Origin of the sequence: Micromonospora sp. NPDC126480 (assembly GCF_040302465.1) — a bacterium.
Taxonomy (GTDB): domain Bacteria; phylum Actinomycetota; class Actinomycetes; order Mycobacteriales; family Micromonosporaceae; genus Micromonospora.
Genome location: NZ_JBEORU010000014.1, coordinates 111229 through 156521, shown reverse-complemented (window position 1 = coordinate 156521; position 45293 = coordinate 111229). Strand labels below are relative to the sequence as shown.

37 protein-coding genes (1 of these 37 running past the window's edge) are annotated in these 45293 nt (G+C 72.7%); 22 read left to right on the top strand and 15 right to left on the bottom strand.

What is annotated here, in order from left to right; translation table 11 throughout:
- The first annotated feature begins 393 nt into the window (after nucleotides 1–393).
- Complete coding sequence (locus ABTW87_RS15805) at nucleotides 394–981, top strand: hypothetical protein (protein ID WP_350651526.1); 588 nt, start codon at nucleotides 394–396, stop codon at nucleotides 979–981.
- 73 nt (nucleotides 982–1054) lie between these two features.
- Here the strand turns inward: ABTW87_RS15805 and ABTW87_RS15800 are convergent, their stop codons facing one another.
- Entirely contained in the window at nucleotides 1055–1672 is a 618-nt protein-coding gene (locus ABTW87_RS15800) for a DUF4126 domain-containing protein (RefSeq protein WP_350651525.1), read from the bottom strand.
- Between the two features lie 71 nt (nucleotides 1673–1743).
- On the opposite strand from ABTW87_RS15800, the gene nucS reads away from it, so the two are divergent.
- A complete protein-coding gene (gene nucS, locus ABTW87_RS15795) occupies nucleotides 1744–2403 on the top strand; it encodes an endonuclease NucS (protein ID WP_350651524.1) in 660 nt (219 codons plus the stop codon).
- A 13-nt stretch (nucleotides 2404–2416) separates the two neighbouring features.
- Here the strand turns inward: nucS and ABTW87_RS15790 are convergent, their stop codons facing one another.
- On the bottom strand, nucleotides 2417–3913 hold the full coding sequence (locus tag ABTW87_RS15790; protein ID WP_350651523.1) for an aldehyde dehydrogenase family protein: 1497 nt from the start codon (nucleotides 3911–3913) through the stop codon (nucleotides 2417–2419).
- A 335-nt stretch (nucleotides 3914–4248) separates the two neighbouring features.
- On the opposite strand from ABTW87_RS15790, the gene ABTW87_RS15785 reads away from it, so the two are divergent.
- From ABTW87_RS15785 to ABTW87_RS15765, 5 genes are all read left to right on the top strand, one after another.
- Nucleotides 4249–4755 (top strand): FHA domain-containing protein, encoded by a 507-nt coding sequence (locus ABTW87_RS15785; protein ID WP_350651522.1) that lies wholly within the window; start codon nucleotides 4249–4251, stop codon nucleotides 4753–4755.
- Nucleotides 4756–4864: 109 nt separating this feature from the next.
- Nucleotides 4865–5932 carry an alpha/beta fold hydrolase gene (locus ABTW87_RS15780; protein WP_502891591.1) on the top strand — a complete coding sequence of 356 codons (1068 nt, stop codon included), beginning with the start codon at nucleotides 4865–4867 and terminating at the stop codon, nucleotides 5930–5932.
- 182 nt (nucleotides 5933–6114) lie between these two features.
- On the top strand, nucleotides 6115–7962 hold the full coding sequence (locus tag ABTW87_RS15775; protein ID WP_350651520.1) for a 3-hydroxyacyl-CoA dehydrogenase family protein: 1848 nt from the start codon (nucleotides 6115–6117) through the stop codon (nucleotides 7960–7962).
- Between the two features lie 116 nt (nucleotides 7963–8078).
- The gene (locus ABTW87_RS15770) at nucleotides 8079–8405 is read left to right on the top strand and encodes an Rv1322 family protein (RefSeq protein WP_350651519.1); all 327 of its coding nucleotides are present in this window, start codon (nucleotides 8079–8081) and stop codon (nucleotides 8403–8405) included.
- A 71-nt stretch (nucleotides 8406–8476) separates the two neighbouring features.
- A complete protein-coding gene (locus ABTW87_RS15765) occupies nucleotides 8477–9283 on the top strand; it encodes an alpha/beta hydrolase (protein WP_350651518.1) in 807 nt (268 codons plus the stop codon).
- Nucleotides 9284–9298: 15 nt separating this feature from the next.
- On the opposite strand, the gene ABTW87_RS15760 is transcribed toward ABTW87_RS15765, so the two are convergent.
- The 5 genes from ABTW87_RS15760 to mce all read right to left on the bottom strand — a co-directional run bounded on the left by ABTW87_RS15760 (nucleotide 9299) and on the right by mce (nucleotide 16729).
- A complete protein-coding gene (locus tag ABTW87_RS15760; RefSeq protein ID WP_350651517.1) occupies nucleotides 9299–10549 on the bottom strand; it encodes an AI-2E family transporter in 1251 nt (416 codons plus the stop codon).
- Between the two features lie 172 nt (nucleotides 10550–10721).
- Entirely contained in the window at nucleotides 10722–12890 is a 2169-nt protein-coding gene (locus tag ABTW87_RS15755; RefSeq protein ID WP_350651516.1) for a hypothetical protein, read from the bottom strand.
- Nucleotides 12891–13057: 167 nt separating this feature from the next.
- Entirely contained in the window at nucleotides 13058–14314 is a 1257-nt protein-coding gene (locus ABTW87_RS15750) for a DivIVA domain-containing protein (RefSeq protein ID WP_350651515.1), read from the bottom strand.
- A gap of 279 nt (nucleotides 14315–14593) precedes the next feature.
- Nucleotides 14594–15949: a crotonyl-CoA carboxylase/reductase gene (gene ccrA / locus ABTW87_RS15745; RefSeq protein ID WP_350651514.1), complete on the bottom strand. Its 1356-nt coding sequence runs from the start codon at nucleotides 15947–15949 to the stop codon at nucleotides 14594–14596.
- 315 nt (nucleotides 15950–16264) lie between these two features.
- Complete coding sequence (gene mce / locus ABTW87_RS15740) at nucleotides 16265–16729, bottom strand: methylmalonyl-CoA epimerase (RefSeq protein ID WP_350651513.1); 465 nt, start codon at nucleotides 16727–16729, stop codon at nucleotides 16265–16267.
- A gap of 62 nt (nucleotides 16730–16791) precedes the next feature.
- Here mce and ABTW87_RS15735 point away from each other — a divergent pair, with 62 nt between their 5' ends.
- The 6 genes from ABTW87_RS15735 (at nucleotide 16792) to ABTW87_RS15710 (ending at nucleotide 23348) form a co-directional block, all read left to right on the top strand.
- A complete protein-coding gene (locus tag ABTW87_RS15735) occupies nucleotides 16792–17991 on the top strand; it encodes an acetyl-CoA C-acetyltransferase (RefSeq protein ID WP_350651512.1) in 1200 nt (399 codons plus the stop codon).
- 62 nt (nucleotides 17992–18053) lie between these two features.
- A complete protein-coding gene (gene meaB / locus ABTW87_RS15730) occupies nucleotides 18054–18989 on the top strand; it encodes a methylmalonyl Co-A mutase-associated GTPase MeaB (RefSeq protein WP_502891592.1) in 936 nt (311 codons plus the stop codon).
- 96 nt (nucleotides 18990–19085) lie between these two features.
- On the top strand, nucleotides 19086–20774 hold the full coding sequence (gene icmA, locus ABTW87_RS15725) for a coenzyme B12-dependent isobutyryl-CoA mutase large subunit (RefSeq protein ID WP_350651510.1): 1689 nt from the start codon (nucleotides 19086–19088) through the stop codon (nucleotides 20772–20774).
- Between the two features lie 104 nt (nucleotides 20775–20878).
- Nucleotides 20879–21787 carry a tetratricopeptide repeat protein gene (locus ABTW87_RS15720; protein WP_350651509.1) on the top strand — a complete coding sequence of 303 codons (909 nt, stop codon included), beginning with the start codon at nucleotides 20879–20881 and terminating at the stop codon, nucleotides 21785–21787.
- A 67-nt stretch (nucleotides 21788–21854) separates the two neighbouring features.
- On the top strand, nucleotides 21855–23075 hold the full coding sequence (locus ABTW87_RS15715) for an arginase family protein (protein WP_350651508.1): 1221 nt from the start codon (nucleotides 21855–21857) through the stop codon (nucleotides 23073–23075).
- A 111-nt stretch (nucleotides 23076–23186) separates the two neighbouring features.
- Nucleotides 23187–23348: a hypothetical protein gene (locus ABTW87_RS15710; RefSeq protein WP_350651507.1), complete on the top strand. Its 162-nt coding sequence runs from the start codon at nucleotides 23187–23189 to the stop codon at nucleotides 23346–23348.
- 74 nt (nucleotides 23349–23422) lie between these two features.
- Here ABTW87_RS15710 and ABTW87_RS15705 read toward each other — a convergent pair whose 3' ends face one another.
- A complete protein-coding gene (locus ABTW87_RS15705; RefSeq protein ID WP_350651506.1) occupies nucleotides 23423–25381 on the bottom strand; it encodes a penicillin-binding transpeptidase domain-containing protein in 1959 nt (652 codons plus the stop codon).
- 289 nt (nucleotides 25382–25670) lie between these two features.
- Between ABTW87_RS15705 and ABTW87_RS15700 the strand changes: the two genes are divergently transcribed.
- Nucleotides 25671–30728 (top strand): NAD-glutamate dehydrogenase, encoded by a 5058-nt coding sequence (locus ABTW87_RS15700; RefSeq protein WP_350651505.1) that lies wholly within the window; start codon nucleotides 25671–25673, stop codon nucleotides 30726–30728.
- Between the two features lie 54 nt (nucleotides 30729–30782).
- On the opposite strand, the gene ABTW87_RS15695 is transcribed toward ABTW87_RS15700, so the two are convergent.
- Nucleotides 30783–31496, bottom strand: a complete 714-nt coding sequence (locus ABTW87_RS15695) for a class F sortase (RefSeq protein WP_350651504.1) — start codon at nucleotides 31494–31496, stop codon at nucleotides 30783–30785.
- A complete protein-coding gene (locus ABTW87_RS15690; protein WP_350651503.1) occupies nucleotides 31480–32451 on the bottom strand; it encodes a hypothetical protein in 972 nt (323 codons plus the stop codon). The genes ABTW87_RS15695 and ABTW87_RS15690 overlap by 17 nt, the downstream gene beginning before the upstream one ends.
- Nucleotides 32452–32959: 508 nt before the next feature.
- Between ABTW87_RS15690 and ABTW87_RS15685 the strand changes: the two genes are divergently transcribed.
- Nucleotides 32960–34756: a glycoside hydrolase family 6 protein gene (locus ABTW87_RS15685; RefSeq protein ID WP_350651502.1), complete on the top strand. Its 1797-nt coding sequence runs from the start codon at nucleotides 32960–32962 to the stop codon at nucleotides 34754–34756.
- Between the two features lie 120 nt (nucleotides 34757–34876).
- Here ABTW87_RS15685 and ABTW87_RS15680 read toward each other — a convergent pair whose 3' ends face one another.
- From ABTW87_RS15680 to ABTW87_RS15660, 5 genes are all read right to left on the bottom strand, one after another.
- Nucleotides 34877–35257: a hypothetical protein gene (locus ABTW87_RS15680; RefSeq protein WP_350651501.1), complete on the bottom strand. Its 381-nt coding sequence runs from the start codon at nucleotides 35255–35257 to the stop codon at nucleotides 34877–34879.
- Between the two features lie 131 nt (nucleotides 35258–35388).
- Nucleotides 35389–36504, bottom strand: coding sequence for a hypothetical protein (locus ABTW87_RS30225; RefSeq protein WP_502891590.1), 1116 nt, complete (start codon nucleotides 36502–36504; stop codon nucleotides 35389–35391).
- Between the two features lie 10 nt (nucleotides 36505–36514).
- The gene (locus ABTW87_RS15670; RefSeq protein WP_350651500.1) at nucleotides 36515–37249 is read right to left on the bottom strand and encodes a hypothetical protein; all 735 of its coding nucleotides are present in this window, start codon (nucleotides 37247–37249) and stop codon (nucleotides 36515–36517) included.
- Between the two features lie 272 nt (nucleotides 37250–37521).
- Complete coding sequence (locus ABTW87_RS15665; RefSeq protein ID WP_350651499.1) at nucleotides 37522–37710, bottom strand: DUF397 domain-containing protein; 189 nt, start codon at nucleotides 37708–37710, stop codon at nucleotides 37522–37524.
- The gene (locus ABTW87_RS15660) at nucleotides 37697–38494 is read right to left on the bottom strand and encodes a helix-turn-helix domain-containing protein (RefSeq protein ID WP_350651498.1); all 798 of its coding nucleotides are present in this window, start codon (nucleotides 38492–38494) and stop codon (nucleotides 37697–37699) included. Before ABTW87_RS15660 ends, ABTW87_RS15665 begins: the two co-directional genes overlap by 14 nt.
- Before the next feature lie 403 nt (nucleotides 38495–38897).
- Between ABTW87_RS15660 and ABTW87_RS15655 the strand changes: the two genes are divergently transcribed.
- From ABTW87_RS15655 to ABTW87_RS15625, 7 genes are all read left to right on the top strand, one after another.
- On the top strand, nucleotides 38898–39236 hold the full coding sequence (locus tag ABTW87_RS15655; RefSeq protein ID WP_350651538.1) for a hypothetical protein: 339 nt from the start codon (nucleotides 38898–38900) through the stop codon (nucleotides 39234–39236).
- Nucleotides 39237–39437: 201 nt separating this feature from the next.
- Nucleotides 39438–42113 (top strand): nitrate- and nitrite sensing domain-containing protein, encoded by a 2676-nt coding sequence (locus ABTW87_RS15650; protein WP_350651497.1) that lies wholly within the window; start codon nucleotides 39438–39440, stop codon nucleotides 42111–42113.
- On the top strand, nucleotides 42110–42535 hold the full coding sequence (locus ABTW87_RS15645; RefSeq protein WP_350651496.1) for a roadblock/LC7 domain-containing protein: 426 nt from the start codon (nucleotides 42110–42112) through the stop codon (nucleotides 42533–42535). Before ABTW87_RS15650 ends, ABTW87_RS15645 begins: the two co-directional genes overlap by 4 nt.
- Nucleotides 42525–42911: a DUF742 domain-containing protein gene (locus ABTW87_RS15640; RefSeq protein ID WP_350651495.1), complete on the top strand. Its 387-nt coding sequence runs from the start codon at nucleotides 42525–42527 to the stop codon at nucleotides 42909–42911. Before ABTW87_RS15645 ends, ABTW87_RS15640 begins: the two co-directional genes overlap by 11 nt.
- Entirely contained in the window at nucleotides 42892–43494 is a 603-nt protein-coding gene (locus tag ABTW87_RS15635; RefSeq protein ID WP_350651494.1) for a GTP-binding protein, read from the top strand. Before ABTW87_RS15640 ends, ABTW87_RS15635 begins: the two co-directional genes overlap by 20 nt.
- A gap of 103 nt (nucleotides 43495–43597) precedes the next feature.
- Complete coding sequence (locus ABTW87_RS15630) at nucleotides 43598–44635, top strand: lactonase family protein (protein ID WP_350651493.1); 1038 nt, start codon at nucleotides 43598–43600, stop codon at nucleotides 44633–44635.
- Nucleotides 44636–44767: 132 nt separating this feature from the next.
- Nucleotides 44768–45293 carry the start of a substrate-binding domain-containing protein gene (locus tag ABTW87_RS15625; protein ID WP_350651492.1) on the top strand. Its footprint extends 1232 nt past the window's final position, so only the first 526 of its 1758 coding nucleotides appear in the window; the start codon lies at nucleotides 44768–44770; the stop codon falls past the right edge of the window.

Sequence of the window (45293 nt, the reverse complement as noted above, 5' to 3'; positions counted from 1 at the left end):
TTCGCCACCGCGGCAGTATCCACCGCGGCCATCGATCCATCAGACATCAGATGCTGCTCCTTGATCAGGAGTTACACCGTTCGTCTTACAGTCCCTCGGGTGTCCGGTTCCGGGGTGTGGTCGGGGGTACCCGGTCGGCGGAATGATGCGGGGCTCGGGGTGGTTACATCACGTGGACGATCGAGTAGGACCGCGTGGGCTTCGGCCGCCGTGGTGGTGGGCCGGAATGATGCCGGCCGGTCGGTCGTTACATCTGGACCCGGCGCCGTGAGGCAGTCCCCCCGCCCCGGCCGGGTTGTTTTCCCCCAAGGTTTTGAGCGCCTCGGATGGTGCTTGCACCACTGCCGTCCCCCCTTGTGGCGTGGTGCCAATCCCCCGAATGGAGCTTCCGTCATGAACACGATCTTTCGTAAGAGCGTTCTGGGTGTTGCTGGTCTGGCGTTCGCCGGTGGCATGGTCGCCGGCCCGCTGAACCACGACACCACCGCCGCGATGGCGACCAACCCGGCCGCCGTCAGCGTGCAGGCCGACAAGCCCGACATGGGCAAGCTGATTCCGCACGGTGTGCAGGGTGGCCAGTCGCGGATCGACCTGACCGACGAGCAGGTCGCGAACGTCAAGGCGATCATCGCGGCGACGAAGAAGGCCGGCATGGACGAGCGGGCCGCCGTGGTGGCGATCGGTACCGCGTTGCAGGAGTCGAAGCTGGAGAACCTGGGTCATCTGGGTGAGCGCAACGACCACGACTCGCAGGGCCTGTTCCAGCAGCGCCCCTCCAGCGGGTGGGGCACGGTCGAGCAGATCACCGACCCGCAGTACTCCACCACCGCGTTCCTCAAGGGCCTCAAGCAGGTCGACGGGTGGCAGGACATGCCGCTGACCGTGGCCGCGCAGACCGTGCAGGTCTCGGCCTACCCCGACCACTACGCCCAGTGGGAGCAGCAGGCCGCCGACCTCGTCGCCGAGCACTGGAACAGCTGACCACAGACCTTCCTCACAGGGGGAAATGAAAGCCGCTGGCCGGCACCCGAACCCGGGTGCCGGCCAGCGGCGTTCAAACGCGGAAGCCCGCCGCCCGGGCCGCCTCGCGCTCGCGGCGACGGTCGGCTCGGCGCCGGAGGAACCAGAAGACGAAGAGCACCAGGCCGAGCAGGAACGCCAGTACGAGGACCGGTAGCAGGATCGCGACCACCGACATCACCACGCTGGTGGCGTCCTCGGCCGTACTCGCCACCGGCGCGCCCACCCCGGCGGTGGTCGCGTTGACGACCGGGCGGGCCGCCGACTTGAGCAGGTGTACGCCTAGTGCGATAAGCACACCGGTCACCACCGGCAGCCACTGGTTCGAGGAGAAGAAGCTCGCCGGGTCGCTCACCGTGACCGTCTCGGACGTCGCGCCGGCACCGAAGGCGAGACCGCCCGCAGTCGGCCGGACCACCGTCTGCACCACATCGTTGACGTGGTCGACCACCGGAACCTTGTCGGCGACCATTTCGACGGCGAGCAGCACGGCCAGGATGGCCAGCACCCAGCCGTTGCCGAGCCACTGCCAGCCCGACGGCAGGTCGATCACGTCGGTGTAGCGGGCGAGCAGGCCCATGGTGAGCAGCGGGATGTACGCGTTCAGGCCCGCCGAGGCGGCGAGGCCCGTACCGGTGAGCACTTCGAGCACCGTCTCAGCATCGCACCGGCGCGCCAGTGGCGCTCGGTGGCGCGGGGCCGCTCCTCCGCTACCCTCGTCGGGTGCGGTTGGTGATTGCGAAGTGCTCGGTGGACTACGTCGGACGGCTCTCGGCCCACCTGCCGCCGGCCACCCGGCTGCTGATGGTGAAGGCGGACGGGTCGGTGTCGATCCACGCGGACGACCGGGCGTACAAGCCGCTCAACTGGATGAGCCCACCGTGCCGGCTGGAGGAGGCACCGGGCGTCTGGCGGGTGGTCAACAAGGCCGGCGAGGAGTTGCGCATCACCCTGGAGGAGATCTTCCAGGACACGTCGTACGACCTGGGTGTCGACCCGGGGCTGCGCAAGGACGGGGTGGAGGCGCACCTCCAGGAGCTGCTCGCGGCCAACCCGGAGACGCTGGGGGAGGGCTTCACGCTGGTCCGCCGGGAGTACATGACGGCGATCGGCCCGGTCGACCTGCTCTGCCGGGACGCGGACAACGCGGCCGTCGCCGTCGAGGTGAAGCGGCGCGGTGAGATCGACGGCGTGGAGCAGCTCACCCGGTACCTGGAGCTGATGAACCGCGACCCGCTGCTCGCCCCGGTGCGCGGCGTCTTCGCGGCGCAGGAGATCAAGCCGCAGGCCCGCGTCCTCGCCACCGACCGGGGGATCCGCTGCGTGGTGGTCGACTACGACAAGCTGCGCGGTATCGAGCGTGACGAGCTGACCCTGTTCTGACCGGCCCGGGGCGTCAGCGGCCGTACATCATCTTGACGACCTTGACCAGCCGGGCGACGTCGGCTTCCGTGCGGTCGAAGGTCATCGCGGGCAGCAGCGAACGGGCCCGGCGGCGGGTGACGGCCTTGGCGTGGGCGAACTCGCGCAGCCCGTCCTCGCCGTGGATCCGCCCGAAGCCGGACTCGCCGACGCCCCCGAACGGCAGGGTGGACATCCCGGCGAAGGTCAGGGCCGAGTTCACCGAGGCCATCCCGGAGCGCAGGCGCGCGGCGACCGCCACGGCGCGGCGCCGGCCGAAGACCGAACCGCCCAGGCCGTACGGCAGGGCGTTGGCCCGGGCGACCGCCTCGTCGGCGTCGCGGACCGGGTTGATGGTCAGCGTGGGGCCGAAGGTCTCCTCGCGGACGGCGGCCGAGTCCTCGGGGACGTCCACCAGGACGGTCGGGTGCACGTACGGCGGCTGGACCGCGTCCGGGCCGCCCAGCACCGCACGGCCGCCCCGGGCGACGGCGTCGTCGATGTGCCGGCGGATCACGTCGAGCTGACTCGGCATGGTGATCGGACCGATGTCCGTGCCGTCCGCGCCGACGGTGAGCCGGCCGGCGCGCTGGACGACCTTGTCGACGAAGGCGTCGAAGACCGGTTCGACGACGTACACGCGCTCGATGCCGATGCAGGTCTGGCCCGCGTTGGTGAGCCCGCCCCAGACAGCCGCGTTGGCGGCGGCGTCCAGGTCGGCGTCCGTGTCGACGATCATCGCGTCCTTGCCGCCGGCCTCGATGAGAACCGGGGTCAGCGACTCGGCGCAGGCCGCCATCACCCGCTTCGCGGTGGCCGTGGAGCCGGTGAAGGCCACCTTGTCGACGCCGGACCGGCAGAGCGCCGCCCCGACGTCGCCGAACCCGTGCACCGCGCTGAGCACCGGCTGTTCGCCGACGACCTCGGCGAACGTGTCGACCAGCCACTGGCCGACCGCCGGCGTGTACTCGCTGGGCTTGAACACCACCGTGTTGCCGGCGGCCAGGGCGTACGCGGTGGAGCCGATCGGGGTGAAGACGGGGTAGTTCCACGGGCCGATCACGCCGACCACGCCGAACGGCTGGTACTCCAGGTGGGCGGAGAACTCCGCCAGCACGAGGCGGGAGCGCACCCGGCGGGGGCCGAGCACCCGCCGGGCGTTGCGGGCGGCCCAGTCGACGTGCTCGACGGCGGTGACCACCTCGACGATGGCGTCGGCGACCGGCTTGCCGCCCTCGACGTGCACCAGCTCGGCGAGTTCCTCGATCCGTTTCGCCAGCAGGGCCCGCCAGCGCAGCAGCCGCTCCCGGCGGCCGTTGAAGCCGAGACCGGCCCACCAGGCGGCGGCGGCACGGGCCCGCGCGACGGCCGCCTCGACGTCGGCGGCGGTCGCGACCGGCAGCCGCCCGGCCTCCGCGCCGGTCGCCGGGCTCGTCGACACGAGCCGACCATCCTCGATCACCGGGGTGCCCGGGACACGCACAGCCGTCATGGCGGAAGTCTAGACCCGAGGATTACTCGCCGGTAGGGGTCCGCGAGCCGGGTCGGGGCGCGCGCCGGGTCGAGGCGCGCCGGGTCCCGGCGCGCCGCCGCGCCCCGAAACCCGCGGTGGGCGTTGAACACGACAGGGCCGCAGACCGTGTCATGGAGCGAGGAGTACGTAGGGTGGGGTGCACATCCGTCGATACCGGACGCCGGACACCGAACCACCGAACGGAAGGTGTCCGGCTGGCGACGGGGAGATGGCCGGCCGGGCGGTGAAGACAACTACGTTGTGATGGCAGGCTGACGCACGGGGTGACCGCGGGGTGGAGGGGCGGACTGTCCATGGAGGAGCATCCGGAGTTTCTGCCGTTGTTGACGGTGGCCGGTGGGCCGATGCGGGGGCTGAGCTTCCGACTCGGGCGGACCCGGTTGGTGGTCGGGCGGGCGCCGACGGCGGACGTCGTCGTGGCCGACCCGCACCTGAGCCGCCGGCACGTCGAGCTGTGGTTGGACCCGGAGGGCGCGTCGGTGCTCGACCTCGGCTCGACCAACGGCACCTGGCTCAACGACCGGCGGATCACCGGGGTGGAGCGGCTCGCCGACGGTGACGTGATCCGGATCGGCCGTACCGAACTCCGGGTCTACGACCCGGGCGTGGCCCGTACCGATCCGGTGGGGCTGACCTTCGCGCTGGGGCGGCGCGACCACCGGCCGACCCTGCCGCTGCCGATCGCCACCCCGGAGCGGGCCGTGCCCGCCGCCGTCGAGGCGAGTGCCCCGGACGCCGAGCGGGCCCTACCGGCGGCGGCGGAGCCGGTCGCCGCCGCCGCGGACGCCGTCCCCGCCTGAGCGGTCCGGCCGGGCAGGCGCCACCCACCGGGTGCGGGTGCGACGCACACGCGGGCCGGCCGACCCATGTCGGCCGGCGCCATGGACGAGCCGCGGGTGGCCTGGCAGCATGCCCCGGATGGAGACTCAGCAGCGGGTCGTGTCGGCCAACGGGATCACCCAGTCGGTGCGGGTGGCCGGGCCGCCGGACGGCGTACCGGTGCTGCTTGTCCACGGCAACTGCTCGTCGGCCCTGTTCTGGGAGCCGCTGGTCCGGCGGTTGCCGGACCACCTCCGGGTGGTCGCGCCGGACCTGCGCGGTTACGGGGAAACGGACACCGCGCCGGTCGACGCGACGCGCGGCCTGGCCGACTTCGCCGACGACGTCGCCGCCCTGCTCGGGGTGGAGGGGCTCTTCCCGGCCGGCGCGCGGCCGGTGGTCGTCGGTCACTCCCTGGGTGGCGGCGTGGCGATGCGGCTGCTCGTCGACCACCCGGACCGGGTGGCGGGGCTGCTGCTGGAGGCGCCCGTCTCGCCGTACGGCTTCGGGGGCACGCGGGGACCGGACGGCGCCCCGACCACGCCGGACTTCGCGGGCACCGGCGCCGGCACCGCGAACCGGGACTTCGTCCGGCGGCTGGCCGCGAAGGACCGCGGCGACGAGGGGCCGACGAGCCCGCGCAGCGTGCTGCGCAGCGCGTACGTGGCCGATCCGGCGGCGCTCGGCGACGACGAGGAACTGCTGCTGGACACCGTCCTGTCCACCGCGACCGGCGAGGACAACTACCCGGGAACGGCCGAGCCCTCCGCCAACTGGCCGGGGGCCGCCCCCGGCAGGCGGGGGGTGCTGAACGCCCTCGCACCTACCCACTTCCGGATCGCCGACGACCTGGTCGCCGTGCCGGCCAAGCCGCCGGTCACCTGGGTACGCGGCGACGCCGACGTGATCGTCAGCGACACCTCGCTGTTCGACCTGGCGTACCTCGGATCGCTGGGTGTGGTGCCCGGCTGGCCGGGGGAGGACGTTTGCCCACCGCAGCCGATGGTCGGGCAGACCCGGGCGGTGCTGGAGCGTTACGCGGCGGCCGGCGGGGCGTACCGGGAGGTGGTGTTTCCCGGCTGCGGTCACAGTCCGCACATCGAGCGGCCGGCCGAGTTCGCCGCCGAACTCCTCGCCCTGATCGACCGGCGCGGCTGACGCCGGGAACCCGGCCCGCGAGGCTCTGACCCGGGCCTCGCCACGGCCGCGATCCATCGACGGCGACGAGCCGTGAAATATCCCACGGCGCCTCGACAACCGTGCGTCACGTGGCAGACTCGCGCGCATAACCTTAGCGGCCGTTCATGTCGGCTGCGCGGAGCGAACCAGGGAGGCCGGTCGTGGCGCGCGAGTTCACCAGCGTGGGTGTGGTGGGTCTGGGCACCATGGGTGCCGGCATCGTCGAGGTCTTCGCCCGTAACGGCATCGACGTCGTCGCGGTCGAGGTCTCCGAGGCGGCGCTGGAGCGCGGCCGGGTCACGCTCACCGGCTCGACCGACCGGGCGGTGGCCAAGGGCAAGCTCGCGGCGGCCGACCGGGACGCGCTGCTCGCCCGGGTCGACTGGCAGGTCGGGCTGGACGCGCTGCACTCGGTGGACCTGGTGATCGAGGCCGTGCCCGAGCACCTCGACCTGAAGCAGCGGATCTTCGCCGAGCTGGACCGGGTCTGCAAGCCGGAGGCGATCCTCGCCACCAACACCTCGTCGCTCTCGGTCACCGAGATCTCGGTGGCCACCACCCGCCCGAACCAGGTCATCGGCATCCACTTCTTCAACCCGGCGCCAGTGATGAAGCTCGTGGAGATCGTCCGCACCGTGGTCACCTCGCCGGAGGTCGTCGCCGACGTGGAGGCGCTCTGCGACCGGCTGGGCAAGGTGGACGTGACGATCAGCGACCGGGCCGGCTTCATCGCCAACGCGCTGCTCTTCGGCTACCTCAACCACGCGGTCAGCATGCTCGAGTCGCGGTACGCGACCCGGGAGGACATCGACGCCGCGATGAAGCTGGGCTGCGGCCTCCCGATGGGCCCGCTCGCACTGATGGACCTGATCGGTCTGGACACCGCGTACGAGATCCTCGACACCATGTACCGGCGTGGCGGCCGGGACCGCCGGCACGCCCCGGTGCCGCTGATCAAGCAGATGGTCACCGCCGGGCTGCTCGGCCGGAAGTCCGGCCGCGGCTTCTACACCTACGAGCGGCCCGGCTCGCCGGTGGTCGTACCCGACGAGCAGACGCCGGTGGCCGCGGAGTCGGCGCTCGCCGACGGCGCCCGCGGGGTCTACGCCGAGGGCGGCCTCGGGAGCGCGAGGAGTGAGCTTGCGAGCCCCGCAGTCGCGACCAAGATCGGCATCGTCGGGTCCGGGACGATGGCCACCGGCATCATCGAGGTGTTCGCCAAGGCCGGGTACGAGGTGGTCTCGGTGACCCGGGGCGCGGAGAAGTCCGCGAAGGTCTTCGAGGCGGTCAAGACCTCGCTGAACAAGGGCGTGGTACGCGGCAAGCTCAGCGAGACCGACCGGGACTCGGCCCTGGGTCGGATCACCTGGTCCGCGACGCTGGAGCACCTCGCCGACGTCGACCTGGTGGTCGAGGCGGTCGTGGAGGAGCTGAGCGTCAAGAAGGCGCTGTTCGCGAGCCTCGACGAGATCTGCAAGCCGGGCGTGGTGCTCGCCACCACCACGTCGTCGCTTCCGGTGATCGACGTCGCGATGGCCACCCAGCGCCCCGCCGACGTGGTGGGCCTGCACTTCTTCAACCCCGCCCCGATCATGCCGCTGGTGGAGATCGTGCAGACGATCCGCACCTCGGGCGAGACCACCGCCACCGCGAAGGCGGTCTGCGCGAAGCTGGGCAAGACCGGCGTGGTCTGCGGCGACCGGTCCGGCTTCATCGTGAACGCGCTGCTCTTCCCGTACCTGAACGACGCGGTGCGGATGCTGGAGGCCAGCTACTCGACCGCCGACGACATCGACCACGCGATGAAGCTGGGCTGCGGCTACCCGATGGGCCCGTTCGAGCTGCTCGACGTGGTCGGCCTGGACGTGTCGCTGGCCATCCAGCGCGAGCTGTACCTGGAGCTGCGCGAGCCCGGTTTCGCGCCGGCGCCGCTGCTGGAGCACCTGGTCACCGCCGGGTACCTGGGCCGCAAGACGGGGCGCGGCTTCCGCGACCACACCCGCCGCTGAGGTGTAAGGAAGGGCCCCTTGTTAACGCCTGCGGTAGGTGAAGGGCCCCTTGTTAACGCTGCGGGGCATCGGGCCGGCGAGCGGGCTCCCGCCGGCCCGGCCGTACGCTGGGTGGCGTGAGCCCCCGCCGCAACCGACCCCGCAGGGACGAGACCGCGCACCTGGACTCCGAGCGCGCCCGCCAGGGCGTCGCCTCGGTGCAGCAGTGGCGGGACGGCGACTGGCAGGTCCGGGCCATCAGCGGCGGGGCGTCGGTCAAGACGTACCGCTGCCCCGGCTGCGACCAGGAGATCCGGCCGGGCGTGGCGCACGTGGTGGTCTGGCCGGCGGACGGGCGTGGTGACCTGACCGACCGGCGGCACTGGCACAGCGGCTGCTGGCGGGCCCGGGACCGGCGGGCGCCGATCGTGCAGCGCGGCCGCGGCGCTCCCCGCTACGGCTGAGCGGCGCGATCTGGGTCACCGTGTTCACGCCCGGACGGGCGGCCCGGCCGCCGGCGCGGGAGACTGTGGGGGTGAGCACTCCCATCCGCGCCTCGTCGATCCTGCCCGGCCACCGCGAGGAGATCGAGCTGCACACCGCTGACGGGCTGCGCCTGGTCGGCGAGGTCGCCCGACCGCTCGACCGGGAGCCGGTGGCCACGCTCGTCTGCCTGCACCCGCTGCCCACCCACGGCGGGATGATGGACAGCCACGTGTTCCGCAAGGCCGCGTGGCGCCTGCCGGCCCTGGCCGACCTGGCGGTGCTGCGGTTCAACACCCGGGGCACCACGAGCATGCGCGGCACCAGCGAGGGGTCGTTCGACAACGCGGTGGGCGAGCGGTACGACGTCGCCGCCGCCATCGAGTACGCGGAATTCCACGAGCTGCCGGGCATCTGGCTGCTGGGCTGGTCGTTCGGCACCGACCTGGTCCTGAAGTACGGCTGCGACCCCGCGGTGACCGGGGCGATCCTGCTCTCCCCGCCGTTGCGCTTCTCCACCCCGGACGACCTGGCCACCTGGGCGGCCTCGGGCCGGCCGGTCACCGCCCTGGTGCCGGAGTTCGACGACTACCTGCGGCCGGACGAGGCTCGGGAGCGGTTCGCCGCGATCCCGCAGGCCGAGGTGGTCGGGGTGCCCGGTGCCAAGCACCTGTGGGTCGGCGGCGCCGAGACCGTGCTCGACGAGATCGTCAAGCGGGTCAACCCGACCGCGCCGGTGCCGCTGCCGACGACCTGGGACGGCCCGATGGAGACCGGTGACGTGAGCGCCTACGCCGACCGTACTGTGGCGGCCTTCGCCGACCGCCCGGTGCCCGGTCCGGAGACCGACACCGCCTGACCGGCCCGGATCCGGTCAGCGCCGGTCCTGCCGGGGGAGGACCACCTCGCGCAGGATCAGCTGGATCGCCGCGACCGTGGGGATCGCGATGAGGGCACCGATGACGCCGACCAGCGCGACGCCGAGCAGCGCGGCGACCAGAGCGGCCACCTCGTTCACCTTGACCGACCGGCGCATGATCTTGGGGTAGATCAGGTAGTTCTCCAACTGCTGGTAGATCAGGAAGAACACCACGCACGCGATGCCCACCGGCAGGTCGGTGGCGAAGCCGACCAGACTCACGATCACCGCACCGAGGGTGGCGCCGATCTGCGGGATCAGGTCGGTCACCGCGACCACGACGGCGAGCGCGAAGGGGTACGGGAGCCCGGCGATCAACGCGAACACGAACGTGGTCGTGCCGGCGAGCACCGCGATGGTGAGCGCGCCGACCATGTACGCGCCGACCTTGGTGATGATCTCGTCGCCGATGAGCTGGACCCGCTGCCGCCGGGAGCGGGGGACGAGCGAGTACCCGAGGGACCGCAGCCGGTTGAAGTACGCCAGGAAGTAGATGGTGAGCACCAGCACGGTCAGGGTACGGAAGACGGTGCCGAACACGAGCTGGGCGCCGCCGAGCACCCCGCCGAGGGCCCGGCCGATCGTCTCGGCGTTGGCCGCGCTCCGCACGCGTTCCATCACGTCGTACCGCTCGACCAGGTCGTTCACCGTCTCGTTGCGCCGCAACGACTCCACATAGCTCGGCAACTGCTCGACGAACTGGCCGGACTGCGTGACGATCGGGGGCAGCAGGGCGACCGCGCCGCCACACAGCAGCAGCAGGACGGTCAGCGCCACGACCGTCACCGCCAGGCCGTGCGGCAACCCGAGCAGGCGTAGCCGCGCCACCGCCGGATAGAGCCCGACGGCGAGGAACAGCGCGATCACCACGAGGACGAGGATTCCGGCGGCGTTGCGCAGGCCCAGGAAGACCGCGTACGCCGCCAACGCGCCGAGGCCGCCGGTGAACCCGACCAGGAAGCTGCTGCGTCGCAGCGGTCGTCCCGGCATCCCGAACCGCCCCGACCCGTTGTCCGGCGGGTCGTCCGGACCGTTCGGGTCCTCCGGGACGGCCCGATCCGTGGTGTCGGCGGGTGTCGCGGCACGGCTGTCGGGCCGCCGCGGGTCCGCGGAGGCCCGCTGCTCCGGGTCGGTGGCGGCGTCCGTCGGCGACCGACTGTCGGACCGGGCTGCCGGCTCGTGTGGCTCCGGGTCGCCTCCTGCCACCGGACCTCCTGCGGATCACGCTCCGGCGACCGCCGGAGCCCGACACCGGCCCGCGAACGCGGGTCCACCGGGGAGCGTAGCGACCCCGCTCGGCCGCCGCGACCGCCACCGGCCGCGCGATCCACACGTGGCCGCCTCCCGCCGCGGGGCGGTGCCCGCCCGGCGGTGCCGGTCAGTCCTTCTCGACGACGACCTTGCTCGGCTTGGCGCTGCGCTCGTCGGTGGTGGGCTTCGCCGGCCGGTTGCCGTTCTCGCCGGTGCTGGTGATCTTCGTTGCGGCGGCGTCCCGGCCGCCCTCGCCGGGCACGGCGGCGACCGTCGGCTCGCCGTCGACTCCGGCGCTGGCGGACTCACCGTCCTTCGTGGTCACCGACTTCACCGCGCCCTTGGCCGAATCGTCGGTCGCCGGCTCGATGCGCCCCCGGGCCGGCTGACCGGCCGCGGCCGGCTCGACCTTACCGGAGCCGCGCCGGTCGCCGTCCGATTTCGTGGCCGAACCGGACCGGCCGTCGGTCCTCGCGCCCGTCGCGTCGGCGGTGGCCGGCGCCCCGACCGGCCGCTTGCCGTTGGCGGATCCCGAGCCGGACGGCGCCGTACCGTCGGGGGTCGCGGTGCCCGGCCGGCCGGGCGCGCCCGCCAGCTCCAGCCGCAGCTCCGCCACCTGCCGCTGCAGCTCGTCGGACTCCTGCCGCGACCGCCAGGTCTCCTGCCGCAGGTCGGCGAGCTGCTGCTGCGCCTGGGCGATCTCCAGCATCACCTGGGCGAGCTGCTGGCGACCGGCGGCCGCCTCCTGCTGGGTGGCGGCGAGGTGCTGCTGGGTGGTCGCCAACGCCTGCTGCGTCGTGGCGGCGTACTCCTCGAACTGCCGCCGGGACGTCGCGACGTGCTCGTCGGCCGCGCGGCGCTTCTCGGCGGCCTCCTCCTCGGCGCGGCCGAGCAGCGCCGCCGCCTCCTCCTCCGCGCGCTGGCGCATGGTCAGCGCGTCCTGCTCGGCGGACCGGCGGATCTCGGCCGCCGCACCCTCGATCTCGTTCTTCAGCGTGGCGTACTCGGACTCCAGTTGGGACTTTCGGGTCTCGAAGCCCGACTCCAGCTCGGCGCTGCGCGACTCGAAGCCGGACTCCAGCTCGGTCCGCCGGGCCGTGAACCCGGACTCCAGCTTCTGCTGGCGGGACGTGTGCTGCGTCTCCAGCTCGGCGTGCCGCGTCTTGTACTGCTTCTCCAGTTCGTCGCGGCGGCTGGCGAACTCCTGGTCGGCGGCGGCCCGGCGCTGAGCCAGCTCCCGGTCGGCCGCCTCGCGACGGCTGTTGACCTCCTTCTCGACACCCGCCCGCCAGGCGCCCAGCTCCTGCTGCGTCTGAGCGCGGGCGTGCTGCACGTACGCCTCGGTCTCGGTGCGCATCCGCTGGACGTACGCCTCGGTCTCGGCGCGCTGCCGCTTGGCCGCCTCGGCGGCCTGGGCGGTGAGCCGCTCGGCCTCCTGGCGGGCCTTGTTGCGGGTGGCCCGCCCGGCAGTGCTGGCGTCGTCGATGATCTGCTTGGCCTCCTGTTGCGCCTTGGCGTGGGTGGCGCGGCTCGCCTCCGTCGCCTGCTCAACGAGGCGCTTGGCCTCCTGGCGGGCCTTGGCGTGCACCTCCTTGGCGGCCTCCCGCAGCTCGGCGGCCTCCTGCTGGGCCTTGGCGTGCGCCTCGCGGGCCGACTCGCGCAGCTTCGCGGCCTCCTGCTGGGCCCGGGTGTGGATCTCCTTCGCGGTGTCGCGGAGCTGGGTGGCCTCCTGCTGGGCCTTCGCCAGCGCCTCCTGCGCGGTCCTGCGCAGCCGGGCGGCCTCCTCGGTCGCCGCCTTGACCGCGGCGTCCGCCTCGGCCTTCCGCGCGGCGGTGTGCCGCTCCTCCTCGGCGCGGCGGGCCGCCAGCGCGATCTCGAAGTCCTTGAGCGCCTTCGCGGCCTCCGCCCGGGCCTCGTCGATGATGTGCTCCGCGGCCGCCCGGCGGGCCTCGATCTCCTCGTTCGCCGAGGCGAGGATGTCCTCGGCCTGCTCCTCGGCGATCGTGAGGATCTGCTCCACGCGGGGACCCAGGTGGCGGAAGGACGCGCGGTCGACCACCCCGACCTGCTTGCGCACCTGGGCGAGGTCCCGCTGGAGCACCTCCACCTGGCCGGCCAGCTTGTGGATCTGTGTGTAGGCCTGTTCCCGTTCGGCTGTCAGGGCGGCGATCTCGTGCTCCGCACGAGCGACGTACCGGTCGACCTGTCGTTTCTCGTACCCCCGCAGAGCGGACTCGAAGCTTGGCTCCGTGGTCACGTCCCCGCCGAGAGCGAACAGTTCCTCGCCGTGCGACATGCCCCCATCCTCACACGCAACCGGCCCTCCTGGGGCGATACGGACGCGTCGGATGGAGCCGGTTCACCCGGGCGTCTTCCGCATACCGGGAAATGAGCACGGCGCGGGGTGGCACCGGTTACCCGGTGTCATCCCGCGCCGCGTGGTTCATGCCCCGGTCGGGCCGATCAGCTGGCCGCCTCGGCGGTTTCCCGCTTCTCGGTCTCCTCGGTCTTGACCTCCGCCTTCGCCACGTCCGCCACACCCGGCACGAGGCCGGCGAGGCCCGCGAGGCTGGAGCGGATCTGGACGAGCTGGGCGGTCACCGCGTCCTTCTGCCGGGTGAGGTCCTCGACCTCACGCGCGGCCGCCTGCGTGGTCAGCTCGGCCTCCGTGCGAGCCTCGGTCAGCAGGCGCTGCGCCTCGGCCTTCGCGTCGTTGAGGGTCTTCTCGGACAGTGCCCGGGCCTTGTCGACCGTCTCGTTGGCGGTGCGCTCGGACTCGATCCGGCGGGCCTCGGCGCGCTGCTCGATCTCCTTGGCCCGCTCCTGCGCGGCCCGTGCCCGATGCTCGGCCTCGTTGACCAGCTTCTGGGTCTGCGCGACCTGGGCGGCGTGCCGCTCCGACTCCTCGCGCTCGGCCTTCTCCCGCCGCTCGGCCAGCTGCAGCTCCAGGGCCTGCAGGTCCTTGTCCCGCTTGTCCCGCGCGTCGGTGAGCAGCTTGGTCGCCTCGGCGCGCTTCTCCTCGGCCTCCCGGGCGGCCTTCGCCCGCTGTTGGGTGATCTCCCGCTCAGCGGTGGCGCGGAGGGTGGCGACCTCCCGCTCGACGGTGGACTTCAGCTCCGCCACCTCGTGCGCGGTGACGGTACGCAGCTGCTTGGTCTCCCGGTCCGCGTCGGCGCGCAGCGTGTCGGCCTCCCGGCGGGCCTGGACGCGGACCTCGGCCGCCTCCCGCTCGGCGGCGGTGCGCACGTTGCCCGCCTCCCGTTCGGCGGTTGCCTTCATCGCCGCGGCCTCGGCACGGGCCTTGTCGGTGATCTCCCGCGCCTCGAGGCGGGCGGCGGAGAGGATGCCCTCGGACTCCCGCTTGGCGTCGTTGCGGTGGTCGTTGGCCTGCTCCTCGGCGAGCCGGAGGATCTGCTCGACCCGGGTGCCCAGGCCGGAGAGCGTGGGGCGGTTGTTCTCCTCGAGCTGCTTGTTGGTCTCGGCGAGCTTCTGCTCGAGCGCGGTCATCCGCTGCTCGGCCTGGCGGAGCCGGCGCTGCGCGTCGTTCATCCGCTGCTCAGCCTCGGCGCGGACCTGCTCGGTCTGCGTCAACCGGGCGGTGAGCCGGCCGATGAAGTCGTCGACCTGGCCGGTGTTGTAACCGCGCAGGCCGACGGTGAAATCGGGCTGGGTGTTCGCGTTATCGAAGAACGCAAGAGGGGAGGACTGCTGCTGGGGCATTGGGACATACTGGCAGACCCCCCGGGGGACTTCGCAAGAGCGTCCCGGACCTTTCGTGTCCTCATTACATGGTCAACTCGGCGAGGGCCCGCGGACCGGACCAAACGGCGATCTTGGCAGGTCCCGGACGCTGCGGAGAGCGTGCGGCGTGGCGTGGAAAAAGGGCCGCGGGGAGTGAACCCGCGGCCCTTTCCCGTAACACCGCAAATGGGCGCCCGCCGCCGCCGTGGAAAGGCAATGCGGGTCACCGCAATGGACGCCGGCGCCTCGTCCGTACGGTCAGTGGCCGCGGAACCGGTTGATCGCCGTCTCGTGGCGCGCCCGGAACTCCGCGTCGCGGACGCCGAGGCCGTCGGCGGGGGCGAGGCACCGGACGCCGACCTTGCCCTGGTGCGCGTTGCGGTGCACCTCGTACGCGGCCTGGCCGGTCTGCTCCAGCGCGTAGGTCCTCGACACGGTGGGGTGGATCTTGCCGAGCGCGATCAGGCGGTTCGCCTCCCACGCCTCGCGGTAGTTGGCGAAGTGACTGCCGACGATGCGCTTGAGGTGCATCCAGAGGTAGCGGTTGTCGTACTGGTGCTGGTAGCCGCTGGTCGAGGCGCAGGTGACGATCGTGCCGCCCTTCTTGGTCACGAAGACGCTGGCGCCGAAGGTCTCCCGGCCCGGGTGCTCGAAGACGATGTCCGGATCGTCGCCGCCGGTCAGTTCCCGGATCCGCTCGCCGAAGCGGCGCCACTCGTCCTGGTCCTGGGTCTGCTCGTCCTTCCAGAACCGGAAGCCCTCGGCGGCCCGGTCGATGACCAGCTCGGCGCCCATCTTCCGGCACAGCTCCGCCTTGTCCGGCGAGGAGACCACGCAGACCGGGATCGCGCCGCCGTTGAGCGCCATCTGGGTCGCGTAGCCGCCGAGGCCGCCGGAGGCGCCCCAGATCAGCACCACGTCGCCCTGCTTCATGTTGGCGCCGTGGTGGGAGACGAGCTGCCGGTACGCCGTGGAGTTGACCAGGCCCGGACTCGCCGCCTCCTCCCAGCTGAGGTGGCGGGGCTTCGGCATGAGCTGGTTGGCCTTGACCACGGCCAGCTCGGCGAGGCCGCCGAAGTTGGTCTCGAAGCCCCAGATCCGCTGCTGCGGGTCGAGCATGGTGTCGTCGTGGCCGGCCGCGTCCTCCAGCTCCACCGAGAGGCAGTGCGCGACGACCTCGTCGCCGGCCTTCCACCGGGTCACACCGGGCCCGGTCCGCAGGACGACCCCGGCCGCGTCCGAGCCGACCACGTGGTACGGCAGGTCGTGCCGCTTGGTCAGCTCGGACAGCCGGCCGTAGCGCTGGAGGAACTTGAAGGTCGGCAGCGGCTCGAAGATGCTGGTCCAGACCGTGTTGTAGTTGATGGCGCTCGCCATCACGGCGATCAGCGCCTCACCCGGACCCAGCTCCGGTGTCGGCACCTCCTGCACGTGCAGCGCCTTGCGCGGGTCCTTGTCCCGGGTGGCCATCCCGTCGAACATCCGGGTCTCCTCGGCGCGCACGACGACGCCCCGGTAGGACTCCGGTACGGGAAGCCCGGCGAGGCCGGCGAGTTCGCGCTCCGGATGCGCCGAGCCCTCCGCCGCCATGATCGCTTCGAGGATGTCCTGCACGTCGACCTCCGTTCGTCCGCACCCGCGCGTCGCGGGCACGGGTGCTGCCATCGTCGGCGCCGGTGCGGCCGCCCCACCATGTCGGTATCCGACACATCCGGCACCGGCCGCGCTGCTGTTGGCCGGACGTTACTGAACGGTAGCTAGAGTCGGAAGTCCTGTGTGAAAAAGTGCATCCGCCGATGCGTGAAGCTGGCCGCACCGGTTGCCAATCGCGCAGTGTCGTGCTGCTCGGAGCCACTGGCGGGTCCTACGGCGTGTTAACAGGGGCCCCGTGCCATGCACCGGGCGTTAACAAGGGGCCCCTCCTTTCGCTCAGGCCGGCTCGACCAGTTCGACGAGGACGCCGCCGGCGTCCTTCGGGTGCACGAAGTTGATCCGGGAGTTCGCCGTGCCCCGCTTCGGCTCGTCGTACAGGAGTCGGACGCCCCGCTCGCGGAGCTTCGCGCAGGCGGCGTCGATGTCCGCCACGGTGTACGCGACCTGCTGCACGCCCGGGCCGTTGCGGTCGAGGAACTTCGCGATCGTCGACGTCGGCGACAGCGGTGCGAGCAGTTGCACGCAGCCGCCCTCGGTGGTCGGCCCGACGGCCAGCATCGCCTCGCGGACGCCCTGCTCCTGGTTGGTCTCGGTGTGCACGCAGCGCATCCCGAAGGTCCGCTGGTAGAAGTCGATCGCGGCGTCCAGGTCGGGTACGGCGACACCGACGTGGTCGATGCGGCGCAGCCCGATGTCTGTGATGTAGTCCGCAGCGGACTCGACGGGGGAGTTCTCAGCCATGGCGCTAGTCTGGCCGAACAATCGTTAAGGCGTACAGGTCGGCACCCCCCTCGGAGGCAGGTATGGCTTCGGTGATCGTCAGCGGCGCTCGGACCCCCATGGGGCGCCTGCTGGGCAACCTCAAGGACCTCCCCGCGACCAAGCTCGGCGGCATCGCCATCAAGGCGGCGCTGGAGCGCGCCGGCGTGGCCCCCGACCAGGTTCAGTACGTGATCATGGGCCAGGTGCTCCAGGCCGGCGCTGGGCAGATCCCGGCCCGCCAGGCGGCCGTCGAGGCGGGCATCCCGATGTCCGTTCCGGCCCTGACCATCAACAAGGTGTGCCTCTCCGGGCTGGACGCGATCGCCCTGGCCGACCAGCTCATCCGCGCCGGCGAGTTCGACATCGTGGTGGCCGGTGGCATGGAGTCGATGACAAACGCCCCGCACCTGCTGCTCGGCCAGCGCGGCGGCTACAAGTACGGCGACGTGGTGATCAAGGACCACATGGCGCACGACGGGCTCAGCGACGCCTGGGACTGCTGCTCGATGGGCGAGTCGACCGAGCGGCACGGCACCGCCAAGAACATCTCCCGTGCGGAGCAGGACGCCTTCGCCGCGGCCAGCCACCAGCGCGCCGCCGCCGCCCAGAAGAACGGTCACTTCGCCGACGAGATCACGCCGGTGGTCATCCCGCAGCGCAAGGGCGACCCGCTGGTGATCAGCGAGGACGAGGGCATCCGGCCGGACACCACCGCCGAGTCGCTGGCCAAGCTGCGCCCGGCCTTCACCAAGGACGGCACCATCACCGCCGGCAGCTCGTCGCCGATCTCCGACGGCGCCGCCGCCGTCGTGGTGATGAGCAAGGCCAAGGCCACGGAGTTGGGGCTCACCTGGCTGGCCGAGATCGGCGCGCACGGAAACGTCGCCGGCCCCGACAACTCGCTGCACTCGCAGCCGTCCAACGCGATCCAGCACGCGCTGCGCAAGGCCGGCCTGGGCGTCGACGACCTCGACCTGATCGAGATCAACGAGGCGTTCGCGCAGGTCGGCATCCAGTCCACCCGTGACCTCGGAGTCAGCCCGGACAAGGTCAACGTCAACGGTGGCGCGATCGCCCTCGGCCATCCGATCGGCATGTCCGGCGCCCGGCTGGTGCTGACGCTGGCGCTTGAGCTGAAGCGGCGCGGCGGCGGCACCGGTGCGGCGGCCCTGTGCGGCGGTGGCGGCCAGGGCGACGCGCTTGTCATCCACGTGCCGGCCGGCGCCGAGGGCGGTCAGTGAGCGAGACCGTCGACAACGCCCCGGCCGCGGTGCCGCCCGTGCGCCGCAGCCGGGACGTGCCCATGCTCGTCGAGCGGGCCCGCGCGGGGGACCCCCGCGCGGTCGCCCGGCTCATCACGCTTGTCGAGTCCGGCGACGAGACGCTGCCGCGGATCGCGGCGGCGCTCGCGCCGTACGCCGGCCAGGCCCAGGTGGTCGGCCTGACCGGTTCGCCCGGCGTGGGCAAGTCGACCACCACCAACGAGCTGGTCCGGGCGCTGCGCGCCCGCGGGCACCGGGTGGGCGTGCTGGCGATCGACCCGTCCAGCCCGTTCACCGGCGGCGCGATCCTCGGCGACCGGGTCCGGATGCAGGACCACGCCACCGATCCCGGCGTCTACATCCGGTCGATGTCCAGCCGGGGCCACCTCGGCGGGCTCTCGGCGGCCACGCCGCAGGCGGTGCGCGTGCTGGAGGGCGCCGGCTGTGACGTGGTGCTGGTGGAGACCGTCGGCGTCGGGCAGGCCGAGGTGGAGGTGGCCTCGCTGGCCGACACCACGCTGGTGCTGCTCGCACCCGGGATGGGGGACGCGATCCAGGCGGTGAAGGCGGGCATCCTGGAGATCGCCGACGTCTTCGTGGTCAACAAGGCCGACCGGGACGGCGCCGACGCCACCGTGCGCGACATCCAGGGCATGATCGCCCTGGGCGAGCGGGGGCCGGGGCAGTGGCGGCCGCAGGTGGTGCGCGCCGTCGCCGCGCGCGGCGAGGGGATCGACGACATCGCCGCCGCGATCGACAAGCACCGTGGCTGGCTGGTCGAGCACGGCGAGCTGCGCCGCCGGCAGGAGGCGCGGGCCGCCGCCGAGATCGAGGCGATCGCGCTGGGCGCGCTGCGGGACCGCATCGGCTCGCTGCGCGACGGTACGGAGCTGCCGGCGCTCGCCGCCAAGGTGGCCGAGGGGTCCCTCGACCCGTACGCGGCGGCCGACCAGCTGCTCGAACAGATCGCCGCCTGACGGCGGTTACCGGTCGGTACGAACTTCCTTAGCGATCGTTCAGTTCAGGGCTCTACACTCGGGGTGCAGTCGAGGACTCGAGGAGGAGCCCCGCGGATGAACGCCGACGAGATCGCCGCCGGACGGGCACGCTGGCAGGCCCGCTACGACGCCGCGCGCAAGCGGGACGCTGACTTCACCACCCTGTCGGGGATGACCGTGGACCCGGTGTACGGGCCGCCCGAGGGGGTGGCGTACCCGGACTTCGAGCGGATCGGCTGGCCGGGCGAGTTCCCGTACACCCGGGGGTTGTACCCGACCGGCTACCGGGGGCGGACCTGGACGATCCGGCAGTTCGCCGGGTTCGGCAACGCGCGGCAGACGAACGAGCGGTACAAGATGATCCTGGGCGCGGGCGGCGGTGGGCTCTCCGTCGCCTTCGACATGCCCACGCTGATGGGGCGCGACTCGGACGACCCGCAGTCGCTCGGCGAGGTCGGGCACTGCGGCGTGGCGGTGGACAGCGCCGCCGACATGGAGGTGCTCTTCGACGGCATCGACCTGGCCGGCGTCACGACGAGCATGACGATCTCCGGGCCGGCCGTCCCGGTGTTCTGCATGTACCTGGTCGCCGCCGAGCGGCAGGGCGCCGACCTGTCCCGCCTGGACGGCACCCTCCAGACCGACATCTTCAAGGAGTACATCGCGCAGAAGGAGTGGCTGTTCGACCCGGAGCCGCACCTGCGCCTCATCGGCGACCTGATGGAGTACTGCGCCCGGGAGATCCCCCGGTACAAGCCGCTGTCCGTCTCCGGCTACCACATCCGGGAGGCGGGTTCGACGGCGGCGCAGGAGCTGGCGTACACCCTCGCCGACGGGTTCGGGTACGTCGAGCTGGGGCTGTCCCGGGGGCTGGACGTCAACGTCTTCGCGCCGGGCCTGAGCTTCTTCTTCGACTCCCACGTGGACTTCTTCGAGGAGATCGCGAAGTTCCGCGCCGCCCGCCGGATCTGGGCCCGCTGGCTGCGTGACGTCTACGGCGCGACCAGCGAGAAGGCGCTGTGGCTGCGGTTCCACACGCAGACCGCCGGGGTCTCGCTGACCGCGCAGCAGCCGGTCAACAACGTGGTGCGCACGGCCGTGGAGGCCCTCGCCGCGGTGCTCGGCGGCACGAACTCGCTGCACACCAACGCGCTCGACGAGACCCTCGCGCTGCCCACCGACGAGTCCGCCGAGATCGCCCTGCGTACCCAGCAGGTGCTGATGGAGGAGACCGGGGTGACGAACGTGGCCGACCCGCTGGGTGGTTCCTGGTACGTGGAGGCGCTCACCGACAAGATCGAGGCCGAGGCGGAGGAGATCTTCGCCCGGATCCGGCAGCTCGGCGGCGAGGGCCCGCACCAGATCGGCCCGATGACCTCGGGCATTCTGCGCGGCATCGAGGACGGCTGGTTCACCGCCCAGATCGCCGAGGCGGCGTTCGTCTACCAGCAGGCGCTCGAGAAGGGCGACAAGAAGATCGTCGGGGTCAACTGCCACACCGGCACGGTCGCCAAGGACCTGGAGATCCTGCGCATCTCGCACGAGGTGGAGCTGGAGCAGAAGCGCGTGCTGGCCGACCGGAAGGCCACCCGGGACGAGGCTGCCGTCAAGGTGGCGATCGACCGGATGGTGGCGGCCAGCCGTACCGACGAGAACATGATCCCGGCGATGCTCGACGCGGTCCGCGCCGAGGCCACGTTGGGCGAGATCTGCGACGCCCTCCGCGCCGAATGGGGCGTCTACCGCGAACCCGCCCGCTTCTGATCCCCACGCTCGGGGTGGGAGGGGTGGTGACCTGCGTGAGAACTGTGACCTTCGGCGTCGCCGATGAGCGGAGATCGGCGACGCGCGTGCGAGACTAGATAACCATGAGCGACCCACGGATCACCTCGTCGATCTTCACCCGCGGCGCGGTAGACCTCAGCGCGCTGCGCACCCCCGCACCGACGCCGGCCCCCGCCCAGTCCGGTCCTCCCGCCGGCGCACCCGGCGGCGCCGTCGCGAGCGCCGTCACCGTCGTCGACGTCACCGAGGCGACCTTCCAGGCCGAGGTCCTCGAACGGTCGCTCAGCACACCCGTGGTCGTCGACTTCTGGGCCGAGTGGTGCGAGCCCTGCAAGCAGCTCTCGCCGGTGCTGGAGCGGCTCGCCGTCGAGGGCGGCGGCGCCTGGGTGCTCGCCAGGGTCGACGTGGACGCCAACCCGCGGCTCGCCCAGATGTTCCGGGTGCAGGGCATCCCGATGGTGTACGCGGTGGTCGGCGGCCAGCCCGTCGACGCGTTCTCCGGGGTGGTGCCCGAGGCCCAGCTCCGGCAGTGGATCCAGGCGGTGCTCAAGGCCGGCGGCGTGACCGTGGCCGAGCCGGGCGACCCCCGGCTGGACGAGGCCGACGACGCGCTGATGAGTGGTGACCTGGACGCGGCGGAGCGCGCGTACCGGAAGATTCTCGCCGAGACCCCGTCGGACGCCGCGGCGGAGGCGGGCCTCGCCCAGGTCGGGCTCGCCCGCCGGGTGGCCGGCGCCGACCCGCAGGCGGCGCTCACCGCCGCGGCGGCCAACGCCGACGACGTCGACGCCCAACTGCTGGCGGCCGACATCGAGGTGCTCAGCGGCATGGCCGAGCAGGCCTACCAGCGCCTGGTCGGCCTGGTCCGGCGCACCGCCGGTGACGACCGGGAGAAGGTACGCCAGCACCTGGTCGGCCTGTTCACCATCGCCGGTCCCGACGACCCCGCGGTGGCCGCGGCGCGCCGGGCCCTGGCCAGCGCCCTTTTCTGATCCACCGCACGCCAGCGCGGGCCGGCGTGACCGGCCGGCCCGCCCGACACCTCGAGGACGGGAGCCCATGATGCGCCGGATCGCCGTCCTCGACGCGCCCACCAACCTCGGCCTGCGCCCGCCCACGCCCACCTCGGTGCCGGGCTGCGCCAAGGCGCCCGGTGCGATGCGCGACCACGGCCTGCTCGCCCGGCTCCGTGCGCGCGACGCCGGTTGCGTGACCCCGCCCCGGTACGATCCGGGCGACTGGCGCCCCGGCGACGGTGTCTGCCACGCCCGGGAAATCGCCGACTACTCGGTGGCGCTCGCCGAGCGCATCGGCGCGATCATCGACCGGGGCGAGTTCCCGTTGGTGCTCGGCGGGGACTGCTCGGTCCTGCTCGGCTCGGCGCTGGCCATGCACCGGCTCGGCGAGGCGGTGGGCGGGCGGATCGGGCTCGTCTTCGTCGACGGGCACTCCGACTTCCGGCACCCCGGCAACGCGTCCTACGTGGGCGCGGCCGCCGGTGAGGACCTCGCCTTGGTGACCGGCCGCGGCCAGGCCGACCTGGCCGCCATCGAGGGGCGGCGGCCGTACTTCCGGGACATCGACGTGGTGGTGCTGGGCATCCGCGCGCAGGACGAGTACCGGCTCGACCTCCAGGCCGCCGGGATCACCACCCGGCCGGTGCCGGCGCTGCGCGCCGAGGGCGCGGCCCGCACCGCCCAGTGGGCGCACGAGCAGCTCGCCGACTGCGCCGGCTACTGGGTGCACGTCGACGTGGACGTGCTGGACCCGGCGGTGATGCCCGCCGTCGACGCCCCCGACCCGGGCGGGATCGCCTTCGCCGAGCTGGAGATCCTGCTCGCCGGCCTGGTCGACACCCCGCACTGCCTCGGCGTCGAGCTGACCGTCTTCGACCCCGACTACGACCCGGACGGGTCGTACGCGGCCGAGATCGTCAACACCGTGGTGGCCGGGCTGCGCCCGGTCTCCGCGCCGGAGGCGGTCCCGCCGCGGCTGCTCCCCGGGGCACCCGCGACCCCCGGGACACCCGCGATCCCCGGCACACCCGCGACTCCCGCGCCGCGCCGGGGCCTCGACCGCCCGCGGGTGGCCGCGGACCCGGCACCGCCGAGCGGAGGAGTCGCCCCGGACGCCGCTGATCGGCCGGAACCGGTCGGACCGCCCGCGTCGGCCGGGCCGGGCCTCCTGCGTCGATCCCTGCCATCGAGCCTCGGCGCGGACGGCGACGTCGATCCGGCGGTGGACGGCGACCTGCCGCACTCCACGGCCGATACGGCCTGACCCGCAGGTCCGCTCGTCCACCACCACGCGGCCGCACCAGGCTGCCGGAGCCGGTCGACCCCAAGCCTGCCGGCAGCCGTCATGGGTGTGACGCCCTTTGGAGCTGATGTGGTGGGTGGATCGGCGGGCGGGGTCCGCCGTTCGCTCGCCGGCCGCGGCACCGGCACCGGCACCGGCGCCGGCCGCGGCAGCGGCAGCGGCACCGGCCGCCGCACCGACACCGGCAGCGGCACCGGCACCGGCACCGGCAGCGGCACCCGCAGCGGCCGATGACGAATTCGGTTCAGCTCCAAAGGACCGCGCTGTGCGGTGGACGCCTGGCGAGAGCGCGACCGCGCCCGACGTGGTCAGCGAGGCAGGGCGCGGAGGAACTTCTCGGCGATCGGGACCGCCGTGCCGCTGCCGGAGCCGCCCCGCTCGACGAAGACCGCGAACGCGACGTCCCCCTGCCAGCCGACGAACCAGGCGTGGGTGTTGGCCGGGTTGTCGTCGAACTCGGCGGTGCCGGTCTTGCCGTGCACCGGGGAGCCGGGCACGTCGCCAAGTGCCGTGCCGGTGCCGGCGGTGACCACGTCACGCATCATCGCCCGCACGGCCGCGACCGACTCGGCCTTCAACTCCGGCCCGTCAGCCGCCGGCCCTGCCGGTGCCGGGTCCAGCACCAGCTTCGGCTGCACGAACCGGCCGCGAGCGACCGCCGCCGTGGCCGAGGCCATGGCCAGCGGGCTGACGATCGTGGTGCCCTGACCGATCGCCGCGGCCGCCTGCTCGGTCGCGCCGCCGTTCGCGGAGACCTTGCCGGAGAACGCGTCCAGGCCGAGATCCCAGTCGCTCTCCAACCCCAGGGAGCGGCCGGTGACCGCGAGCCCGTCGGCGCCGAGTTGCGGGGCGAGGGCGACGAAGGCCGTGTTGCAGGACTCCGCGAAGTCGGTGCGGAACGGGACCGACCCGAGCGCGAAGTCGTCCGAGTTCTTGAAGGTGCGGCCGTCGACCTCCCTGATCTTCGGACAGTCGACCGTCCGGTCCGGGGTGACCGCGCCGCGGTCGAGCAGGGCCAGCGCGCTGACCACCTTGAAGGTGGAGCCGGGCGGCACCTGGGCGGTGAAGGCGAGGTTCTCCCCGGCCGGCCCGGGGCCGTTGGCGGCGGCGAGCACCGCGCCGTCGCTGATCCGGACGGCCACCAGGGCGGCCCGCCGCTTCTCGGCGCGCAGGGCCGTGTCGGCGGCGTTCTGGGTCGCCACGTCGAGCGTCGTCTTCAGCGGCTCGCCCGGCCGGAACTCGCGACGGAACAGTTCGGTGCCGGTGGCCACGAGCGTGCCCTCCGGGCCGGGCCGGTTGACGATCACGGTGAGCCCGGGGGCGCCCCGCAGGCGCTCGTCGTACCGGCCCTGGAGGCCGCCGTGGCCGACCAGGTCGCCGCGGACGTACCGGTCGGGGTGCTTGGCGAGGTCGTCGGCCTGCGCCGGGTCGACCGTGCCGAGCACCGCCCGGGCGAACTCACGGGTGGGCGCGAGGTCGAGCTTGTCGGTCGGGAAGCGGGTGCCGGGCAGTCCGTGGATGCGGGGCTTGATCTGCCGGTACGCCTCGTCCCGCAGCGTCACCACCTCGACGAGCGCGTCCGGCTTGGCCTCGGCGAGCCGCCCGGGGAGGTCGGAGAGGTCCACCGGCGGGACGAGCGCCGGGCGGATCGCCTTGAACGCGGAGTCGAGCTGCCGGACGACCTTCGGGACGTCCTTCACCTCGCCGGGCACGAGGCTGACGCGGACCACCGGCCGGGGTGTCACCAGCGGCTGGCCGGCACCGTCCAGGACCGCCGCCCGGGGGCCCGACTCGCGGCGCAGACCCAGCCGGTCACGCCGGGTGAGCTGCTCATGCACGATCTGCGGCTCCCAGATCACCTGCCACTGGTCGTCGCCGCCGCGGGCGAGCCGTACCGGCCGGTCGTACGCCCACCGGGCGTCGCCGGGAAGCGTCCACTCGATCCGTACCGTGGCGGTGGCCGTATCGGCGGTGACCTTCGCCTCCCCGGTGCGGCGCAGCGCCGGCGGCGTGGCGGCCAGCTCGCCGGAGAGCTCCTTGATCGCCTGGGTCACGTCGGCCGCCGGCACCCGGGCCCCCGTGGCGTCGACGAAGCCGACCGCGTTGAGGTCCCCCGAACGCCAGCCCTTCAGGAAGGTGTCGACGCTGCGATCCGGCCCGTCCTCGCCGGAGCAGGCGGTGAGCCCGGCGGCGGCGAGCAGGACGGCGGTGAGCAGAGCGAGTGGTCGTCGTGACGGACGGCGATGACGCCGGTACGACAGGCGCATGTGTTTCCTCCCCCGAGATCTGGCCTTCCTGCACGGTAGTACGACCCGACCGTCCGCCTCGTACCCTGTCGGGCGCTCCCGGGCGGAAAGACGGACCCGTGACGGTGTGATGAACAACCGGAGGCGGGGTATCCCGGGACGGGCCAACCGCGTACCGCAACAGGTGAAAGGACGACAGTCCCGAACCGGACGTCCGCACCACGGTCCGCCGACCAAGGCGCGTATCGGCAGGGCCTATGGTGGGCGGCAGAGTGACCCACAACGCGGTGGGTCGAGGGGAGTGGCACCGATGGACCGGCGTCCGGCTACTAAACCGGGACCCGACCTCCGGCAGGTTGACACCGGCCGGGACGACAACTTCGATTCGGCGACCGATTCCGACGGGTTCGGCGACGTCGACACCGGCGTGACCGGCTTGACCGGTTCGAGCATCGACACCATCTACGACCTGGGCCTGCCCGCCGACGCGCTGGCCGGGGACGCGGAGGACTCCGAGCTCGACGAACCGGTACCCAACGCCGAGCGCCTGGTGGCGCAGGCGGTCGCACTCGCCGGCGACGACCACGACGCGGCGTCGCTGGTCGGCCGCTACTGGCGGTACGCGCCGGACGAGGAGCTGATCGGCTTCACCGCCGAGGAGATGCTCGACGCGGCGCGCGCCCATCGGGAACTCGCCCAGCAGCGGGTACCGGGCGAGTTGAAGCTGCGGATCCACTCACCCGACGCCGAGCAGCACCACACCGTCGTCGAGATCGTCACCGACGACATGCCGTTCCTGGTGGACTCGGTGACCGCCCTGCTCAACTCGCACCACCTCGACGTGCACCTGCTGGTCCACCCGCTGGTGGTGGTCCGGCGCGAGCCACTCGGCCGCCTGATCGAGGTGGCCGCCGATGTGGAGCCCGACGACGCGATCGCCGGCGACCTGGTCGAGAGCTGGATGCGGATCGAGATCGACCCGGTCCGGGACGCCGACGCGCGGGACAAGCTGCGCGGTGAGCTGCAGCGGGTGCTCACCGACGTGCGGGAGGCGGTCGAGGACTGGCCGAAGATGCGCCAGCGGGCGTTGGCGCTGGCCGACGAGCTGGCCGCCGCCCGCACCAGCGACAACCGGCCGCCCGTGCCGGAGAAGGACATCACCGACTCGGTCGAGCTGCTGCGCTGGCTCGCCCACGACCACTTCACCTTCCTCGGCTACCGGGAGTACCGGCTGGTGGACGCGCCCGGCGAGGGGGACGGCAAGGCGCTGCAGGCCGTGCTCGGCACCGGCCTGGGCATCTTGCGGTCGGACTCCACCGAGGCGCGGGTGCTGTCGTCGATGACGCCGGAGGCGCACGACAAGGTCACCGAGAAGCGCCTGCTGATCATCACGAAGGCGAACTCGCGGGCCACCGTGCACCGGTCGGCGTACCTGGACTACATCGGCTTCAAGGTGTTCAACGAGGCCGGTGAGGTGGTCGGGGAGCGGCGTTTCCTCGGCCTGTTCTCCACCGCCGCGTACCGGACCAGCGTGCGCGAACTGCCGGTGGTGCGGCGCAAGGTGGCGGAGGTGCTCGACCGCTCGGGCCTGAGCCAGCGCAGCCACTCCGGCAAGGACCTGCTGCAGATCCTGGAGACCTACCCGCGCGACGAGCTGTTCCAGATCAAGACCGACGACCTCTACCACGCGGTGATCGGCGTGCTGCGCATGGCCGGTCGCCGGCAGTTGCGGGTGTTCCTGCGGCGGGACGCGTACGGGCGGTTCATCTCCTGCCTGATCTACCTGCCCCGGGACCGGTTCACCACCCAGAACCGGCTGCGCATGCAGGACATCCTGCTGCGCGAGCTGAACGGCGTCGGGGTGGACTACACGACCCGGGTCACCGAGTCGATGCTCGCGCGGGTGCACTTCATCGTCCGCACCGACCCGACCAAGCCGCCGGGTGAGATCGACGCCGACCTGCTCGCCGAGGAGCTGGCCGACGCCACCCGCCTGTGGGACGACGACTACCGGCTGGTGCTGGAGCGCAAGCTCGGCGACGAGCAGGCCAAGCACCTGTTCGCCCGGTACGCCGACGCCTTTCCGGAGGGCTACAAGGACGGGCACACGCCGTACGAGGCGATGAAGGACCTGGCGAAGCTGGAGCTGCTTGAGGAGCCCGGCCAACTGGAGATGCACCTGTTCCGCAAGCAGTTGGCGCCCCGCGCCGGCAGCCGCGGGGCGGACGTCGACGAGTCGATGGACGTGCGGTTCAAGGTCTACCGGTACGGCGAGCCGATGATGCTCTCGGCGGTGCTCCCGGTGCTGCACTCGCTCGGCGTGAAGGTGGTCGACGAGCACCCGTACGAGGTGGAGCGCGTCGACGGCCGGATCTGGCTGTACGACTTCGGGCTGCGACTGCCCGAGGGCCACCAGGAGCTGGCCGAGGTGCGCCCGCACGTGGAGAACGCCTTCGCGGCGGCCTGGCGCGGCGAGGCCGAGGTGGACGGCTTCAACGAGCTGGTCCTGCGCGGCGGCCTCACCTGGCGGCAGGTGGTCGTGCTGCGGGCGTACGCGAAGTACCTGCGCCAGGCGGGCACGGTCTTCTCGCAGGACTACATGGAGTCCACCTTCATCGCCTACCCGCGGATCGCGGCCCTGCTGGTGCGGCTCTTCGAGACCCGGTTCGCGCCGGGGTCGACCAGCCCGGAGCAGCGGCAGCAGCAGAGCAAGGAGCTGGTCTCCGAGCTGCACGCCGCGCTCGACGACGTGGCCAGCCTCGACCAGGACCGGATCCTGCGGTCGTATCTGACGCTGATCCAGGCCACGCTACGGACCAGCTTCTACCAGCGGAGCGCCGGCGGGCGGCCCAAGTCGTACGTGGCGCTCAAGCTGGACCCGCAGGCGATCCCGGACCTGCCGGCGCCCCGGCCGAGGTTCGAGATCTTCGTCTACTCGCCCCGGTTCGAGGGCGTCCACCTGCGCTTCGGGCCGGTGGCCCGGGGCGGGCTGCGCTGGTCGGACCGCCGGGAGGACTTCCGGACCGAGGTGCTGGGCCTGGTCAAGGCGCAGATGGTGAAGAACGCGGTGATCGTGCCGGTCGGCGCGAAGGGCGGCTTCGTGCTCAAGCAGAAGCCGGGCGACCGGGACGAGGCGGTGGCCTGCTACAAGGAGTTCGTCTCCGCGTTGCTGGACGTCACCGACAACATCGTCAGCGGCGAGATCGTGCCGCCGCGGGACGTGGTCCGCCACGACGGCGACGACCCGTACATGGTGGTCGCGGCGGACAAGGGCACGGCCACGTTCTCCGACATCGCCAACGAGATCTCCACGGCCCACAACTTCTGGCTGGGCGACGCGTTCGCCTCCGGCGGCTCGGCCGGCTACGACCACAAGAAGATGGGCATCACCGCGCGCGGCGCGTGGGAGTCGGTGAAGCGGCACTTCCGGGAGCTGGGGCACGACACCCAGACGGAGGACTTCACAGTGGTCGGTGTCGGCGACATGTCCGGCGACGTCTTCGGCAACGGGATGCTGCTGTCGAAGCACATCCGGCTGGTGGCCGCGTTCGACCACCGGCACATCTTCCTCGACCCCGATCCGGACGCCGCCACCGGCTGGGACGAACGCAAGCGGCTGTTCAACCTGCCCCGGTCGTCCTGGGAGGACTACAACACCGAGCTGATCTCGGCCGGCGGTGGGATCTACCCGCGTACGGCGAAGTCGGTGCCGATCTCGCCGCAGGTGCGCGCGGTGCTCGGCCTCGATGACGACGTGTCGAAGCTCAGCCCGCAGGAGCTGATGAAGGCGATCCTCACCGCGCCGGTCGACCTGTTCTGGAACGGCGGCATCGGCACCTACGTGAAGGCGTCTAGCCAGACCAACGCGGAGGTGGGCGACAAGTCCAACGACGCGATCCGGGTCAACGGCCGCGACCTGCGCTGCCGGGTCGCCGGCGAGGGCGGCAACCTGGGCTGGACCCAGCTCGGCCGGATCGAGTACGCGCAGGCCGGCGGGCGGATCTACACCGACTTCATCGACAACGCCGCCGGTGTGGACTGCTCGGACCACGAGGTGAACATCAAGATCCTGCTGAACACGGCGGTCGCCGACGGCGAGCTGACCGTCGCCGAGCGGGACGAGTTGCTCGCCGGGATGACCGACGAGGTCGCCGAGCTGGTGCTGCGGGACAACTACGACCAGGCGCGGGCGATCAACAACGCCCAGGCCCAGGCGGCGTCGCTGCTGCCGGTGCACCGACGGATGATCACCGATCTGGAACGCTCCGGTGCGCTGGACCGGGCACTGGAGGCCCTGCCGCCGGACGAGGAGCTGGCGGTCCGGACCGAGTCCGGCCTGACCGCGCCGGAGTTCGCCGTGCTGCTCGCGTACGTCAAGATCGTCCTTGAGAAGGAGATCCTGGCCGAGGGGGTGGCCGACGAGGAGTGGACGACCGAGCTGCTGGTCAACTACTTCCCGACTCCGATGCGGGAACGGTTCGCCGACCGGATGGGCCGGCACCGGCTGCGCCGGGACATCGTCACCACCGTGCTGGTGAACGAGGCGATCAACCGGGGCGGCATCTCGTTCGTCTTCCGGGTGGTCGAGGAGACCGCGGCCAGCGCGGCCGACGTGCTCCGGGCGTACGTGGTGGTGCGCGAGGTGTTCGGGCTGCGTGAGGTCTGGAACGCCGTGGAGGCGCTGGACAACAAGGTCGCCCCCGAGCTGCAGACGGGCGTCTACCTGGACACCCGGCGGCTGCTCGACCGCGCGGTGCGGTGGCTGGTGACGAACCGCCGCTCGCCGATCGACGTGCCGGCGGAGATCGCCCGCCTGCGCGACGGGGTGGCCCGCCTCCTGCCGGGGATGGAGACCCTCTTCTACGGCAGCGAGCGGGAGGCCATCGTGGCGCACATCGAGTCGATGGTCGCCAAGGGCCTGCCGCGGGACCTGGCCGAGCGGACGGTCCGGCTGATGTACAGCTTCGGCCTGCTCGACGTGGTGGAGACGGCGAGGACCAGCAGCCGGGACGTGAGCGAGGTGGCCTCGGTCTACTTCGTGCTCTCGGACCGGTTCCGGGTGGACTCGCTGCTGTCGAAGATCTCCCTGCTGCCGCGGGAGGACCGCTGGCAGACCCTCGCCCGGATGGCGCTGCGCTACGACCTGTACGCCGCGCTGGCCGCGCTCACCACCGAGGTGCTGTCGTCCACTCCGGACACCCTGCCGCCGGTGGAGCGGGTGCAGCAGTGGGAGCAGTCGAACGCCACCTCGATCCACCGCGCCCAGCGGGCGATGGGGGAATTCGACGAGTCGCGTGCCGACCTGGCGGCGCTGTCGGTGCTGCTGCGCCAGATCCGTACGCTCGTGCGGACCTCCGCGGCGGCCTGACGCCGCGCGGCCCGGTGGTCGGGGATCCGACCGCCGGGCCGCTCCGCGTCGTCGTCACGCCTTCCGGCTGGCGAAGACGACGATGTTGTCCGGGTAGCTGCCGGCGGTCTGGTCGAAGACGCCGCCGCAGGTCACCACCCGCAGGCCGACCTGGTCGCTCGGGCCGTAGACCTGCTCGGTGGGGAAGGCGGTCTTCGGGTACGACTTCACCGACTCGACGGTGAAGTCGACCTGGCGACCGTCGGCCCGGACGACGCTCACCGTGTCGCCGGGTTGCAGTGCACCGAGCGAGAAGAAGACGGCCGGGCCCATCGCGGCCGAGTCGACGTGCCCGACGATGACGGAGTTGCCGACCTCGCCCGGGCTGGCTCCCGGCTCGTACCAGCCGGCCAGCTGGGCCTGCTCCAGCGGGGGCACCTCGACCGTTCCGTCCGGGTTGGTCCCGAGCTTCATGATCGACGCGTCGACGCCGATCCGGGGGATGACGATCCGGGTGGCCGCGGAGCGGGGGAGACCGACGGGGGTGGGCCGGACGGTGACGTCCGGGTCGTCCTCGGCGGGCAGGTCCGCCTCCGCGGGTCCGGTGGTCGCCGCCCCGGACTGGGCGAGGGGCTGTGGGGGCCGGGGGGCGGGCGAGGTCTTCAGCGAGGCCCCGACCAGGCCGGATCCCACCATGGCGAGCAGGACGACGACGACCGTGCCGGCGGCACGCCACGGGACTGCGTGACGGCCGCCGGCCCGGATCGTCACGTCAGACCAGCGAACCATCGGTCCGACGGCGGAGCAGCACCAGGCCGCCCAGGGCGGCCGCGCCGAGCAGGCTCGCCCCGCCGGCGGCCAGGCCGCGGTCGGCGCCGGTGCTCATGCCACCGTCACCACCGTCGACGCCGCCCCGCGGCAGCACGACGAGCTTGCCCTCGCCGCAGGAGCCCTTGAGCTCGTACTTGCCCGGCTTGGCGTCCCAGTCGACCTTGGCCTCGCCGTAGTAGACGAACTCCCGCTTGTGCTCCCAGCGGTCCTTGCCGTGGTCGCCGGACTCCTCGTCGGACCAGTCACCCTCCTCGGAGTCGTGCCCGTCGCGGCCCTTGGACTTCTCATCCTCGTGGCCCTTCCAGTCGCCCTCGGAGTCGTACTCCTCGTGGTCCTTCGAGTCACGGCCACCCTCCGCGTCCTGGCCGTGCTCGTAGCCCTTCCAGTCCTTGCGGTCCTTCTCGTCGGCCGCGTCGGCGGCGCCGCCGCCCTGGCCGTACGACCGCTCGCCGTTGGCCGGCGGGGCGGGCTGGGTGGTGACGGTCTCGGTCGGCTCGGGGCGCGGCGGCTTCGGGTCGTCCTTGCCGTGACCCTTGTCGTCCTTCCAGTCGTCCTTGTGGTCGCGCCCCTTGTCCTTGCCGTGCTTGTCGTCCTTCCAGTCGTCCTTGTGGTCGCGCTTCTTGTCCTTGCCGTGCTTGTCGTCCTCGCGCCAGTCGCCGCGGCTGTCCTTGACCGGCTTGAGCTTCACCTTGCCGGTCACCTTCGACCAGACGTACGCGTGCTCCTGCGGCTCCTCGCAGATTTGCAGCAGCTTGACCTCGTGGCCGGCCTTCACGACGTGCGGCTTGGCGAAGACCTTGCCCCCGTTCTCGTGGTGGCCGTCCGCGAACGCGATTCCCGGCGTGAACACGAGAAGGGAGGCGCCACCGAGGGCCGCGCCCGCGACGACCTTCCCGAGCATCTTGTTTGCCATGACCTGCGTCACTCCATCCCTCTTGTCCTGGGCTCGGCGACAACCGAGCTAGGACCGACGTTAGACCGTTTCGCGGCTTATGAAGCGAAAGATTCGTGTTTTGAACTTTGCTGGTTTACCGGGCGTTAGGCCTGGTAGTCCGCCCTTCCTGCCCGGCCGGCCGGTCTGCCGTCCGGTGGGGTGTTCCGACCCGGCCACACGGCTCGCGCCAGGGCCGTGCCGCATCGGGGCATTGCTATGGAAGCGCTCCCATGCAAGAATCGGCGGAACGCGGGGAGCCACGCACCCGCGTATCGGCAGGAGTCGAGGGCAACCGGTTCGCCGGGCGACCATCCCGCCGGCCGACCGTCGTTCGCGCTCGCCGGTCCGGCACACACCACCACCGCCCGTCCGGGTCGGGCACCCCCCGAAACATCCCGCTGGCGCCGGTAGGTCGTCCGAACGGACGCCCACCGGGCCGTTCCCCGGGCCGCTCGCGGACCCGGTCTCGCCCAAGGAGATCTGTGGCATGAATGTGTGGAGAAGGCTCTCCGGCCCACGCCGGGCCCTCGCGCTCACCGGCGCGGGCGCTCTGGTGGCGGGCGGGTTGGTGACACTACCGGTCACCATGGCGCACGCCGCGACGCAGTGCGAGGTGTCGTACACGACAAACGACTGGCCGGGTGGCTTCACCGCCAGCATCAACATCAAGAACGTCGGCGACGCCCTCAACGGCTGGACGCTCGGGTTCACCTTCCCGAACAGCAGCCAGCGCGTGGTGCAGGGCTGGTCGGCCCGGTTCTCCCAGTCCGGCCAGAACGTCACCGCCCAGAACGAGTCGTGGAACGGCTCGGTGGCCAGCGGCGCGACCGTGAGCATCGGGTTCAACGGGTCGTGGAGCGGCAGCAACCCGAAGCCGACGTCGTTCACGCTCAACGGGGTGACCTGCAACGGCGGTGGCGGCCCCACCACCCCGCCGCCCAGCAGCCCGCCGCCGAGCAGCCCGCCGCCGAGCAGCCCGCCGCCCCCGACCACACCGCCGCCGACCACCCCGCCGCCCGGCGGACCCCGGGTCGACAACCCGTACCTGAACGCCCAGGGGTACGTGAACCCGGAGTGGAAGGCCAAGGCCGAGTCGGTGGCCGGTGGCAACCGCGTCTCGAACACCCCGACCGCCGTCTGGCTGGACCGGATCGCCGCCATCAACGGCACCCCGGACAGCAGCTCGAACGGCGCGATGGGCCTGCGTGACCACCTGGACGAGGCGCTGCGGCAGAACGCGAACTACATCCAGATCGTGATCTACAACCTGCCCGGCCGGGACTGCGCGGCGCTCGCCTCCAACGGTGAGCTGAAGCCGGACGAGCTGCCCCGCTACAAGGCCGAGTACATCGACCCGATCGCCGCGATCCAGGGCGACGCCAAGTACCGGAACCTGCGCATCATCAACATCATCGAGATCGACTCGCTGCCGAACCTGGTGACCAACACCTCCGGCAACCCGGGCGGCACCGCCACCTGCGACACCGTCAAGGCCAACGGCGCCTACGTGAACGGTGTCGGCTACGCCCTGGCCAAGCTGGGCGCGATCCCGAACGTCTACAACTACATCGACGCCGCGCACCACGGCTGGATCGGCTGGGACAGCAACTTCGGCCCGACCGCCCAGATCCTGAAGGACGCCGCCGTGGCCTCCGGCAGCACCGTGGGCAACGTGCACGGCTTCATCGTCAACACCGCCAACTACTCGGCGCTGCGCGAGCCGTACGTCAAGATCACCGACACGGTGAACGGCACCAGCGTGCGGCAGTCCAAGTGGATCGACTGGAACCAGTACGTCGACGAGCTGTCCTTCGCCCAGGCGTTCCGGCAGGAACTCGTCCGGCGGGGCTTCGACTCGAACATCGGCATGCTGATCGACACCTCCCGCAACGGTTGGGGTGGCAGCGCCCGGCCGACCGGCCCTGGCCCGTCGACCAGCGTTGACGCCTACGTCGACGGTGGCCGGGTCGACCGGCGGATCCACGCCGGCAACTGGTGCAACCAGGCCGGGGCAGGTCTGGGCGAGCGGCCGAAGGCCGCGCCGGAGCCCGGCATCGACGCCTACGTCTGGGTCAAGCCCCCGGGCGAGTCGGACGGCTCCAGCAAGGAGATCCCGAACAACGAGGGCAAGGGCTTCGACCGGATGTGCGACCCGACGTACACCGGCAACGCGCGCAACGGCAACAGCATGAGCGGCGCCCTGCCCGACGCGCCGATCTCCGGTGCGTGGTTCCCGGCGCAGTTCCAGCAGCTGATGCAGAACGCGTACCCGCCGCTGTCCTGAATCCGGCGCCCACCCGCCGTACGGAGTAGGTGAGGCGCTCCGGCGGCAGGTTCCCCGGGCCCCTGGTCCGACCGCCCCGCGGTCGGGCCAGGGGCCCCCTTCGTCCCTTGAGCGCCGGGCTCAGGGGACCGTACGCTCGATCGCCGCCCGGCCCAACTCGGCCAGGTCCCGGCGGGCCTTCTCGATGTTCTCCGGCGTCAGGTCCTGGCCCCGGGCCGCCACCAGATCCTCCGGCTCCCAGGGCTGTTCGCTCCCGGTGCGGATGTTGTCCGGTGCGGCCCCGGTCCCGGTGCCGGTGGCACCGGTGCCGGCGGCGTACGGGTCGCCGATGAGGTCGTCCGGCCCGCCACCCCCGATCGGGCGGTCGCCGGGCGTGAAGGCAGGCGTGTCCCGGTCCGCGCCGCCGCCGGTCATCAGCTGCGGGACGCCGGTGTCGTCCTCGACCGCCGCGGCCACCTCGGGGCTCTCCTCCAGCGGTCGGTCCCGGTCACGATCGGTCATGGTGTCGCCCTCCTGTCCGCACGCGCGTTCGCTACCTCCTCGCGTACCCGGTGCGGCGGACGCCATGCGCCGCCCCTCCCAACAGCCGGAGCGGGCACCCGACGGGCGCCCGCTCCGGATGTTGTCGGTGCTCAGCGGCCGAGCACCCGGTCCAGGAAGTCGCGGTACTGACGGACCGCCACGCGCAACTGCTCGGTGTCCGACGAGCTGCCGTCCTGCCAGCCGCCGAGCTTCTGCTTCTGCGCCGTCAGCGCCGACGCGAGCGCCTGGATCGCCTCGTCCACCAGCGCCTGTGCCTCGCCGGCCGCCGCACGCGGATCGTCGACGAAACGCAGCTGCACGTCCCGCCACCGGTCCCGGAAGCCCTGCGCGGTCCCGGGGTCGAACAGCGTCGCCGGCTCGGCAGCGACCGTCGACCCGGCCGGCCGCGCGGTGCCCTCCGATCCCAGCGAGCCGGCCGATGCGGTCGCGCCGGCGGCTCCGGCTCCGGCCAGCGCCGGGTCGGCGTCCGGGGCGACCGCGTCCGGGTCGACCATGTTCGGCGTCGCGCTGCCGTACCCGACCGCGCCGGCCGGATCGCCGTCCCCGGCGCTCAGGTCGGCACGCCGCTCCGGGCCTCCGTCGGTCGCGTCGGCCGGGACCACCGTGGTTCCGGCCGGTTCCTCGGAGCCGCCGGCCCGCTCTTCGCGCCGCTGCTCCCAGCCCGGGCCACCACGGAACTCGGCGGTGGGGTCCGCGCGCCAGCCCTCCCGTTCGCCGCCGGCACCGTCGCCGGGCCGTGCGGTCGATTCGGTACGCGGGTCCGGCTCGTCCTCCGGCCGGCCGCTGGCCAGCGCGGAGGCGGCAACCGCGCCGCCCACCGTGGTGGCGCCGAAGGCGGTCGGCACCGGACCCGGATCGTGGAACTCGGGACGGTCGGCCTCGTCGTCCGTCGCGTCCGGCCGCCGGTCGTCGCCCGAGCGGTCCCGGCTCTCGTCGGCGGTGTCCCCGTCGTCGAGCACCCGCGGGTCGTCGAAGGTGCCCCGGTCGTCGAGGGCGTCCTCGGGCACGTCGGCCCGCTCCGCCCGGTCGGCCTCCGCGCGGTCGGTCGGGTCGGTGTGGTCGGTCGGGTCGTTGTGGTTGTTGTGGTCGGCCCGGTCGGTGTGGTCGGTGTGGTCCGTCTCGTCACCGGGAGGCGGAACCGGCACGGGTGCCGACCGCACGGCCTCGGGGTGGTCGGTGCCCGCCTGCTGCTCGTCCTGGCGCATGGTGGTCTCCTCAGCGGCTCGTCACGTCTGGGCGCTCGGGATTGCGCTGCTCGGGCGGGCGGTGCCCGTCCGGCTCGTCGGCGCGGGCGCGGTGCCCGTCCGGCTCGTCGGCGGGCGTGCGGTGCGACTCCGCCTCGTCGGTGGTGCGGTGGGCGACGGGCTCCTCGTCGGTGGTGTGGTGCGCGACGGGCTCGTCGCCGGGGCGGTGGGCGACGGGCTCCTCGCCGAGCAGGTCGGCGAAGAGGGCGCGGTAGTGGACGACCGCCTGGCGGAGGTCCTCGGTGCTCGCCTCGCCCCGCGAGTTGCGCAGGTGGATCTCGTGGGCGTCGCGGTAGTGGGTCAGGGTGCGGGCGTGCTCGACGGAGAGGTGGGCGATCTGGTCGTCGAAGTCCCCGGTCGGGTAGCCGCGTTCGGCGATGAGCCGGGTGACCAGTTCGTCCGCGTCGCCGACCGTCTCGGCGGGCGAGTCGATGAAACGGACCTGGAGTTCCTCCCAGGCGGCGGCGTACCGGGCCCGGGACTCGGGGGAGAGGGGGGTGAGGGTCAGTTCGGCGTGGCGACGCTCCCGGTCGCGCAGTTCCCGTTCGGCGGCGGTGCGGCTGTCCTGCTCGGCGACGAGCCGGTCGTACTCGGGCCCGAACCGTGACCGCAGGGACCGGCGGCGGGCGTACGTCCAGCCCGCCACGGCCAGCGCGGCGATCACCAGTACGACGAGGACTATGACGATTACCTGCGTGGGCGACATGGCTCCTCCTTCGCCCACCGGTATTCCCTCACCCAGCTGATCGCCAATCCCGATCCGGGGCACTTTCCTCGCCGGCGGTGAAAACCTTCTCTGATCGGGTGGCGGGATTCCGCCCGTGTACGCCGGCTTTGGGGTGGTTCCGGCCTCGCCGTCCCTGACGACCTAGGCGTGATCCACTCCAGTTGCCGCATCCGGGGGTATCCGCGGTCCCCGGATACCGCGCTGTGCGGGATCCGGAGTGGATCACGCCGCCCTGAGCGTCGCGCCGACGGTCAGCGCCGCTTCGCGTGGCTCACGAACGCCTTCCACGCCACCGGGTCGAAGGTCAGCGCGGGACCCGCAGGGTCCTTGCTGTCCCGAACGGCCACCACCCCCGGCAGGTTGTCGGCCACCTCAACGCAGTCGCCACCTTGCGTGTTGCTTCGCGTGGATTTCCGCCACCGGGCGCTACTGAGGTCCATGCTGGCTCTCTACTTCCTTGATCAGAGCGACCGACATCGCTTCGGAAAGGGCGGCGCTCCGCACGCCTTCCCATCTGGCCAGAAGCGTAGCCATTCGCTCGGCGGTGCCAACCGCCGTGCCGCCGAGATGGTCGTCCAGAAGCCCGACCCAGGTTCCGTCCGGCAGCATCGCCAGGGCCAGCGGCCCGTCCAGCCCGATGTACAGGCCGGCGCTGGCCGGGACGACGTGGATGTGCACGTGGGGTAGCTCGGCCATGCGCAGCAGGTGGGCGAGCTGCTCCGCCATGATGGCGTCGGCCCGGCGCAGCACGGACTCGTCGATCACGGCGACGACCTGGGGCGGGTGCTCCCTGGTCAGGATCTCCTGCCGCTCCAGCCGGGCGGCCAGGTGCTGCTCGACCTCCTGCTCCGGGCGGGTGTCGACGAGCCGGAACACCGCCCGGGCGTAGTTCGCCGTCTGGAACAGACCCGGGATCAACAGGGGGTTGAAGTACCGGAGCTGTTGGGCTTCGCGCTCGGCCTCCAGCCACGGCTTGAACCACGTCGGCAGGCTGTCCCGTTGCGCCGACCGCAGCAGGGACTCGAAGAGGCCGCCGGTCGCAAGGATCTCGTCGGCCCGCCGGGCGTACGGCAGGTCGATCGGCCGGGTGCCGGTCTCCACTGCGGACACCGTCGACGCCGAGTAGTTCGCCCGCTTGCCGAACTCCTCCTGGTTCATCCCGACCAGCGTGCGCTGCCTGCGGAGCTGGGCGCGGATCAGCTCGGCGTTCCGCTCGCCTTCCACCTGACCTCCAGAGAAACGTCAAGATCGCCAACTGTCGCCAGCCGCCACGGGCGGTCCCCAGATCCGCGCCGCGTCCCGCCCCGACGCCTTCCGAGGGTAGTGGTGTCCTCAACAGACTGTCACCCATGCGGATCCGCTCCGCCGAGGGGTGAGCGGGGCGGGTCCTGCCCGGGGTCGCCCCGCTCTCCCCCGGAGCGGGGCGACCCTCTCCAACCGCCGAGGAGGTCGATGTGCGTATCCGCTGGTTCCGCCGCCGGGACGAAGAACCGCCGACACCGCCGCAACGGGTCCGGGGTGGCAACCCGCCACTGTGGATGACGCAGCCGACCCAGGCGTACCCACGGCCCGGCCGCGCCGGCTGGCTGACTCCCGCCCAGCGCTGGCGGGCGAACGGAGGCCGGTGGTGATCTTCGCCCAGCTACCGCAGCCGCGACTCGGCCCGCACCCCGAGCACCCCCGCTACCGCACCGAGGCCCGGCCCCCGCACACGCCGCTGCGGCCGGTGTGGGCGTGCCGGTCGTGTGGTCAGCCGTGGCCGTGCGCCGAGGCCCGGCTCCTGCTCAAGGCCGAGTTCGAGGGCAAGCTGCCCACCCTCTCCATCTACCTCGCCGGCCTGCTGTACGAGGCCATGCACGACCTGTACCACCTCAACCCCCACGACGGGCCGAGCCCACGCGAGCTGTTCGACCGCTTCGTCGCGTGGGGACCGTTCCGCCGGCCGGCCGTCGACGGCCGACGATGACCGCCCGGGCGCGGCGGGGCGCCGGGGCCGACGCCTCGCCCGCACCCGGGTGAGCGGACAGTAGTGCAACCGGCGCTGATTACGTATCCTGCCCAAGGCGTCCGTCGATGACGTCCCGGCGCCGCAGCCGGGCGCTCCGGCCGGTCGCTGCCCGGCCGGCGCCGGCACCCCCGCAGCCACACCTTCCGGGCGAGGTCTTGAGTGAACACCCGCGACTGGCCGATCCGCTCCAAACTGACCGCACTGGTCGTGGTGCCGGTGACCGCCCTGCTCGCGCTCTGGATCTTCGCCACCACGCTCACCTTCGGTCCCGCGCTGGACCTGCTCGCCGCCCGCACGCTCCTGTACGACCTCGGCCGCCCGGGCGAGGCCGTCGTGGCCGAGCTGCAGCGTGAGCGTCGCCTCTCGGTCGTCCACCTCTCGACCGAGCGGGATCAGCCCGGTCTCACCGAGCAGCGGCAGCGCACCGACCGGGCCGTCACCGAGCTGAGCCGCCGCATCGCCGGAGACGACCTGCGCGACGCCGCCGGCGACCTGCTGGACGCCCGGCTCGACCAGCTCGTCGCCGCGCTTGACGCGTTGCCGGCCGGCCGCGAGTTCATCGACCGGCGCGAGGTCGACCGGGCCGGCGCGGTGGGTCTCTACAGCGGCATGATCTCGTCGGCGTTCCAGGCCTTCTCGGCGATGGCGGCGCTGCCCGACCCGGAGCTCAACCGGCAGGCGCTCGCGGTGACCGCGCTCGGCCGCTCCCGCGAGTTGCTCGGTCAGACCGACGCCCTGCTGGCCGGTGTGTTCGCCTCCGGTGAGTTCGCCGAGGGCGAGCACACGCAGCTCGTGCAGACCATCGCGAACCAGCGGTTCCTCGCCGAGACCGCGGTGGCCGACCTGCCGGGGGCCGACCGTGCCGCGTACCAGCGGTTGACCGAGCGGTCGGAGTTCACTCGGCTGCGCAACGTGCAGAGTCTGCTGATCGCGACCGGCGGCGACCGGCCGCCGGTGGACGCGGACGCCTGGCTGGCCGACTACGAAGCCGTCCAGCAGGCGCTGCGCGAGTACGAGCTGAACCAGGCCGACGGCTTGGCCGAGCGGTCCGTGCCCACCGCCGTGCGCATCCTGGTGCGGCTCGCGGTGGCCGGTCTGCTGGGCCTGGCCGCCGTCGTGGTTTCCCTGATCGTGGCCCTGCGGGTCGGCCGCTCCCTCGCGAACCGGCTGGTCGGGGTACGCACCGTGCTCGAGCGCGCGGAGCGCCGGCTGCCCGAGGTGGTGGCGCGGATGCGGCGCGGCGAGGAGGTGGACGTCGCCCGGGAGGCACCGGCCCTGGAGTACGGGGCGGACGAGATCGGCCAGGTGGGGCGCGCGTTCACCTCGGTGCAGCGGACCGCCATCCGGGCCGCCGAGGGCGAGGTCAACCTGCGTCGCGGCCTCAACGAGGTGTTCCTCAACATCGCCCGGCGCAGCCAGGGGCTCGTGCACCGCCAGCTCGCCCTGCTCGACCGGATGGAGCGGCACACCGAGGACCCGGACGAGCTGGCCGAGCTGTTCCGGGTCGACCACCTCGCCACCCGGCTGCGCCGGCACGCGGAGGACCTGGTCATCCTGGCCGGCGCGGCGCCGGGCCGGGGCTGGCGCAACCCGGTCGCGATGGTGGACCTGATCCGGGGGGCGATCTCCGAGGTCGAGGCGTACGAACGGATCGACATCGGCGGCGTCCATCCGGCGGGTGCCGTCGGCCGGGCCGTGGGCGACCTGATCCACCTGCTCGCCGAGCTGATCGAGAACGCCACCGCGTTCTCCCCGCCGGACACCCGGGTACGGGTCACCGGGGAGCGGGTGGCCAACGGGTACGCCCTGACGGTCACCGACCGGGGGCTCGGCATGTCCGCCGAGGCCTTGGAGGACGCCAACGCGCGCCTGGCCACGTCGCCCGAGTTCGACCCGACCCGTACCGCCCGGCTCGGGCTGTTCGTGGTGGCCCGGTTGGCGGCGCGGCACGGGGTGCGGGTGCGGCTGCGGCCGGCCGAGGACACCGGGTTGACCGCCGTGGTGCTCGTCCCGAACGACCTGGTCACCGAGGAGCCGCCGCTGTCGCCGGCGAGCGACCGGACGGAGCGGCGGGTGTCCCGGTCGGGCCGCCGGGAGACGCTGCCCCGGCCGCGCGCACCACACGCCTCCCCGTCCGAGCCGGCCGGCGCGGCCCGCACCGGCGTGATCGAGGCCGCCGGCGGGCCGGCCCGCGCCGAGGTGGCCGGCGAGATCGACGGGCTGCCCCGCCGGGTCCGCCGCCGGAATGCGGCACCCGGACCCCGGACCCCGGTCCGGGCGTCCGGCGCACCGGCGCCGGACGCCACGGATAAGGCACGACGAGCGCCCCTCGGCGAGCTGGTGCCCGCCGGCACCGACGCGGCGGACGTGACCGGTCCGGCCGGCGGCACCGCTCCCGACGGTGGCCGGACCGGGGCCGGCGGTGCCGGACACCTCGACGAGCCGACCGTCGAGGTCCGCCGGCTCGGGCGGCCGGCCCTGGACGGGCCGACGCTGCGGCAGCCGGCCGTCGGCGGGGGCACCTGGCGACCGCCGTCGGCCGACCCGACGCCCCGGCCACCGGAGGAGGCACGGCGGGTCCTGGCCGCGTTGCAGGCCGGCACGGCGCGGGGTCGCCGCGCGGCGGTCGACCCCCACGTCCGCGGGGGCGACGGGGCGGCCTCCGCCGCACCTCCGGTCGCCGTGCCCACCACGACCACCGCGGAGGCGGCTCCGGCCGCGTCCGCCGCGCCGGCTCCGCCCGGACCGCCGGCCGCGAGCGAACCGCCGCCGGTCGGGACGGACGACTCCCCGGCCGCCCCGGACACCCCGACCGCGACTGAGAGGGACGCGTGATGCTGCATTCGACGAGGCAGACTGCCGGTCTCGACTGGTTGCTCGACGAGCTGGTGGAGCGGGTGCCGCCCGCCCGGCAGGCGGTGGTCCTCTCCGCGGACGGGCTGCTGCTCGGTGCGTCGGCCGGCCAGGAACGGGCCGACGCGGAGCACCTCTGTGCCCTGGCCTCCGGCTTCTCCAGCCTCGCCCGCGGCGCGAGCCGGCACGTGGACGGCGGTCCGGTCCGGCAGACGGTCGTCGAGATGGAGTCGGCGTACCTCTTCGTGACCGCGGCCGGTCAGGGTGCGTGCCTGGCCGTGGTGAGCGACGCCGACGCCGACATCGGGCTGGTGGCGTACGAGATGGCGATGCTGGTGACCCGGGTCGGGGAGACGATGAGTGTCCCGGCCCGGTCGACGGCGGGTGCCGGCGATGCGGGCTGAGGGGGGCGCGCGGCACGAGTGGCTGGACGACGACGCCGGCCCGGTGGTGCGCCCGTACACCCTCACCGGCGGTCGGGTCCGGTCCGCCGTCGACGGCTTCGACCTGGTCGCGCACGTGCTGGCCGAGCGGGACGCCGACCCGGCCGCGCACCCCGACCTGCACCCCGAGCACCGGCGGCTGGTGGCGCTTGCCGCCCGGCCGGTGCCGGTGGCCGAACTGGCCGCCGAGCTCGACCTGGCGGTCGGCGTCGTGCGCGTACTGCTCGGCGATCTCGTGGACCGGGGCCTGGTGACGGTGCACCAGCCCCCGGCCGGTCCGTACCTGCCCGACAACGACATCCTCAAGGCGGTGGTCAGTGGACTCCGTGCGCTCTGACCTGGCGGGAACCGGCGCCCGCATCCCGATCGCGCTGAAGATCCTCATCGCCGGGGGCTTCGGTGCGGGGAAGACGACGCTGGTGAGTGCGTTGAGCGAGGTCCGCCCGCTCCAGACGGAGGAGGTGCTGACCGGGGCCGGCATCGGCACCGACGACCTCTCCGGCGTGGAGACGAAGTCCACCACCACGGTGGCGATGGACTTCGGCCGGATCACCATCAACGACGACCTCCAGGTCTACCTGTTCGGCACCCCGGGGCAGGACCGCTTCTGGTTCCTCTGGGACGAGCTGGCCTTCGGGGCGCTCGGCGCGGTGGTGCTGGCCGACACCCGGCGGCTGGCCGACTGCTTCCCGTCGATCGACTACTTCGAGCAGCGGGGCATCCCGTTCGTGGTGGGTGTCAACTGCTTCGACGGCGCGCGCCGGTTCAACCTGGAGACCGTACGCCAGGCTCTGGACCTGGACCCCGACGTGCCGCTGCTGCTCTGCGACGCGCGGGACCGGCAGTCCGGCAAGCAGGTGCTGATCGCGCTCGTCGAGCACGTGGCCCGCCAGCGCGGCGAGCCGGTGCCGGCGGCTTGAGCCGGGCGCGCCCGGAATCCGGCGTCGGTTTCGCGCATGACGGCACGGCGGACCGGGAAGCCCCTGGTTTGATCGTGGAGCAGAGGGCAGAGGGGCGGATCCGGTGACAGCTCAGGGTGAGATCGTCCACATCGGCGGCTACACCGCGGAGACCGGCGGGCGGGGCGAGGGCATCGTCGCCGCCCGGCGGGATCCCGACTCGGGCGCACTCACGCCGCTCGGCACCGTCGCGGTCACCCCGGCGCCGTCGTTCCTCGCCCGGCATCCGCGGCTGCCCGTCCTGTACGCGGTCAACGAGCTGACCGACGGCGCGATCAGCGCCTTCCGGGTCGCGCCGGACGGGTCCCTGACGGCGTTCGCCACACGGCCGACCGGCGGGGCCGAACCGTGCCATCTCGCGGTCGCCGCCGACGGCGGTCACCTCTTCGTGGCGAACTACGGCGGCGGCAGCGTGACGGTGTTCCCGCTCGACGGGCAGGGGGCGCCCGGCGAACGCAGCGACCTGGTCCGGCACGAGGGCCACGGCCCGGACCCGGACCGGCAGGACGCGGCGCACGCCCACATGGTGAACCCCGACCGGGACGGCGGTCCGCTGCTCGCGGTCGACCTCGGCACCGACTCGGTGTACCGGTACGACCTCGACGCCGCGACGGGCCGGCTGGTGCCCCGCGGGCCACGGGTCCGCACGGCCGCCGGCGCCGGCCCCCGGCACCTGGCCCGCCATCCCGACGGGCGGCGCTGCTGGCTCGTCGGCGAACTCGACGGTTCGGTCGTCGCGTACGAGGTGACCGCCGACGGCGCCCTGCACCAGCACGGCCGGGTGGAGGCGAGCGAGCGATCCGGTCACGTGCAGCCCTCCGAGATCGCGGTCGGGCCGGACGGGCGGTTCCTGTACGTCGCGAACCGGGGGGTCGGCACGATCGCCGTCTTCGCCATCGACGGCGTCCTGCCGGTGCACGTCGCCGAGGTCGACACCGGTGGGGAGTGGCCCCGGCACTTCGCCCTCGGCGGTTCCCACCTGTACGTCGCGGACGAACGCGCCGACATGATCCGGGTCTTCGGGATCGATCCGGCGACCGGCGTGCCGACCCCGCTCGGCGAGCCGGTGGTCGTTCCCAGCCCCACCTGCGTACTGCTCTGAGAGAGGGATCACAGCACGCCACGAGGCGGTGTGATTACGGAGCGCGACAAAAAAGCGATCAACTGTTTCTTCTGCGTAACTTTCGTCCGAACGGACGTAGCAGTCGGGCGGCGGGATCCGCAAGATGGTCGCGTGTCTCCAGGCCGCCATCGCATGCGCTCGAACATCCACGCCGCCGGGGCCGCCGCAGCGGTCGGCGTGCTCGTCGTCACCGCCGGCGGGTACTTCGGCTACCGCCAGCTCGCCGGGCCGGACTGCTCCGGCAGGATCGAGCTGTCCGTCGCGGTGGCGTCCGAACTCGCCCCGGCGGTCGACACCGCCGCGTCCGAGTGGGAGAAGGAGGGTGCCGCGGTCGGGGGCACCTGCATCGAGGTGAACGTCACCGCCGCCGAGCCGGTCGAGGTGGCCGCCACCGTGGCGGCCAAGCACGGCGCGATCCTCGCCGGGGTCGGGCAGGCCAGCGGCACGGCGGTCAGCCCGGACGTCTGGATCCCCGACTCGTCGACGTGGCTGCTGCGGTTGAAGACCGGCGGCGCCACCGCCTTCGACCCGGGCAACGGGGCGTCGATCGCCCGCAGCCCGGTGGTCGTGGCGATGCCCGAGCCGATCGCCGCCCGGATCGGCTGGCCGGAGAAGAAGATCACCTGGGCCTCGCTGG

Coding starts and splice junctions, on each gene's coding strand:
- meaB (WP_502891592.1), top strand. CDS start 18,054: ATGCTCGTCGAGCGGGCCCGCGCGGGGGACCCCCGCGCGGTCGCCCGG.
- ABTW87_RS15670 (WP_350651500.1), bottom strand. CDS start 37,249: ATGTCGCCCACGCAGGTAATCGTCATAGTCCTCGTCGTACTGGTGATC.
- ABTW87_RS15680 (WP_350651501.1), bottom strand. CDS start 35,257: ATGACCGATCGTGACCGGGACCGACCGCTGGAGGAGAGCCCCGAGGTG.
- ABTW87_RS15665 (WP_350651499.1), bottom strand. CDS start 37,710: ATGGACCTCAGTAGCGCCCGGTGGCGGAAATCCACGCGAAGCAACACG.
- ABTW87_RS15735 (WP_350651512.1), top strand. CDS start 16,792: ATGGCTTCGGTGATCGTCAGCGGCGCTCGGACCCCCATGGGGCGCCTG.
- ABTW87_RS15790 (WP_350651523.1), bottom strand. CDS start 3,913: ATGACGGCTGTGCGTGTCCCGGGCACCCCGGTGATCGAGGATGGTCGG.
- ABTW87_RS15750 (WP_350651515.1), bottom strand. CDS start 14,314: ATGCCCCAGCAGCAGTCCTCCCCTCTTGCGTTCTTCGATAACGCGAAC.
- ABTW87_RS15685 (WP_350651502.1), top strand. CDS start 32,960: ATGAATGTGTGGAGAAGGCTCTCCGGCCCACGCCGGGCCCTCGCGCTC.
- ABTW87_RS15715 (WP_350651508.1), top strand. CDS start 21,855: ATGATGCGCCGGATCGCCGTCCTCGACGCGCCCACCAACCTCGGCCTG.
- ABTW87_RS15705 (WP_350651506.1), bottom strand. CDS start 25,381: ATGCGCCTGTCGTACCGGCGTCATCGCCGTCCGTCACGACGACCACTC.
- icmA (WP_350651510.1), top strand. CDS start 19,086: ATGAACGCCGACGAGATCGCCGCCGGACGGGCACGCTGGCAGGCCCGC.
- mce (WP_350651513.1), bottom strand. CDS start 16,729: ATGGCTGAGAACTCCCCCGTCGAGTCCGCTGCGGACTACATCACAGAC.
- ABTW87_RS15640 (WP_350651495.1), top strand. CDS start 42,525: ATGCGGGCTGAGGGGGGCGCGCGGCACGAGTGGCTGGACGACGACGCC.
- ABTW87_RS15755 (WP_350651516.1), bottom strand. CDS start 12,890: ATGTCGCACGGCGAGGAACTGTTCGCTCTCGGCGGGGACGTGACCACG.
- ABTW87_RS15785 (WP_350651522.1), top strand. CDS start 4,249: ATGGAGGAGCATCCGGAGTTTCTGCCGTTGTTGACGGTGGCCGGTGGG.
- ABTW87_RS15720 (WP_350651509.1), top strand. CDS start 20,879: ATGAGCGACCCACGGATCACCTCGTCGATCTTCACCCGCGGCGCGGTA.
- ABTW87_RS15690 (WP_350651503.1), bottom strand. CDS start 32,451: ATGGCAAACAAGATGCTCGGGAAGGTCGTCGCGGGCGCGGCCCTCGGT.
- ABTW87_RS15695 (WP_350651504.1), bottom strand. CDS start 31,496: ATGGTTCGCTGGTCTGACGTGACGATCCGGGCCGGCGGCCGTCACGCA.
- ABTW87_RS15805 (WP_350651526.1), top strand. CDS start 394: ATGAACACGATCTTTCGTAAGAGCGTTCTGGGTGTTGCTGGTCTGGCG.
- ABTW87_RS15780 (WP_502891591.1), top strand. CDS start 4,865: ATGCCCCGGATGGAGACTCAGCAGCGGGTCGTGTCGGCCAACGGGATC.
- ABTW87_RS30225 (WP_502891590.1), bottom strand. CDS start 36,504: ATGCGCCAGGACGAGCAGCAGGCGGGCACCGACCACCCCGAGGCCGTG.
- ABTW87_RS15700 (WP_350651505.1), top strand. CDS start 25,671: ATGGACCGGCGTCCGGCTACTAAACCGGGACCCGACCTCCGGCAGGTT.